The 55,755-nt window shown below is 72.1% G+C and carries 52 protein-coding genes (2 of these 52 only partly in view); 29 read left to right on the top strand and 23 right to left on the bottom strand.

Annotation, left to right across the window (positions count from 1 at the left end; translation table 11 throughout):
• The 4 genes from ADY59_RS05295 to ADY59_RS05280 all read left to right on the top strand — a co-directional run.
• Positions 1-297, top strand: partial view of a hypothetical protein gene (locus ADY59_RS05295; protein ID WP_049558368.1) — the 3' portion only. Its footprint begins 222 nt before the window's first position; 297 of the gene's 519 nt are visible here — the last part of the coding sequence; the start codon falls outside the window, past its left edge; the stop codon is at positions 295-297.
• A 117-nt stretch (positions 298-414) separates the two neighbouring features.
• Positions 415-1,839, top strand: coding sequence for a family 43 glycosylhydrolase (locus ADY59_RS05290; RefSeq protein WP_049558366.1), 1,425 nt, complete (start codon positions 415-417; stop codon positions 1,837-1,839).
• A 31-nt stretch (positions 1,840-1,870) separates the two neighbouring features.
• On the top strand, positions 1,871-3,337 hold the full coding sequence (locus ADY59_RS05285; RefSeq protein WP_197093442.1) for a family 43 glycosylhydrolase: 1,467 nt from the start codon (positions 1,871-1,873) through the stop codon (positions 3,335-3,337).
• A 166-nt stretch (positions 3,338-3,503) separates the two neighbouring features.
• Entirely contained in the window at positions 3,504-4,367 is an 864-nt protein-coding gene (locus ADY59_RS05280; RefSeq protein WP_049558363.1) for an alpha/beta fold hydrolase, read from the top strand.
• Positions 4,368-4,373: 6 nt separating this feature from the next.
• Here the strand turns inward: ADY59_RS05280 and ADY59_RS05275 are convergent, their stop codons facing one another.
• Together ADY59_RS05275 and ADY59_RS05270 are read right to left on the bottom strand one after the other, a co-directional pair.
• The gene (locus ADY59_RS05275; RefSeq protein WP_049558361.1) at positions 4,374-5,522 is read right to left on the bottom strand and encodes a cytochrome P450; all 1,149 of its coding nucleotides are present in this window, start codon (positions 5,520-5,522) and stop codon (positions 4,374-4,376) included.
• Between the two features lie 32 nt (positions 5,523-5,554).
• On the bottom strand, positions 5,555-6,997 hold the full coding sequence (locus ADY59_RS05270; protein ID WP_049558359.1) for an MFS transporter: 1,443 nt from the start codon (positions 6,995-6,997) through the stop codon (positions 5,555-5,557).
• A 116-nt stretch (positions 6,998-7,113) separates the two neighbouring features.
• On the opposite strand from ADY59_RS05270, the gene ADY59_RS05265 reads away from it, so the two are divergent.
• Positions 7,114-7,602, top strand: a complete 489-nt coding sequence (locus ADY59_RS05265; RefSeq protein WP_063780561.1) for a MarR family winged helix-turn-helix transcriptional regulator — start codon at positions 7,114-7,116, stop codon at positions 7,600-7,602.
• A 1-nt stretch (position 7,603) separates the two neighbouring features.
• On the opposite strand, the gene ADY59_RS05260 is transcribed toward ADY59_RS05265, so the two are convergent.
• Complete coding sequence (locus ADY59_RS05260; protein ID WP_049558355.1) at positions 7,604-8,683, bottom strand: helix-turn-helix domain-containing protein; 1,080 nt, start codon at positions 8,681-8,683, stop codon at positions 7,604-7,606.
• 160 nt (positions 8,684-8,843) lie between these two features.
• Between ADY59_RS05260 and ADY59_RS05255 the strand changes: the two genes are divergently transcribed.
• A complete protein-coding gene (locus ADY59_RS05255) occupies positions 8,844-10,286 on the top strand; it encodes an FAD/NAD(P)-binding protein (protein ID WP_049558353.1) in 1,443 nt (480 codons plus the stop codon).
• 49 nt (positions 10,287-10,335) lie between these two features.
• Here ADY59_RS05255 and ADY59_RS05250 read toward each other — a convergent pair whose 3' ends face one another.
• Complete coding sequence (locus ADY59_RS05250) at positions 10,336-12,138, bottom strand: discoidin domain-containing protein (RefSeq protein WP_082309872.1); 1,803 nt, start codon at positions 12,136-12,138, stop codon at positions 10,336-10,338.
• Positions 12,139-12,203: 65 nt separating this feature from the next.
• The gene (locus ADY59_RS05245) at positions 12,204-13,385 is read right to left on the bottom strand and encodes an ROK family transcriptional regulator (RefSeq protein ID WP_231618557.1); all 1,182 of its coding nucleotides are present in this window, start codon (positions 13,383-13,385) and stop codon (positions 12,204-12,206) included.
• A gap of 125 nt (positions 13,386-13,510) precedes the next feature.
• Here ADY59_RS05245 and ADY59_RS05240 point away from each other — a divergent pair, with 125 nt between their 5' ends.
• The 5 genes from ADY59_RS05240 to ADY59_RS05220 are packed head-to-tail and all read left to right on the top strand — an operon-like array spanning position 13,511 to position 19,314.
• Positions 13,511-14,755, top strand: a complete 1,245-nt coding sequence (locus ADY59_RS05240) for a Gfo/Idh/MocA family protein (RefSeq protein WP_049558345.1) — start codon at positions 13,511-13,513, stop codon at positions 14,753-14,755.
• Complete coding sequence (locus ADY59_RS05235) at positions 14,752-16,359, top strand: beta-N-acetylhexosaminidase (protein ID WP_049558342.1); 1,608 nt, start codon at positions 14,752-14,754, stop codon at positions 16,357-16,359. Before ADY59_RS05240 ends, ADY59_RS05235 begins: the two co-directional genes overlap by 4 nt.
• 20 nt (positions 16,360-16,379) lie before the next feature.
• Positions 16,380-17,624 carry an ABC transporter substrate-binding protein gene (locus ADY59_RS05230; protein WP_049558340.1) on the top strand — a complete coding sequence of 415 codons (1,245 nt, stop codon included), beginning with the start codon at positions 16,380-16,382 and terminating at the stop codon, positions 17,622-17,624.
• A gap of 3 nt (positions 17,625-17,627) precedes the next feature.
• Positions 17,628-18,506, top strand: coding sequence for a carbohydrate ABC transporter permease (locus ADY59_RS05225; RefSeq protein WP_049558339.1), 879 nt, complete (start codon positions 17,628-17,630; stop codon positions 18,504-18,506).
• A complete protein-coding gene (locus ADY59_RS05220; protein WP_049558337.1) occupies positions 18,499-19,314 on the top strand; it encodes a carbohydrate ABC transporter permease in 816 nt (271 codons plus the stop codon). The genes ADY59_RS05225 and ADY59_RS05220 overlap by 8 nt, the downstream gene beginning before the upstream one ends.
• Positions 19,315-19,318: 4 nt before the next feature.
• Here the strand turns inward: ADY59_RS05220 and ADY59_RS05215 are convergent, their stop codons facing one another.
• The gene (locus ADY59_RS05215; RefSeq protein WP_049558447.1) at positions 19,319-20,746 is read right to left on the bottom strand and encodes an FAD-dependent monooxygenase; all 1,428 of its coding nucleotides are present in this window, start codon (positions 20,744-20,746) and stop codon (positions 19,319-19,321) included.
• A gap of 113 nt (positions 20,747-20,859) precedes the next feature.
• Between ADY59_RS05215 and ADY59_RS05210 the strand changes: the two genes are divergently transcribed.
• The gene (locus tag ADY59_RS05210; RefSeq protein WP_049558334.1) at positions 20,860-21,159 is read left to right on the top strand and encodes an ArsR/SmtB family transcription factor; all 300 of its coding nucleotides are present in this window, start codon (positions 20,860-20,862) and stop codon (positions 21,157-21,159) included.
• 50 nt (positions 21,160-21,209) lie between these two features.
• Here the strand turns inward: ADY59_RS05210 and ADY59_RS05205 are convergent, their stop codons facing one another.
• A complete protein-coding gene (locus ADY59_RS05205) occupies positions 21,210-21,674 on the bottom strand; it encodes a VOC family protein (protein ID WP_049558331.1) in 465 nt (154 codons plus the stop codon).
• An 84-nt stretch (positions 21,675-21,758) separates the two neighbouring features.
• Between ADY59_RS05205 and ADY59_RS05200 the strand changes: the two genes are divergently transcribed.
• The 5 genes from ADY59_RS05200 (at position 21,759) to ADY59_RS05180 (ending at position 28,159) form a co-directional block, all read left to right on the top strand.
• Positions 21,759-22,736 (top strand): helix-turn-helix transcriptional regulator, encoded by a 978-nt coding sequence (locus ADY59_RS05200; RefSeq protein WP_049558329.1) that lies wholly within the window; start codon positions 21,759-21,761, stop codon positions 22,734-22,736.
• 33 nt (positions 22,737-22,769) lie between these two features.
• On the top strand, positions 22,770-24,794 hold the full coding sequence (locus ADY59_RS05195) for a right-handed parallel beta-helix repeat-containing protein (RefSeq protein ID WP_231618556.1): 2,025 nt from the start codon (positions 22,770-22,772) through the stop codon (positions 24,792-24,794).
• The gene (locus ADY59_RS05190) at positions 24,791-25,588 is read left to right on the top strand and encodes a hypothetical protein (protein ID WP_231618555.1); all 798 of its coding nucleotides are present in this window, start codon (positions 24,791-24,793) and stop codon (positions 25,586-25,588) included. The genes ADY59_RS05195 and ADY59_RS05190 overlap by 4 nt, the downstream gene beginning before the upstream one ends.
• Entirely contained in the window at positions 25,585-26,904 is a 1,320-nt protein-coding gene (locus ADY59_RS05185; protein ID WP_049558323.1) for a hypothetical protein, read from the top strand. The genes ADY59_RS05190 and ADY59_RS05185 overlap by 4 nt, the downstream gene beginning before the upstream one ends.
• Before the next feature lie 163 nt (positions 26,905-27,067).
• Entirely contained in the window at positions 27,068-28,159 is a 1,092-nt protein-coding gene (locus ADY59_RS05180) for a serine hydrolase domain-containing protein (RefSeq protein ID WP_049558320.1), read from the top strand.
• A gap of 55 nt (positions 28,160-28,214) precedes the next feature.
• Here ADY59_RS05180 and ADY59_RS49635 read toward each other — a convergent pair whose 3' ends face one another.
• From ADY59_RS49635 to ADY59_RS05170, 3 genes are all read right to left on the bottom strand, one after another.
• The gene (locus ADY59_RS49635; RefSeq protein WP_156325308.1) at positions 28,215-28,544 is read right to left on the bottom strand and encodes a hypothetical protein; all 330 of its coding nucleotides are present in this window, start codon (positions 28,542-28,544) and stop codon (positions 28,215-28,217) included.
• A gap of 308 nt (positions 28,545-28,852) precedes the next feature.
• The gene (locus tag ADY59_RS05175; protein WP_156325307.1) at positions 28,853-29,437 is read right to left on the bottom strand and encodes a hypothetical protein; all 585 of its coding nucleotides are present in this window, start codon (positions 29,435-29,437) and stop codon (positions 28,853-28,855) included.
• A 17-nt stretch (positions 29,438-29,454) separates the two neighbouring features.
• A complete protein-coding gene (locus ADY59_RS05170) occupies positions 29,455-30,897 on the bottom strand; it encodes an MFS transporter (protein ID WP_049558314.1) in 1,443 nt (480 codons plus the stop codon).
• Positions 30,898-31,020: 123 nt separating this feature from the next.
• On the opposite strand from ADY59_RS05170, the gene ADY59_RS05165 reads away from it, so the two are divergent.
• Both ADY59_RS05165 and ADY59_RS05160 read left to right on the top strand, forming a co-directional pair.
• The gene (locus tag ADY59_RS05165) at positions 31,021-31,983 is read left to right on the top strand and encodes an RNA polymerase subunit sigma-70 (protein WP_082309870.1); all 963 of its coding nucleotides are present in this window, start codon (positions 31,021-31,023) and stop codon (positions 31,981-31,983) included.
• 299 nt (positions 31,984-32,282) lie between these two features.
• Positions 32,283-33,401 carry a zinc-dependent alcohol dehydrogenase family protein gene (locus tag ADY59_RS05160; protein WP_231618554.1) on the top strand — a complete coding sequence of 373 codons (1,119 nt, stop codon included), beginning with the start codon at positions 32,283-32,285 and terminating at the stop codon, positions 33,399-33,401.
• 133 nt (positions 33,402-33,534) lie between these two features.
• On the opposite strand, the gene ADY59_RS05155 is transcribed toward ADY59_RS05160, so the two are convergent.
• Positions 33,535-33,801: a hypothetical protein gene (locus tag ADY59_RS05155; protein ID WP_049558306.1), complete on the bottom strand. Its 267-nt coding sequence runs from the start codon at positions 33,799-33,801 to the stop codon at positions 33,535-33,537.
• A gap of 328 nt (positions 33,802-34,129) precedes the next feature.
• On the opposite strand from ADY59_RS05155, the gene ADY59_RS05150 reads away from it, so the two are divergent.
• Positions 34,130-34,654 carry a peptidase inhibitor family I36 protein gene (locus ADY59_RS05150; protein ID WP_049558303.1) on the top strand — a complete coding sequence of 175 codons (525 nt, stop codon included), beginning with the start codon at positions 34,130-34,132 and terminating at the stop codon, positions 34,652-34,654.
• 730 nt (positions 34,655-35,384) lie between these two features.
• Here ADY59_RS05150 and ADY59_RS05145 read toward each other — a convergent pair.
• Positions 35,385-36,479 (bottom strand): LysR family transcriptional regulator, encoded by a 1,095-nt coding sequence (locus ADY59_RS05145; protein WP_231618553.1) that lies wholly within the window; start codon positions 36,477-36,479, stop codon positions 35,385-35,387.
• A gap of 3 nt (positions 36,480-36,482) precedes the next feature.
• Here ADY59_RS05145 and ADY59_RS05140 point away from each other — a divergent pair, with 3 nt between their 5' ends.
• Together ADY59_RS05140 and ADY59_RS05135 are read left to right on the top strand one after the other, a co-directional pair.
• Positions 36,483-37,181 carry an MBL fold metallo-hydrolase gene (locus tag ADY59_RS05140; protein WP_049558302.1) on the top strand — a complete coding sequence of 233 codons (699 nt, stop codon included), beginning with the start codon at positions 36,483-36,485 and terminating at the stop codon, positions 37,179-37,181.
• 256 nt (positions 37,182-37,437) lie between these two features.
• Positions 37,438-38,604, top strand: coding sequence for an FAD-dependent monooxygenase (locus ADY59_RS05135; RefSeq protein WP_049558300.1), 1,167 nt, complete (start codon positions 37,438-37,440; stop codon positions 38,602-38,604).
• An 86-nt stretch (positions 38,605-38,690) separates the two neighbouring features.
• Here the strand turns inward: ADY59_RS05135 and ADY59_RS05130 are convergent, their stop codons facing one another.
• The gene (locus ADY59_RS05130; protein WP_049558440.1) at positions 38,691-40,808 is read right to left on the bottom strand and encodes a hypothetical protein; all 2,118 of its coding nucleotides are present in this window, start codon (positions 40,806-40,808) and stop codon (positions 38,691-38,693) included.
• Positions 40,809-40,895: 87 nt separating this feature from the next.
• Between ADY59_RS05130 and ADY59_RS05125 the strand changes: the two genes are divergently transcribed.
• Entirely contained in the window at positions 40,896-41,477 is a 582-nt protein-coding gene (locus ADY59_RS05125) for a dihydrofolate reductase family protein (protein WP_049558297.1), read from the top strand.
• A 13-nt stretch (positions 41,478-41,490) separates the two neighbouring features.
• Here the strand turns inward: ADY59_RS05125 and ADY59_RS05120 are convergent, their stop codons facing one another.
• The 3 genes from ADY59_RS05120 to ADY59_RS05110 form a co-directional block, all read right to left on the bottom strand.
• Complete coding sequence (locus ADY59_RS05120) at positions 41,491-42,594, bottom strand: GDSL-type esterase/lipase family protein (RefSeq protein ID WP_049558294.1); 1,104 nt, start codon at positions 42,592-42,594, stop codon at positions 41,491-41,493.
• Positions 42,595-42,720: 126 nt separating this feature from the next.
• Positions 42,721-43,716: a glycoside hydrolase family 43 protein gene (locus tag ADY59_RS05115; RefSeq protein ID WP_053174440.1), complete on the bottom strand. Its 996-nt coding sequence runs from the start codon at positions 43,714-43,716 to the stop codon at positions 42,721-42,723.
• Positions 43,713-44,693, bottom strand: coding sequence for a hypothetical protein (locus ADY59_RS05110; RefSeq protein WP_049558291.1), 981 nt, complete (start codon positions 44,691-44,693; stop codon positions 43,713-43,715). The genes ADY59_RS05115 and ADY59_RS05110 overlap by 4 nt, the downstream gene beginning before the upstream one ends.
• Before the next feature lie 228 nt (positions 44,694-44,921).
• On the opposite strand from ADY59_RS05110, the gene ADY59_RS05105 reads away from it, so the two are divergent.
• The gene (locus ADY59_RS05105) at positions 44,922-45,275 is read left to right on the top strand and encodes a hypothetical protein (protein ID WP_049558288.1); all 354 of its coding nucleotides are present in this window, start codon (positions 44,922-44,924) and stop codon (positions 45,273-45,275) included.
• A gap of 184 nt (positions 45,276-45,459) precedes the next feature.
• Here ADY59_RS05105 and ADY59_RS51075 read toward each other — a convergent pair whose 3' ends face one another.
• Positions 45,460-45,618, bottom strand: coding sequence for a hypothetical protein (locus ADY59_RS51075; protein ID WP_197093441.1), 159 nt, complete (start codon positions 45,616-45,618; stop codon positions 45,460-45,462).
• Positions 45,619-45,630: 12 nt separating this feature from the next.
• Positions 45,631-46,203 carry a dihydrofolate reductase family protein gene (locus ADY59_RS05100; protein ID WP_049558287.1) on the bottom strand — a complete coding sequence of 191 codons (573 nt, stop codon included), beginning with the start codon at positions 46,201-46,203 and terminating at the stop codon, positions 45,631-45,633.
• Between the two features lie 71 nt (positions 46,204-46,274).
• On the opposite strand from ADY59_RS05100, the gene ADY59_RS05095 reads away from it, so the two are divergent.
• Positions 46,275-46,847 carry a TetR/AcrR family transcriptional regulator gene (locus tag ADY59_RS05095; protein ID WP_049558284.1) on the top strand — a complete coding sequence of 191 codons (573 nt, stop codon included), beginning with the start codon at positions 46,275-46,277 and terminating at the stop codon, positions 46,845-46,847.
• Between the two features lie 11 nt (positions 46,848-46,858).
• Here the strand turns inward: ADY59_RS05095 and ADY59_RS05090 are convergent, their stop codons facing one another.
• Genes ADY59_RS05090 through ADY59_RS05075 form a run of 4 tightly spaced genes read right to left on the bottom strand, consistent with a single transcriptional unit; the run spans position 46,859 to position 50,664 of the window.
• Positions 46,859-47,884: a FecCD family ABC transporter permease gene (locus ADY59_RS05090; RefSeq protein ID WP_082309868.1), complete on the bottom strand. Its 1,026-nt coding sequence runs from the start codon at positions 47,882-47,884 to the stop codon at positions 46,859-46,861.
• Positions 47,881-48,864 (bottom strand): FecCD family ABC transporter permease, encoded by a 984-nt coding sequence (locus tag ADY59_RS05085; RefSeq protein ID WP_049558282.1) that lies wholly within the window; start codon positions 48,862-48,864, stop codon positions 47,881-47,883. The genes ADY59_RS05090 and ADY59_RS05085 overlap by 4 nt, the downstream gene beginning before the upstream one ends.
• Complete coding sequence (locus ADY59_RS05080) at positions 48,854-49,669, bottom strand: siderophore-interacting protein (RefSeq protein WP_049558279.1); 816 nt, start codon at positions 49,667-49,669, stop codon at positions 48,854-48,856. Before ADY59_RS05080 ends, ADY59_RS05085 begins: the two co-directional genes overlap by 11 nt.
• A complete protein-coding gene (locus ADY59_RS05075; RefSeq protein ID WP_049558276.1) occupies positions 49,666-50,664 on the bottom strand; it encodes an ABC transporter substrate-binding protein in 999 nt (332 codons plus the stop codon). The genes ADY59_RS05080 and ADY59_RS05075 overlap by 4 nt, the downstream gene beginning before the upstream one ends.
• Before the next feature lie 83 nt (positions 50,665-50,747).
• Between ADY59_RS05075 and ADY59_RS05070 the strand changes: the two genes are divergently transcribed.
• From ADY59_RS05070 to ADY59_RS05055, 4 genes are all read left to right on the top strand, one after another.
• Positions 50,748-51,563, top strand: a complete 816-nt coding sequence (locus tag ADY59_RS05070) for a helix-turn-helix transcriptional regulator (RefSeq protein WP_231618552.1) — start codon at positions 50,748-50,750, stop codon at positions 51,561-51,563.
• 104 nt (positions 51,564-51,667) lie between these two features.
• Entirely contained in the window at positions 51,668-52,477 is an 810-nt protein-coding gene (locus ADY59_RS05065; RefSeq protein WP_049558274.1) for a glutamate ABC transporter substrate-binding protein, read from the top strand.
• 144 nt (positions 52,478-52,621) lie between these two features.
• Positions 52,622-54,352 carry an L-aspartate oxidase gene (locus ADY59_RS05060; protein ID WP_049558271.1) on the top strand — a complete coding sequence of 577 codons (1,731 nt, stop codon included), beginning with the start codon at positions 52,622-52,624 and terminating at the stop codon, positions 54,350-54,352.
• 86 nt (positions 54,353-54,438) lie between these two features.
• Positions 54,439-55,194: an SDR family oxidoreductase gene (locus ADY59_RS05055; RefSeq protein WP_049558269.1), complete on the top strand. Its 756-nt coding sequence runs from the start codon at positions 54,439-54,441 to the stop codon at positions 55,192-55,194.
• A 97-nt stretch (positions 55,195-55,291) separates the two neighbouring features.
• On the opposite strand, the gene ADY59_RS05050 is transcribed toward ADY59_RS05055, so the two are convergent.
• Positions 55,292-55,755: the 3' portion of a (2Fe-2S)-binding protein gene (locus ADY59_RS05050; RefSeq protein WP_049558267.1), read on the bottom strand. It continues 16 nt past the right edge of the window; only the last 464 of its 480 coding nucleotides appear in the window; its start codon lies beyond the right edge, outside the window — the gene reads right to left on this strand; it ends in the stop codon at positions 55,292-55,294.

Here is a 55,755-nt window from a genome sequence, read left to right as displayed (position 1 = left end):
ACCTTCCGCCTGGAGCGGCCGCCCCCGGCCGGGGTGCCCGAAGGCGCCGCGGTGCGCCTGGAGGTCCCCGCGGACACCGCCGACACGGTCGCCCGCGCCTCCCGGTTCCCCGGCGCCGACTACCTGGTCAAGGTGCTGGGCGCGTCGATCGACGGCCGGCCGGTCTACTCCGCCGAGGGTGAGGCCGAGCGGGCCGGTGGCGCCTCGGCCGGATACAAGGTCGCGGGCGCCGTCTGCGCGCTGCTCGCCGCGGCCTGGGCCGGCCTCCTGGTGAGGCGGGCCCGCCGGCGCGCCTGAAAGTTTCGGCGTCCCCTTGACCGATGCGGTGTTCACGTTAACACTGAGCCCACATCCCTTCTGTCGGCGCTGCGCCCGGGTCCGGAGTGTTAGCGCTAACATCGAAAGGCGCCCCCCATGGACAGACTCTTACGAACCGCACTCACGGCAGCCGTCGTGGCGCTGCTGGCGGTGTGCCAGGCTCTCGTGGCCGCCCCCGCGTCCGCCGCCACGATCGACACCAACGCCTCGTACGTGCTGGTCAACCGGCACAGCGGCAAGGTCATGGACGTCTACGAGCGCGCCACCGGCGACGGCGCCCCCATCGTCCAGTGGGCCCGCAACGACGGCGCCTGGCAGCAGTGGCAGTTCGTCGACTCCGGCGGCGGCTACTACCGCCTGCGCTCACGCCACAGCGGCAAGGTCCTGGACCTGTACGACCACTCCACCGCCGACGGCGCCGACGTCGTCCAGTGGGCCGACCACAACGGCGCCAACCAGCAGTTCCGCGTCGTCGACACCGGCAGCGGCCACGTCAAGCTGATCAACCGCAACAGCGGCAAGGCCCTGGAGGTGTGGGAGTGGTCCACCGCCGACGGCGGCCGCCTGTCCCAGTACGCCGACACGAACGGCGCCAACCAGCAGTGGCAACTGGTCAAGCTCGGCACCACCCCGCCGCCCGCGTACCCGAACCCGGGCACGGTCACCGGTGACGTCAACGTGCACGACCCCGAGGTGGCCAAGACCCCTTCCGGCGGCTACCTGCTGGCCCACACCGGTGACGGCATCTCGCTGAAGACCTCCGCCGACCGCACGGCATGGCGGAACGCGGGGGCGGCGTTCCCCGGCGGGGCCCCGTGGGCGCATTCGTACACGAACGGCGGCAACCACCTGTGGGCGCCGGACCTCACCTACGTGAACGGCCGCTACCACATGTACTACTCGGCCTCCACCTTCGGCTCCAACCACTCGGCGATCTTCCTGGCCACCAGCACGACCGGCGCGTCCGGCTCGTGGACGAACCAGGGGCTGGTCGTCGAGTCGCGCACCTCGGACAACTTCAACGCCATCGACCCCAACCTGATCATCGACGACCAGGGCCGCTGGTGGCTGAACTTCGGCTCGTTCTGGTCCGGCATCAAGATGGTCCAGCTCGACCCGGCCACCGGCAAGCGGACCGGCACCGCCATGAGCAGCATCGCCGGGCGCAACGGCGGCTCGATCGAGGCGCCGACGATCTACCGGCACGGCGGCTACTACTACCTGCTGGTCTCCTTCGACCTGTGCTGCCGGGGTGCCGACAGCACCTACCGCGTCATGGCAGGCCGCTCGACCTCGGTCACGGGTCCGTACGTGGACCGCAACGGGGTGGCGCTGACCGCCGGCGGCGGCACGGAGATCCTGGCCGGCCACGGGAGCATCCACGGCCCCGGCCACCAGGCGGTCATCACCGACACCGACGGCGACATCCTCTTCTACCACTGGTACGCGAACGACGACTCCTCCCGGCTCGGCATCAACAAGATCGGCTACGACGCGGCCGGCTGGCCCTACGTCTACTGACCGCGCCGAGACCGACGAAGAGGAGCATGTGGTGTTACCGATCACTCAGGAACGAGGAGCGCTGCGTCGCCTGCTGGTGCTCGCCGTCGCCGCCGTCGTGACGCTCGCGCTGTGCGTCGTGGCGTCCGGCCGCGCCGAGGCGGCCCCCGGCCCGTCCTTCACCAACCCCGTCGTCCCCACCCCCAACAGCGCCGACCCGACGCTGGTCTTCCACAACGGCTTCTACTACTACGTCGCCACGACCTGGACGTCCGACGTCGTCATGCGCCGCTCGGCGACGATCGCCGGGCTGCGCAGCGCCCCCGAGCAGCTCGTCCTGCGCACCGGCGGCACCACCATGTGGGCGCCGCACCTGGAACTGATCAACAACCGCTGGTACCTGTACTACTCCGTCGAACAGGCCGGCGCGCCCCGCCGCACCCACGTCGCCGAAAGCGCCGGCTCCGACCCCCTCGGCCCCTACACCTACCGCGGCGTGCTCAACCTGATGCCGAACAACGGCTGGGCCATCGACGCCGCCGTGGTGCGCCTCAACGGCGCCCTCTACATGACCTTCTCCGCCTTCGCCCCCGAGGACAACCTGCAGTCGCTCTACCTCGCACCGCTGTCCAACCCCTGGACCGCGAGCGCGTTCGGCCGCCGCGTCTCCGCCCCCACCCTGGCCTGGGAACGCCAGAACGGCGCCGTCAACGAAGGCGGCTTCATGCTGCAACGAGGCGGCCGCACCTTCCTGACCTACTCCGCCAGCCACTGCAACGGCCCCGACTACAAGCTCGGCATGCTCGAATACCGGGGCGGCGACCCCCTGGCCGCCTCCTCCTGGACCAAGTTCCCCAACCCCATCTTCCGGCGCAACGACGCCGCCGGCGTCTACGGGCCCGGCCACCACTCCTTCTTCACCTCACCCGACGGCACCGAGACCTGGATCGCCTACCACGCCAACTCCTCGGCGAGCCAGGGCTGCGGCACCACCCGCACCACCCGGGTGCAGAAGATCTCCTGGAACGCCGACGGCACCCCCGACCTGGGCGTCCCGGTCTCCACCTCGACCGTGCTGCCGGGCCCGTCCGGCGAGGCCGCTCCCGCGTACTCCAGAATCCGCAACCGGCACAGCGATCTGTGCCTGGACGACTACAACTGGGTCACCACCCCCGGCGCCGAGGTGCGGCAGTGGACCTGCAACGGCCTGGCCCCCCAGGACTGGCAGATCACCCCGGCCGCCGACGGCTACGCCACGATCGTCAACCGGCACAGCGGCCTGTGCCTGGACAACCGCGACTGGGGCAGCACGGCCGGCTCGCCCGTCCAGCAGTGGACCTGCAACGGCCTGGCCGTCCAGCAGTGGCGGATCACCGCCGCCGGAGACGGCTACTCCACGATCGTCAACCGGCACAGCGGCCTGTGCCTGGACGACTACGACTGGGGCACGGCGGACGGCGCCGAAGTACGCCAGTGGACCTGCAACGGCAGCGCAGTCCAGCAGTGGCGGATCTCCTGAGGGGGTGACCGGGGTGGCCCCGGCCACCCCGGCGCTCCGCGTGCCCGGGCGCGCACAAGGGAGGCGCCTGCGAACAAGTCACGGTTCGGGGTACGTTTTCGCCTGCGCCGATGAGTTTCGCCGCTCCCGGCGGTCTGCATCGCAAGCATCGAGAAGGAGCGACAGCATGACCGAGCCCACGTCCCACACGCTCGAAGTGCCCGGGGCCATCCTCCACTACGACATCCGCCAGGCCGAGGGGAGCGCCGATCCGCTCCTGCTGCTGATCGGGTCGCCGATGGACGCCACCGGGTTCACCGCCCTGGCTGCGCGCTTCCCGGACCGCACGGTGGTGACGTACGACCCGCGCGGGGCCGGCCGGAGCGAGCGGACCTCGGGCGGCGAGTCGACGCCCGAACTGCACGCCGACGACCTGCACCGGCTGATCGACGCGCTCGGCGGCGGGCCGGTCGACATCCTGGCCAGCAGCGGCGGCGCCGTGAACGCGCTGGCGCTGGTGGCCAGGCACCCGGAGCAGGTCCGCACGCTGGTGGCCCACGAGCCGCCCGCCGCGGCGACCCTGCCGGACCGGGAGCAGGCGCTCGCCGCGGTGGCCGACATCCGGCAGACGTACGAGCGCGACGGTTTCGGGCCCGCGATGGCCAAGTTCATCGCGATCACCAGCCTGACCGGCGAGGTCCCCGCCGACTTCGCCGACCAGCCGATGCCGAACCCCGCCGACTTCGGGATGCCGACCGAGGACGACGGCTCCCGCGACGACGTCCTGTTCGCGCAGAACCTCATGACCTGTACGCACTACGAGCACGACTTCGAGGCGTTGCGCGCGGCCTCCACCCGCGTCGTCGTCGCCGTGGGAGCCGAGTCCGAGGGGCAGCTGGCCCGCCGCTCCGGCGAGGCGGTCGCCGAGCGGCTCGGCTCCGAGGCGGTGATCTTCCCCAGCAACCACGGCGGCTTCATGGACGGCGAGTTCGGCATGAAGGGCGACCCGGACGGCTTCGCCGCCGCGCTGCGCAAGGTCCTCGGCGAATAGGGCGGCTCAGCCGCGCAGCCTCACCGGGAGCGCGGTGAGCCGGCTGCCCTGGATGCCGCCGAAGTCCGTCTGCCGCAGGTCGGCGTACGGCACCGCGAGCCGCGCCCGGGGGAAGCCGGTGCGCACGACCTCCACGAGCGCGCGCAGTTCGAGCTGGGCGAGCTGCGCACCGGTGCAGTAGTGCGGCCCCGCGCCGAAGGTGAGGTCCGCGCCGATCGCCCGGCCGGGATCGAGGTTGATGCCCTGGATGTCGACGAGCACCGGGGAGCGGGCGGGCAGCGCCACCCCGGCGAGCTCGACCGCCGCCGAGGTGAACCTCCACAGGGTGAAGGGCGCCGGCACGTGCCGCCGCAGCGTCTCCCGGACGAACGCCTCGGCCTCCGACGGCTCAGGGGCGGCGTCGAGGGCGCGGGCCAGCAGGAAGCCGAGGGACGGGTCGGTGGTGAGCTGGCCGGCGTAGATCAGCGTGAAGATCAGGTATCGCAGCTGCGGTTCGGTGATCCCGGCGGGGACCCGGTCGCGCAGTTCGGCGGCCAGGCCGTGCCCGCCCTCGGCGAGCGCGGCGCCGGCCAGCTCCGCGAAGGCGGCCATCGCCCCTCCCACCTCCTCCGGATCGTCGCTGTACATGCTGCGGCAGGCCGCGATGGCCTGGTCGATCCGGTCCAGCGGCACCCCGAGCACGTCGCAGACCACGGTGAGCGGGAAGCGGGTGGCGAAGTCGGCCATCAGGTCGACGGTCTCGCCGGTGGCGGCCAGCCGGGTCAGCAGGTCGTGGGCGAGCTCGGCGATCCGGCCGGCGTAGGAGGCCATCCGGCGTGCCGTGAAGAGCGGGGCGTGCGCCCTGCGCAGCAGCTCGTGGGCCGGTCCGTCGAGGGTGGTGAGCGACGGCTGCGCGGCGGCGGTCGGTTCCAGGCCCGCGGTCCGAGGGTCCCAGCTCACCGGGGCCCACGCCGGGTCCTTGACGATGTGCGGATGGACGAGGGCCCGGCGGGCGAGCGCCTCGTCGGTGATGATCCACGCCGGGCCGCCGGCGGGGGCGTCGACCCGGACGAGGGGACCGGCGGCGCGCAGGGCGGCGCGGGCGGGCTGGGGCTCGCCGATCGTGCGGACGGTGACGGCGAACGGGTCGACGCCGACGTAGGGGGCTTCGGTCACGGGATCTCCTTGCGAACGGTCGGGGGCGGCGCTCACCGCGCGCGCCTGGGCAGCAGGAACATCAGCGCGGCGGCGCCGGCGTAGCAGGCGGCCTGCCAGGGCAGGATCGCGCCCAGGGCGGCGCCGTAGGCGGCCGGGCCGCCCTCTCCGCCGGCGGCGGAGTCCTCCAGCCGGGTGAAGAAGACGAGGCCGAGGACGGCGACGCCGAGCGCGTTGCCGATCTGCGTCACGGTGGTCAGCACCCCGCCCGCCGCGCCGGCGTCCCGGCCGGGCACCCCGGCGAGCACGACGTTGATCAGCGCGGGCGCGGTCAGGCCCAGCCCCAGGCCGCCCAGCAGCAGCGGCGCGGCCAGCAGCCAGGCGGCGGGTTCGGCGCCGTCGCGGACGACCAGGTGGAGGACGGCCTGGGAGACGGCCAGCGTCAGCGAACCGGACACCAGCACGGCGCGGCCGGCGCGACCGGCGAGCTGGACCCCGACGCCGGAGGTGATGATCGAGCCGATGGCGAAGGGCAGGATCACCAGCCCGGTTTCGAGTGCCGTGTACCCGGCGCCGTACTGGAGGTAGAGGGACAGCACGAGGAAGAACGAGCCCAGCGCCCCGAAGAACAGCAGCGAGGCCGCCAGCCCTCCGGCGAAGGCCCGCACGCGCAGCAGGGCCGGGTCGAGGATGGGCTGCCCGCCGAGGGCGACCAGCCGCCGCTGCCTGACGAGGAACGCGGCGGTCACGGGGACGACCAGCGCCATGACGAGGAAGCTCCACCAGGGCCACCCCCACTCCCGTCCCTGCACGAGAGGCAGGAGCAGGAGCACCGTGGCGGAGGCGGCGAGCGCCGCGCCGGGCAGGTCGAGCCGGGTGCGGCCGGGCTCGCGGGAGTCGGGCATGTACTGGGCCCCGAGGGCGAGCCCGGCGGCCGCGATCGGCACGTTGACCCAGAAGATCGCCCGCCAGCCCAGCCCGAACAGGTCGGCCTCGACCAGGACCCCGCCGAGCAGCGGGCCGGCGACCGAGGCCAGGCCGAGCACGGCGCCGTACGCGCCGAGGGCCCTGGCGCGGGCGGCGGGCTCGAAGGAGGCCCGGATGATGCCGAACACCTGCGGGATCATCAGGCCGCCGGCGAGCCCCTGCGCGACACGCGCGGCGACCAGGGCGCCGGAGCCCGGAGCCAGCCCGCAGGCCGCCGAGGCGAGCGTGAACGCGGTCAGTCCGAGGAGGAACACGCGCCGGCGCCCGTGCTGGTCGCCGGCGCGCCCCCCGGTGATGAGGCCGGCCCCCACGGCGAGCGTGTATCCGGCGACCATCCACTGCAGTTCGGCGTCGCTCGCGCCCAGGTCCGCGGCGATCGCCGGGAGCGCGACGCTGACGATGGTGGCGTCGAGAAGCTCCATGAAGGACGCGGTGAGGATCGCGGCCAGGACGAGGACCGCCGGACGCCCTGACAGCAGGGCGGCCTGGCGGGGTGGGGAGATGGTCATAGTGCGTGGGTGCTCCTCGGTCCGCTAGAATGGCTGCATAACGCAGTAGCTGCGTAATGCAGCTAATTTATAGCAGAATATCTGCGCGACGCAGCAATATGTGGAGGCGGTCGGCGATGAAGGAGCGGCAGGCGCTGGTGGCCGAGCTGGTCAAGGACGCGATACCGGTCTGGGCGATCGCGGTCGTGCGCCTCAACAAGGTCGTCGCCGACCGCCTCGGCGTGGCCGAGAGCGACGTGCAGTGCCTGCACGTGCTGGGCCGGCGCGGCCCGGCGACCCCGGGCGCCCTGGCCAAGGAGGTGAACCTCACCACCGGCTCGGCCTCGCGCATGATCGACCGGCTCGTCGCGGCGGGCTGCGTGCGGCGGGTCGCCGACCCCGGCGACCGCAGGCGGGTGCTCATCGAGCCCACCCAGGACGGCCTCGACCGGGTCAGCGCCGCCTACGCCGGGCTGATCGCCCGCAGCGAGGACGCCCTCGGCGCCTTCGACGAGCACGCCCTGGAGGCCATCCTCCAGTTCGTCAGATCAGCCGAACGCGACACCACCGCCGAGTTCCGGCGCCTGCACACCGCTCCCGGCCCGGCCGAGCAGGAAGGGTCCTGATTCACCCCTGACCCAGCTCGGCGAACAGCCGCGCGACGAGCTCGCCCCGGCTGGAGACGCCCGTCTTGCCGAAGACCGTCTTCAGGTGGCCCCGGACGGTGTGCGAGGAGATGAACAGCGTGGCGGCGATCTCGGCGGTGGGCAGCCCCCGGGCCACCAGCTGGGCGATCTCCAGCTCGCGCGGCGTCAGCCCGTAGGCCCCGGCGGCGATGACCGCGACGTCGGCCGGGGTGGCGGGCTCGATGACGAGCGCCACCGGGCCCGGCCGCCCGCCCGGGCCGGTGAGACAGGAGGCGTGACACGTCAGCCAGCGGCCGTCGACGGCCCGGATGCGCGTCCGGGCGCTGCCGCGTTCGCGGCCCCGCGAGATGGCGCGCGCCTGCAACGCCGTGCCGACCACCCAGATGGGCAGCCTCAGCCCCAGCGCCGACGGGACCGACGGGCCGTCCGGCAGCCGCGCGAGATGCCGGCGCGCCTCCTCGTTGATGGACGTGGCCTCCCCGTACTCGTCGAAGAGCAGCAGCCCCGGGGCGGCTCCGACGGCGGCGCCGCCCGGCTCGTACGGACGGGCGAGCCGGCGCAGCCGGTCGGCGAGCGGCCCCGACAGGCGGGCCAGCAACGCGACCTCGTCCGGGCCGAACGCGGCCCCCGGCCGCGTGCGGAACAGGCTGACCACCCCCCACGGCCGCTCGCCGATCCGCAGCACGGCGCGGAGCTCGTCGTCCACGCCCTGGCTCCCGAGCACGCGGCGGTAGCGCGCGCTGCGCGCCGGCAGGTCGCCGGTGGCCGCGCGCAGCCCGGCCGCCGGGACCGGGGCCCTGGCCAGGTCACGGAAGGCCAGGACGTTCTCCTCCAGAAGCTCGCTCTCCCAGTAGGCGGCGCAGCCTTCGCCGGAGCCGAGGTTCTCCACCAGCATGGGCGCGGTGACGAGGCCCGTCTCGGGATCGGTGGCGGTCCACACGGCGGCGTCGAACGGGACGAGCCGCCGCAGCCTGGCCGAGGCGCGGGTGAACAGCTCCAGCGCGTCGGCGGCACGCTCGGTGGCCGACATCACCTCGGTGTGCCGCCGCGGGTCGGTCATCGAGCCTCCTGTGGTCCGGACGCCGGTGAGTCTGCCGGGTCTCCCCATGGAAGCCAACCCCCCGTTCGAGGGGGATCATCCCCCGCCGGGCGGCCCCGGGCGGGGGTGGGGCCCGGCGTCGCGGGCGGCCAGGCTCGAACCCCACGACGAAGGGGAACACATGCACATCGCAGTCGTCGGCGCCGGGGCCGCCGCGGTCGCCCTGCTGGACCACCTGGCGGCCGGCGCCGCCCCGCCCGGCGCCGTCACCGTCCTGGAGCCGTCCCCGCACCTGTGGCGCGGCCGTCCGTACGCGCCCGACCTGGACACGGTGCTGGTCAACGCGCCGCCTTCGATCATGTCGATCCGGCACTCGGACGCCGGGCACTACGCCGCCTGGCTGGGGGAGCGCGGTCCCGCCCATCTGGACGAGCTGCTGGGACAGCCGCTGGTGCCCCGCGCGACGTTCGGCGACTACCTGGCGGAGACCGCCGGGACGGCGCTGGCCACGCTGCGCGGGCGCGGCTGGCGCGTACGCGTCCTGGCCGGGCGCGTCACCTCGGTGGCCCGCGCGGGAGGCCGGTTGCTGCTGCGCACCGAGCAGGGACAGGAGCACGCGGCCGATCACGCGGCCGATCACGCGGCCGATCATGTGGTTCTGTGTGTGGGCGGCGGGACGCCCCCGGACCACTACGGCCTGGCCGGGACGCCCGGCTTTGTGGCCGACCCGTACCCGCTGGCGGGCACGCTGGAGCGGATCCCGGCGGAGAGTGTCGTGGCGGTCGTCGGCAGCGGCCTGACGGCGGTCGACGTGGTCGTCGCGCTCGCCGGGCGCGGGCACACGGGGCCGATCCGGCTGGTGTCGCGCAGCGGCCTGCTGCCCCACGTCTGGCAGCGCCCGCTCGACCACCGGCCGATACACCTCACCGTGGAGCGGGTCGCGGCGCTGCACCGGGAGAACGGCGCCGTCACGGTCGACGACCTCGTCCGGCTGCTGCGCGCCGAGGTGGGCGAGGCGGGGGAGGACTTCGACGACTTCGCGGCCGGTCTGCTGGCGGCCCGGCACGAGGACCCCGTCCGGAGGCTGCGGCGGCAGCTCGCCGCCGTAGGCGACGGCGCGATCGCCCGCCGCGTCCTGCAGACGGCGTCGCACACCGTCGGCGCGTACGCCTGGCGGCTGCTGGCCGAGTCCGAGCGCGCGCGGCTGCGGCGGCACTTCCGGCTGGCGACGAGCGTGGTCTCGCCCATGGTGCCGGTGAACGCGTCCGTCCTGCTGCGGCTGGCGGACTCGGGGCAGCTCACCATGGCCGCCGGAGTGCGCGGGATCGAGGCGTCCGACGGCCGGTTCCGGCTGCGCGGGGACGACGGCGTGTGGACCGCCGACACCGTCGTCAACGCCGTGAACGCACCGCCGCAGTCCGTCCCGCCGGCCGCCCGCGAACTGGTCGCCTCGCTGGTGACCGGCGGCCTGGCGGCCGCGCCGCCGGCCGGTGGGATCGTCCCGGTCGATCCGCGCCTGCATGTGGCCGGGGATCTCGCCGGGGGCGGCTCGTTCGTCACGTCCGGCATTCCGGGGGTCGCCGCCCGCGCCGCGAGCGCCGCCGAGGCGGCGCTCGCGGGCTGACGGGGACGACCTTCGCCGCCCGCGCGATCCGGGCCGGTGCCGGCCGTCGTCAGTGGGAGACCTCGTACGGGATGATCTCGGCCAGGGCGGTGGCCCCGCCCATGCCGTAGTCGGCCCGGAGCCGTACGTACCGTGCCGAGACGCCGGTCAGGTCGACGTCGTTCGGCGCCGTCATCATCGGCCACTCGACCCGCTTGACGTCCCTGAACGTCGTGCCGTCGTCGCTCACCTGCACGACGCCCTTGCGGACGGTGCCGTTCATGTCGTAGCGCAGCTTGGGCTGGAAGCGGACCGCGGACAGCTCCCGGACCCGGCCCAGGTCCACGGTGATGTGGTGCGGCTGCGGCGGGGGACCGGGGTAGTAGGAGTGGAAGTCGGTCGTGACGTCACCGTCGACGGCGCGAGCCGGGTCGCCGGCGCCGGGCTTGAAGGTGCTCGCCGTCGCGCTCAGCTCGGCCGGGGGCACCCTGGTGCCGGCCGGGACCGGAGGCCAGACGCCCGGCGCGTGCTCGGGCTCGTCGGCGACGGCCGGCCGGTCGGGGCCGGTGCCCTTGCCCCGGATCACCACGTCGGTGATGACCGAGCCGTGGTCGGAGTAGAACGGGTAGGGCTGGTCGAGCCAGCTCTCCTGGTGGCGGGGCAGCCGGCGGTCGTCGATGCGGGAGCCGAGCACGCGGACGCCCTGGCCGCGGGTGAAGATGTAGTCGATGCGGGCGGGCGCGGACCGGAAGCCGCTGAGCGAGCTCCAGGTGCGGCCGGGATGGAGCCCCGCGTCGGGGTTGGCGTGGCGGAAGGTGTCGGTGAAGCCCGCGTCGGTGAACATCTTGGTGAGCGGCCACGGCAGCACCATGCCCGCGTGCCCGCGCGCGTTCGCGAACTGCTCGGTCCAGTCCAAATGCGGCCAGGCGTTGAGGTCGCCGCCCATGAGCACCGGGGCGTCGTCGTCGCCGATGAAGGACGGCAGCGCCTTCTCCAGGATCGACCTGCCCATGGCGACCCGGCGGAAGTTGTCGTTCTCGGCGAGCTGCTGGTCGGTCTTCGTCCGGGGCATGCCGTAGAGGTTCTGCACGGCCGCCTCGTGGCCGTCCCAGTTGGCGGAGAGCTCGTGCCAGGTCCACATGCTGAACGCGTGGACGTGCTTGCCGTCGGGCAGGCCGAGGCGGGCGCCGCCGAGGTTGAAGGAGGAGATCTCCTCGTCGGCGTAACGCGGGTAGACCTTCTCGATCTTCAGCTTCGTGTACAGCCACAGGTTGTCGCCGTTGACGCTGTAGTCCTCGGGCTGGGTGAGCTGCGCGGCGGTGTAGCGGTCGCCTTCGGCCCGCCCGGCGTTGAGCCCGTCCAGGATCTTCTGGCCGGACCCGTACGCCTCGACCACGAACAGCACGTCGGGATCGACCTCGTTGAGGTATTCGATCATCTGGGTGACGTTCTCACCCGTCTTCTCCTGGCCGTTGATCGTGCCGCCGACGTAGAGGTTCCACGACATGAGGCGCAGCGGCGTGCCCACGCGCTTCTCCGGCAGCGACGTGACCGAGACGTCCACGGTCACCTCGCCGGCGGGCCTCGGGAAGGAGCGGCTGCGGGCGCGCCCGTCACGGGTGTAGACGGTGTCGCGCGCCCACACCTGCTCACCGGTCCTGACCGTGGTGACGAACTCCTGGACGTGGTGCGGGCGGCGCTTGCCCGTCGCCACGACCGTGCAGGGGCTGCCGGGCTCCGGCGCCTCGCAGTCCAGCCGGTACGAGGCCGGCCTGGCGCCGGGGTCGGCCGAGGCCGGAGCCGGGGCCAGCAGCCCGGCGAGGGCCAGGGCGAGGGCCATGGTGGTGGCCATGGGAGGAATTAACTTGCGCATGGACTTCCTTCTGCCGAATGCCGGGCGTGGCCGGCGGTGTGAGGGTGGTGGGATCCCGGGAGGAGTCAGACGAGGCGCCGGGGCGCGGCGGGGCGGGCGATCGAGCCTTCCGGCGAGAAGAACCGCTCGTCCACGTGGTCCAGCGCCAGGCAGGCCGCGCCCAGCGCGACGCATTCCTCGCCGAGCGTCGAGGGCCGGATCTCGGGGACGCGCAGGCAGTGGGGTTCGAGGGCGCGGCGGAGCGCGGGCAGCAGGACGTCGGCCGAGCGGGAGAACCCGCCGCCCAGGACGACCAGCTCGGGGTCCAGCGTCAGCACCATGGCGGCGGTGCCGAGCGCGAGCTGGTGGGCGTAGGTGTCGACGGCGGCCAGGGCGGCCGGGTCGCCGGTGCGGGCGGAGCCGAAGACGAGCCCGGCGGCGTCCTCGGGCGCGGCGCCTTCGGCCACGGTCGAGTTCTCCAGGTGGCCGGCCATGGTGCGCCAGCCGGTGATCTCCATGAGGCCGACCTCGCCGGTGGCGCCGCTGAAGCCGTGGTGCAGCCGGCCGTTGAGGATGAGCGCGGCCCCGGGCCGCCGGCCGGCGTGCAGGTAGACCAGGTCGCGGACGCCTGCCGCGACGCCCAGCCGCTGTTCGGCGAGGGCGGCGAGCTTGCTGTCGTTCTCGATGGTGATCGGGCAGGACAGCCGCTGCCCGAGGTGGCCGATCAGGTCGACCCCGGCCCAGTCGGGCAGGGCGTTGACCCGGGTGACGACGCCTTCCCGGTTGACGACGCCGATGCTGCCTGCGGCGACGCCCCACAGGTCGGGCATGGCCGGGCCGGCCGCGACGAGCGCGGCGTCGACGGCCCGGTCCACGGCCTCCAGCCGCTCGTCCCGGGTGGTGCCGGGGTCCACGGCAACCCTGCCGCTGGCGACCGTCTGCCCGGCCAGGTCGGTGATCATGGCCAGGACCTTGTGGACCCCTATGTCGATGCCGAGCACGTGCCCGGCGTCGGCGCGGAAGCGGTAGCGCTTGGCGGGCCGTCCCATGCCGCCCGGGGCGGGCTCGACCTCGGCGATCCAGCCGCGTTCCTGAAGGTCGGTGACGACGTCGACCATGGATCCCCGGGACAGCCCGGTCTGCGTGGCCAGCTCGGTGAGCGTCAGCGGACCGCGGGCCTCACGCAGGGCGCGGATGCTGCTCAGCGAGTTCAGCTGGCGCAGCCGCTGAAGGTCTCCGCCGCTGACCTGCACGGGCTCTCTCTTCACTATCTATGGTCTCCAGACGAAGTCGGTCGCGCTTACCGGGGATCATCGGCCAATCGGGGCTTGACTGCAAGACCTAATCCGTGAATATCTATGGACTCCACAATAAATCGGGGAGTTCGGGCAAAATGACAGTGACCTTAGCCGTCGTCGGAGCGGGAGCCCGTGGCCAGATCTACGCCCGCGCGGCGGTGGCCGGTGGGCGGGCGCGGATCGTGGCCGTGGCCGACCCGGACCCGGCCCGGCGCGCCAAGCTGGCCGCCGAGCACGGCCTGCCGGAGGAGGCCTGCTTCACCGGCTGGGCCGAACTGGCCGCCGTGCCGAAGCTGGCCGACGCCGTGGTCATCGCCACCCAGGACCGGTTGCACGCCGATCCGGCCGTGGCCTTCGCCGGGCTGGGCTACGCCATCCTGCTGGAGAAGCCCATGGCTCCCACCGAGCCGGAGGCGCGCAGGATCGTCGAGGCCGTCGAGCGCGCCGGCGTCGTCTTCGCGGTCTGCCACGTGCTCCGCTACACCGCCTACACCAGGGCGTTCAAGGAGCTCGTGGGAGGCGGCCGGCTCGGCACGATCTCCAGCGTCCAGCACCTGGAGCCGGTGGGCTGGTGGCACATGGCCCACTCCTTCGTGCGGGGCTCCTGGCGCAACGCCGCCGAGTCGGGGCCGATGCTGCTGACCAAGTCCTGCCACGACATCGACTGGCTGCTCCACCTCGTCGGGGACGAGCCGGTCGGCGTGGCGTCGTTCGGCTCGCTGACCCACTTCCGGCCGGAGAACCGGCCGCAGGGCGCGGGCGAGCGCTGCGTGAGCTGCGCGGTCGAGCCCACCTGCCCGTACTCGGCCGCACGGCTCTACCTGGGCTGCCTCGGCGACCCGGACCGGGAGTTCTGGCCGCTCGGCCCGGTCACCTCCGAGGCCACCCCGGCCGGCGTCATGCGCGCGCTGGAGACCGGCCCGTACGGCCGCTGCGTCTACGACTGCGACAACGACGTTGTCGACCAGCAGGTCGTGACGATGGAGTTCGCGCGGGGCGCCACCGTGTCGTTCACCATGACCGCCTTCACCCCGCTGGAACACCGCAAGACCAGGGTCTTCGGCACGCACGGCTTCGCCGAGGGCGACGGCCGGGCCATCAGGGTCGTCGACTTCGTGACCGGGGAAGAGGAGACGATCGACACCGGGACCCGCGCGGGCGCGTCGCTGGCCGACGGCCACGGCGGCGGCGACGCGGGCCTCGTCGCGGCCTTCGTCGACGCCGTGGCGGCCGGCGACCAGGCGCCGATCGGCGCGAGCGCGGCCGACGCGCTGGCCGGGCACCTCGTCGTCTGGGCCGCCGAGCGGGCCCGCGAGACCAGGACGGTGCAGGCCCTGTGACGACGACGATCCCGGCGCCCGCCCGCCTCACCCCCGGCGAAGGGCGGTTCACGCTCACCGCCGCCACCGCGCTGACCGCCGACCCGGCGCTGAGCAGGGCCGCGGCGTGGCTGCGCGAGACCCTCGGCCCGGCCACCGGCCTGCCGCTGCCCGAAGGGCCCGGCGGGGTGGAGATCCGCCTCGCCGGAGGGCTCGGGCCCGAGGAGTACCGGCTCACCGTCACGGCGGAATCGGTGCTGATCGAGGCCGCCGCCCCGGCCGGCGCCTTCTACGGAGCCCAGACGCTGCGCCAGCTCCTCGACCCGGCGGCGTTCCGGGCCGCCCGCACCGGCGGCAGGACGTGGAGCGTCCCCGCCGTCACGGTCGCCGACGCGCCCAGGTACGCCTGGCGCGGCTGCCTCATCGACGTGGCCCGCCACTTCCTGCCCAAGAACGACCTGCTGCGCTACATCGACCTGCTGGCCACGCACAAGCTCAACGTCCTGCACCTGCACCTGACCGACGACCAGGGCTGGCGGCTGGAGATCGCGAAGTACCCGAAGCTCACCGAGACCGGGGCCTGGCGGCGGGAGTCGCCGCTGGGGGCCAAGCGGCACCGCCTGTTCGACGGGCGCCCGCACGGCGGCTTCTACAGCCAGGAGGACATCAGGGAGATCGTCGCCTACGCGGCCGACCGGTTCGTCACGGTCGTCCCGGAGATCGACCTGCCCGGCCACACCCAGGCCGCCATCGCCTCCTACCCGGAGCTGGGCAACCTGGACACCCCGCTGGACGTGCGCACCGAGTGGGGCGTCGGCGAGAACGTGCTCAACGTCGCCGACGAGACGATCGCCTTCTTCACCGACGTCCTGGACGAGGTCCTGGAGCTGTTCCCCGGCGAGTACGTCTGCGTCGGCGGCGACGAGGTCCCCAAGACCCAGTGGAACGAGAGCGTCCCGGCCAAGGAACGCATCCGCGAGCTGGGCCTGCGTGACGCCGAGGAACTGCAGACCTGGCTCATGCGGCACTTCACCGACTACCTGCTGACCCGGGGGCGCAAGCCGCTCGGCTGGGACGAGCTCCTGGAGGGCGGCCTGCCGCCGGGGGTCACGGTCGCCGCCTGGCGGGGTGACAAGTGCACGACGCTGGCCGCGCGGGCCGGTCACGACGTGGTCGTCTCGCCGTTCGCGGAGACGTACCTGGACTTCCGCCAGGCCGAGGGCGACCAGGAGCCGGTGCCGATCGGCAGCGTGACCTCCCTGCGCGCGGTGCACGCCTTCGACCCGGTCCCGGCCGGTCTCGGCGGCGAGGAACGCGACAGGATCCTCGGCGCGCAGGCGGCGCTGTGGACCGAGCACATCGACTCGCCCCGGCTCCTCGACTACATGGCCTTCCCCCGCCTGGCCGCCTTCGCCGAGGCGGTGTGGAGCGACGAGCGTGACTTCGGGGACTTCCTCGCCCGGCTCGCCGTACACGAAAAGCGGCTCGACGCGCTGGGCGTGGAGTATCGCCCGGCCGGCGGCCCGCACCCCTGGCAGCGACGTCCCGACGCCCCCGGCCACCCCCGGACCAGGGCCGAGATCGACGGCAAGCTCGCCGCCTGGACCGCGAACCTGCGGTCCTGAACCCCCCACCTGGAGAAACCATGCGCTTCCGCCTCCCCCTGGCCGGGCTCCTCGGCCTCGCCGTCCTCGCCGCCGGCTGCGGCTCGTCCAGCGAGCCCGCCGCCGACGGCAAGGCCGCCATCACCTACGCGATCTGGGACAAGAACGACCAGGCCAGCGCCGAGAAGATCATCGCCGCGTTCCAGCAGGCCAACCCGAACGTCACGGTCAAGCTGGAGATCACGCCGTGGGACCAGTACTGGACCAAGCTCCAGACGGCCGCGTCCGGCGGCGCCGCGCCCGACGTCTTCTGGATGAACAGCCTCAACGTCCGCATGTACGCCAAGGGCGGCATCATCGCCCCGGTCGACGACGCCAAGGCCGAGGGCCTGCCGGAGGCGGTCGTCGACGGTTACCGCTACGACGGCAAGCTGTACGCGCTGCCGCACAACGTGAGCATCCCGGCGCTCTGGTACGACAAGAAGATCTTCGACGCGGCCGGCGTCGACTACCCCACCGCCGACTGGACCTGGGACGACGTCAAGGCGGCCGCCAAGAAGCTGACCGACCCGGCCAAGAAGCAGTTCGGCATCATGGCCCCCATGTGGGACCAGGGCGGCTTCTACCCCACGATGATCCAGGCCGGCGGCCACGTGCTCTCGCCCGACGGCAAGAAGAGCGGCTTCGACGATCCCGCGTCCATCAAGGGCCTGGAGTTCTGGACCGACCTGATCAAGGACAAGGTCGCGCCCGTCGCCGAGGTCTACACCGACACCGACCCCATCCAGCTCTTCCAGTCCGGCAAGTACGGCATGTACTACGGCGGCGTCTGGTTCGCCTCCACCTTCTGGTCCAACCCCGAGATCCGCGAGCGGATCGACGTGGCCCCGCTGCCCGCCGGTCCGGCGAAGGAAGCCGTCATCCTGCTCGGCCTGGCCAACGCCGTCTCGGCCAAGAGCGAGCACCCGGCGGAGTCGGCGGCGTTCGCCGAGTTCGTCTCCTCCGAGCCGGCCCAGAAGATCCTCAGCGACAGCGGCGGCGGCGCCCTCTCGCTCCGCCCGGGCACCCAGGACGGCTGGTTCAAGGCCTTCCCCTCCTTCCACCTGAAGGAGACGTACGAGGCCTCGATGCCGCACGGCGTGCCGTACCCGGCGACGCTGAACACCGCGCAGTGGCAGGACGTGCAGCAGAAACTGCTCGCCGACGCCTGGGCGGGCAAGCGGCCGGTGGCCGACGTCGCCAAGGAGATCGCGGTGCAGATGAACGAGATCCTGGCCAAGGAGTAACGGATGCTCTCCAAGCGCGAGTGGGTGTGGGGCTATCTCCTCATCGCCCCGATGGCGCTGGGTCTGGCCGTCTTCTACCTGTGGCCCATCGCCCAGACGCTGTATCTCAGCTTCACCGAGTCGGGCGTCTTCGGCGGGCATACCTGGGTGGGGACGGCCAACTTCACCGACCTGCTCGGCGACGAGGAGATGCTCGGCGCGCTCGGCAACACCGTGCTCTACGCGGTGCTGGTGCTGGCGGGCGTGCCGGTGGCCATCGTCGTGGCGGCGCTGCTGAACGTGCCTGGGCTGCGCGGCATGAGCGTCTACCGGACGCTGTACTTCCTGCCCGTCGTCACCATGCCTGCCGCGATCGGCCTGACCTGGCGCTACCTGTTCAACGGCGACTTCGGCGCGATCAACTACCTCCTGGGCAAGCTGGGGATCGACGGGCCGTACTGGGTGGGCGATCCCGACTTCGCCATCTACGCGATCGCGATCGTCGGGGTGTGGAGCTCGGTCGGCTACAACGCGGTGCTCTTCCTGGCGGGGCTCCAGGGCATCCCGCGCCAGTACTACGAGGCGGCCTCGATGGACGGCGCGGGGCGGCTGCGGCAGTTCTTCCGCATCACGCTCCCGCTGCTCACGCCGACCACGTTCTTCGTCATCGTGATCACCATGATCAACGCGCTGCAGGTCTTCGACCTGGTCTATCTCATGATCGACACGACCAGCCCGGCGTTGAACGGCAGCCGCACGATCGTCTACCTCTTCTTCGAGAAGGGCTTCGTGCAGAACCAGCGGGGGCTGGCCGCGGCCATCGCCGTGGTGCTGCTCGGGCTGATCCTCGTGCTGACCGCCGTCCAGTTCAGGCTGCAGAAGAGGTGGGTGCACTATGAGTAGGCCCAGGACCTGGCCCGCCCATGTGATCCTGACGGCGGGCGCGCTGGTGATGATCGCGCCCTTCGTCTGGCAGGTCGTGGTCTCGCTGCAGACGCTGCCCGACTCGCTGCGGGTGCCGCCGAAGTTCACCCCCTCCTGGGAGTGGTCGAACTTCCCGGAGGTCTTCCGCTCGGTGCCGCTGGCCAGGCAGTTCGTCAACACGGTGCTGGTCACCGTGGCCGTCACCGCGGGGCAGTTGCTGCTGTGCTCGATGGCCGCCTTCGCCTTCGCCCGGCTGCGCTTCCCCGGCAGGGGCGCCATCTTCATGGTCTTCCTGGCCATGCTCATGGTCCCCGGCGAGCTGTTCATCATCCCGCGCTACGAGATCATGCAGGGGCTCGGCTGGCTCAACACGCTGCAGGCGCTGATCGCGCCGGGCGTGTTCGGGGCGTTCGGCACGTTCCTGCTCAGGCAGTTCTTCCTCACCCTGCCCAAGGAACTGGACGAGGCCGCGCGGCTCGACGGCGCCAACCCGCTGCAGATCTACTGGCACATCATGCTGCCGCTGGTCAGGCCGGGGTTGCTGGCGCTGGGGCTGCTGACCGTCATGTGGTCGTGGAGCAGCCTGCTCTGGCCGCTGATCGTCAACACCGATCCGGAGATGATGACGCTCTCGGCCGGGCTCGCCTCGCTGCGCGGGCAGTTCCAGACCAACTTCCCGATCCTGTTCGCCGGTTCCGTCGTGGCCTCGCTGCCCGTGATCGCGCTGTTCGTGTTCATGCAGCGGCAGCTCATCGCCGGTATCGCGTTCACCGGCTCGAAGGGCTGACCCGTCACGCCGGGCCGAACCAGCGTTCGAGCGCGTCGCGCAGCGGGTGCCCGGCGGCCTCCGAGGTCCAGGCCACGTACCCGTCGGGACGGATCAGCAGCGCCTCGGCCGGGTGGTCCGCGGCGGCCCGGACCACGTCCACCCGGTCCGACCAGCCGGCGCTCTCGGCCACCAGGTCGTCGCGGCCGGCCAGGTCGAGCAGGAGCGGCCGGCCGGCCCGCAGCAGCTCCACCAGCGTGGCGGGCCCGGCGGCGGTCTTGAGCGTCAGGTCGGCGGCCATCCGCCCGGCCCCGGGCACGCCCACGTCGTAGACGGTGTGCGTGCCGCTGATCATGCCGCTCAGGTGCTCGTTCACCCCGTCGACGGCCATCAGCTCGGCGAACAGCTCGCGGAGCGGGTCGACGGACGGGTCCGGATCGGCCAGCGCGGTCTGGGCGCGCACGTTCCACAGCACGCGCGCCGCCACCGGGTGCCGCTCGGCGTGGTAGGTGTCGAGCAGCCCGGCGGGGGCCTGCCCGCGTATTTGGGCGGCGAGCTTCCAGCCGAGGTTGAACGCGTCCTCCAGCCCGGTGTTCAGCCCCTGGCCGCCCCACGGGAAGTGCACGTGCGCGGCGTCGCCGGCCAGCAGCACCCGCCCCTCGCGGTAGGTCGTGGCCTGCAGTGCGGCGTCGCCGTACCGGGACAGGCTTCCCGGGTCGGCCATCGGGACCGGCCTGCCGAGAACGTGCTCGGCCGCCTCCCGCAGCTCGCCGAGCGTGACCGGGGCCTGCCGGTCGGCGTGCGGGGCGCGGAAGTCGTAGGTGGTGACGCGGCTGTGCCCGGCCGGGTTGAGCCAGACGATGATCCAGCCGCGCGGGGTGCGCGTGTAGCCGGGCGGCACCCCGTACGGGTCGAGCAGCCGCACGTCGCCCATGAGCGCCGCCACCCGCGCGGCCGTGCCGGTGAACGGGATCCCGGCGGCGCGGCGCACCGCGCTGCGCGCCCCGTCGGCGCCCACCACGTAGCGCGCCGCCACCTCCTGCCCGCCGACGGACAGCACCACGTGGTCGTCGTGCCGGACCAGCCCGGTGACCTCCTGCCCGCGTTCGATCCGCGCGCCCAGCGCGGTCGCGCGGCGGGCGAAGACCCGCTCGGCCCACGCCTGCGGGCTGCCGACGATGCTCACGCCGTCCTCCGCCACCGCGCCGAGGTCGAGGCCGAACATCCCGGAGAAGTGGAAGCGCACGCTCCCCGTGCTCACCCGCCCGACCGCGTCGAGCAGTCCGCGCCTGTCCAGGCTCTGCGCGGTGCGGGCGTGCAGGGTGCCCGCCTTGGACTCGCCGGAGGGCACCGGCAGCCGTTCGAGCACGAGCGGGCGCACGCCCTGCAGCCCCAGCTCGGCGGCCAGCAGCATGCCCACCGGCCCGCCGCCCACGATCGCGACGTCCTCCATCACGGCCCACCCGCTCTCTACGACTGTCCGGGAATTTCGTACAGTTCGAGATGGTCGTACAAAGGTGGGCGGATCGTCAAACCAACTGTTCGGGACATGCGTACAATCAGGGCATGCTGCACCCGTCACGTGACCAGATCGACCTGCTGGACGTGCTCGCGGCGCTCGGGCACCCGGTCCGCGCGAAGATCGTCCGGGCGCTGGCGTCGGGGGAGGAGCGCTTCTGCGGCTCGGTCGTGCCCGGCGTGCCGAAATCCACCCTCACCACGCACTGGCGCGTCCTGCGGGAAGCGGGCGTGATCTGCCAGCGGCCGGAGGGGCGCAAGCTGTTCATCACGCTGCGCCGCGACGACCTCGACACCCGCTTCCCCGGCCTGCTCGACCTGGTGATGAAGGAGGCGCGCGACACCTGAGGCGCGCGGACCCCGGCCGCCCGGCCCGGCCGCCGCGCGCGTCCGGCTGCTCAACCACGGCGTCCTTTGCTCATCGGACCTCGTTCGCCGTGCCCGCCCTTCAGGGAGGCGAGCACCTCCAGGTAGTGCGGGTTGTACATCAGGCCCAGGATGTTGCCCCACGGGTCGATCACGGTCGCGGTGATGAAGCCGTCGCCGCGGTCGCACGGCGCGTCGTGCTCCTTCGCGCCCATCGCCACGAGCCGCTCCAGGGCCGCCGGCACGTCGTCGACGTGCCAGTGGACCACCGCGCCCGCCGGTCGTCCGATGGTGTCCGGGGACGGGGTCCTGGCCAGCTCGCTCCCGGCGTAGGCGCTGTTGACGACGCCGAACTCGTGCAGGTAGTCGCCGATGCGCCACTCCAGGTATCCCGGCGTGTCCATGTACGGCGGGATCCCGAACAGCTCGGTGTACCAGCCCTTGGTCGCCTCGAAGTCGGGGGAGTAGAAGGTGACGGTGGTGAGTCCTCGCAGCATGTCCGGTTCCTCTCGCTGGTTGTGTCTCCATTCTCGCCGTCAAAGTGCTCATCGACTGAGCACTTTATTTGCCACAATGTGGGCATGCGCGCTGACCGTCTCGTTGCCGCCCTCCTGCTGCTCCAGGCCCGTGGCCGGGTGACCGCCTCCGAGCTGGCCGAGGAGCTGGAGATCTCCGTCGCGACCGCCCGCCGTGACCTGGAGGCCCTGTCCACGGCGGGGATCCCCGTCTACCCGCAACCGGGGCGCGGTGGCGGCTGGTCGCTCGTCGGCGGCGCCAGGACCGATCTGAGCGGGCTGAACGCCGCCGAGTCCCGCGCCCTCTTCCTGCTCCTGGGCCCGGCCGGCTCGGCCGCGCCCGAGCTCGCCTCCGCCCTGCGCAAGCTCGTGCGCGCGCTGCCCGCCACGTTCCGCGCCGACGCCGAGGCCGCCGCCAGGGCCGTCGTGTCCGACCCGGCGGGCTGGGGCGAGCGCGACCGGGAGCAGCCCGCGCTCGTCGCGTCGCTGCAGACCGCCGTCGTGCGCAGGCTCAAGGTCCGGCTGGCGTACCCGGGCAGGAGCGGGGAGGCGGCGGAACGGCTCGTGGACCCGCTGGGCCTGGTCGACAAGGACGGGATCTGGTACCTCATCGCCGGCACGGCGGCGGGGCGGCGGACGTTCCGCGTCGATCGCGTCGCCGGGGCGGAGGTCACCGACCTGCCCGCGCACCGGCCCGACGACTTCGACCTGCAGGCGGAGTGGGCCCGTGTCGCGGCGGAGATGGAGCAGCGGCGCTCGCTCGTCCAGGCCGTGGTGCTGATCGACGCCCGGTTCTTCCCCGTGCTGCGCGGTCACTTCGGCAGGCACTGCGAGATCGTCGCGCAGGAGGACGGCGGGCGGCTCCGGGTCCGCGTCGCGGCGCACATGCCGCGCTCGATCGCCGAGCAACTGGCCGGTTGGGGTGCCATGATCGAGGTGGTGGAGCCGGAGTCGGTGCGCGCCGAGCTCGCGAGGATCGGCCGGGAGCTGGTCCACCGGTACGAAGCGGACATCCGTATCGATTCATCGCCGGGCGTGGACTGAACATGAGCTTGGCTCTAGTTTTGCCGTATGCCGATGCTGCGGAAGTTGTCGATCGCCGCCCTCCTCGCCGGGTTATGCCTGGCCCAGGCCGCCCCGGCGCTCGCCCATGAGGAGCGGCCGGTCACGTTCCCCGACGGCTCGGGCAGCGTGCCGGTCTACCGGACCTCCGGCCCCGAACTGCTGGTCTGCAAGACCGACCGGGCCGACTTCGAGCGCCGCGTCGCCACCTTCCCGGCACCGCTCAAGGAACAGAACCTGACCCTGTTCGAACGCTGCCGGAAGGACGGCTTCCGCCACCTCCAGGAGGCGGTCGACCAGGTCAAGGGCCCCGGCTACCGCATCAAGATCCTCCCCGGCCTCTACCAGGAGGAGCCCAGCCTGCCCGAGCCCACCGGGGCGTGCGCCAACCTGGAGGCCCGCCGCTCGTCGTTCGGCTACCAGATCCTCTCCTTCGAGCAGCAGAAGCAGTGCCCGCACAACCAGAACCTGGTCGCCATCCTCGGCATCGAGGACCTGCAGATCGAGGGCACCGGCGCGACCCCGCACGACGTGATCGTGGACGCGCAGTACAGGAAGCTGAACGCGATCCGCGCCGACATGACCGACGGCGTCTACTTCCGCAACTTCACCGCCCAGCGCACCACGTTCAACTCGCTGTACATCCTGGCCACCGACGGGTTCGTCATCGACCGCATGCTCACCCGGTGGAACGACGAGTACGGTTTCCTGACCTTCGCCTCCGACCACGGCCTCTACACCGACTGCGAGTCGTACGGCAACGGTGACAGCGGCATCTACCCCGGCAGCGCCTCCGACATCAACGCCGGCCGAGGCCACGACGTGCCCCGCTACGCGATCGAGATCCGCCGCTGCAAGAGCTATCAGAACATGGTCGGCTACTCCGGCACCGCGGGCAATTCGGTCTGGGTGCACGACAACGAGTTCTTCGGCAACATGGCCGGCGCCTCGATGGACAGCCTGTTCCCCGACCATCCCGGGCTGCCGCAGAACCACGCGCTGTTCGAGAACAACAAGATCCACGACAACAACGAGAACTACTACCACCACGTCCGCGACGGCACCTGCGCCAAGCCCGCCGGGCAGCGCGGCTACGAGAGCGGCGTGGTCTGCCCGCAGATCGGCGTCGCGCCTGGCACCGGCATCCTGACCGCCGGCGGCAACCACAACGTCTACCGCGACAACTGGGTCTACGGGCACGACCGGACCGCGTTCATGCTGCTGTGGGCCCCGGCGTTCCTGCGCGGCGAGGAGGCGCTGGGCAAGCAGGCCGACACCTCGCACGACAACTTCTACGGCCACAACCGGCTGGGCGTCGCGCCGGACGGCTCGGCCCGGCCCAACGCCACCGACGTCATCTGGGACGGCCAGGGCAGCCGCAACTGCTGGGACACCCAGGCTCCGACCAGCCCGTACGTGGTGCCCGGCTGTGGCGGCAAACCCGGCGAACTGGCCGGCCCCGGCTCGCACCGGGTGCTCGGCGAGCCGGTCAAGCTCGCGCACTCGCTGGTGTGCGCCGAGTACAGCGTGACCGAGCGGCGGCTGCCCGCCGGTTGCGACTGGTTCGGCGCCGCCGGCCTGGCCAGGGTCGAGGTGCAGGTGACGCTCGGCACGTCGGTGCTGCTCGGGCTGCTCGTGGGCCTGCTGTGGTGGCGGCGGCTGCGCGGCGGCGGCAGGCTCGGAGCGGTGTCGGCGGTGCTCGCGCTGGCGGGGCTGGCGCTGGACGTCGCCGGCGCCGCCGCAGACCACACGCTGCTGCCCGCCTCGGCGCTGCTGCTGACGGGCGCGGGGCTGACCGGCATCGGGCTGGCGTTGCGGCGCCCGTACCGCTTCTTCGGCGGCGCCACCGTCGTGTTCGGCGTGCTGACGCTGCTCGACGCGGTGGACAAGTCGCTGCTGCTGATCCCGTGGCTGCCGGTCAGCCCGGCCTGGCTGCGCGTGCTGTTCGCGATCGTGTGGGTGCTGTGGGCGGTGGTCCGCCTCGCGCCACGCCCGGCCACGGCGACCACCTCACCGGCCCCGGCGAAGGCCCCCGCATGAGCCTCCCCGGCCTGGGCTCGCCGGCGGGCAGGATGCGGGCGGGGGGCGTGGTGGTGGTGCTGGCGCTGCTGCTCGGCGGGTGCGGCGAGCCGGTGACCACACATCACCGGCCCGGAACCGACCACGCGCCCGCGACCGCGTCGGCCGGCACCCCCGGGCCGCCGCACGCCCACGGCGACCACCGCACCCGCGACGTGCCCGCCGCCGAGGCCCCGTCGGTACGCCTGGAGGTGCGCCCCGACAGCGACTCGGGCTGGAACCTGCGCCTGGTCACCGAGCGGTTCACGTTCACCCCCGACAGCGTCGGCGGAGCCGCCCTGCCCGGCACCGGGCACGCCCACCTCTACCTGGACGGCAAGAAGATCGCCCGCCTGTACGGCCCCTGGCACCACCTGGCGCGCGAGGCCGTGCCACCGGGCAGCCACACGCTGGCCGTGCGCCTGAGCGCCGACGACCACACGCTCTGGTCGGTCGGCGGCAAGCCGGTCGAGGGCACCGCCACCGTCGAGGGCCCCGCCGGCGAGGGCCCCGCGCCGGTCACCGTCGCCGTCCGCGTCAGCGGCGGCCAGGTCACCCCGCCGCCAGGCCGGGTCGAGGTCAAGAAGGGCGACCGGGTCCGGCTGGAGGTCACCGGCGACCGGGCCGACACCGTCCACGTGCACGGCTTCGACCTCGAACGCCCCCTCACCCCGGGCACGCCGGTCGTCATCGAGTTCACCGCCGACCGCAGCGGGCTGTTCGAGGTGGAGACGCACGACTCGCACCTCGTCCTGACCCAGCTCGTCGTCCGGTGAGCGGCATCCTCGCGCACGGCATCGGGTCGCGGCACGACCTGCCCATCCCCGCGTTCTACGCCTTCGCGGGGGCGCTGGCCGCGCTCGTCGTGTCGTTCCTCGGGCTGGCGGTGCTGTGGGCGGAGTCCAGGTTCCGCGGCCGGGAGGCCGGCCGGGCGCTGCCGTACGCGCTGCAACGCCTCGCCGACGCCCGCGGGACGCGGGTCACGCTGCGCGCGCTGGGCCTGGCGGGAGCCGTGTTCACGGTGTTCCTGGCGGCGTTCGGGCCCGACGACCCGGAGCGCAACGCGGCGGCCACGCTGGTCTACGTCATCTTCTGGGTCGGGCTGGTCCCCGCGTCGCTGCTGCTCGGGCCCGTGTGGCGGCTCGTCAACCCGCTGCGCGCGGTCCACCGCGTACTGTCACGGCTGCCGGGACTCGGCCGTGACCGGGAACCGCCCGCCTGGCTCGGTCACTGGCCGGCGGCGGCCGGGCTGCTCGCGTTCACCTGGCTGGAGCTCGTCGCGCCCGAGCCCGCCGCCAACGCCTCCATGCTGGCCTTCTTCGGCTGCTACGCCGCCGTGCACCTGACCGGGTCGCTGCTGTACGGGCCGCGCTGGTTCGACCGAGGCGACGCGTTCGAGGCGTACTCGGCGCTGATCGGGCGGCTGGCCCCGCTCGGCCGCCGCGCCGACGGCAGGCTCGTGCTGCGCAACCCGTTCCACGGCCTGGACGCGGTGACGCCCGCGCCCGGGCTTGTGGCGCTGGTGTGCGTCATGCTCGCCTCGACCGCCTACGACGGCTTCTCCGACGCCCCCGCCTGGGTGAACACCCTGCAGAGCGCCGCCATCGGGCCGACCGCCACCGGCACGCTCGGCCTGCTCGCCGCCGTCGCCGGGGTCGCCGCCCTGTACGGCGCCTGCATCGGCGTCGCCGGCCTGATCGGCGGCACCCGGCGCCCGGAAGGCGGCAACCTGCGGGCCTTCGCGCACTCGCTGGTGCCGATCGCGGTCGGCTACCTGGTGGCGCACTACTTCTCGCTGCTGGTCATCGAGGGGCAGCGGGCGTTCATCCTCGCGTCGGACCCGCTGGACACCGGCCTCGACCTGCTCGGCACCGCGGCGCGCACCGTGGACGAGGCCGTGGTGGCGCCGGGCACGATCGCCACCGTGCAGGTCCTGTCCATCGTCGCCGGTCACGTGCTGGGGGTGATCGCCGCGCACGACCGCTCGGTGCGCCTGTTCGCCCCGGCCAGGGCCGTCGCCGGGCAGATCCCGCTGTTCATCCTCATGGTCTGCTACACGCTGGGAGGGCTGACCCTGCTGCTGGCGGCCTAGGAACCCGTGCCCGGCCGCCCGGGGATCCCGCCCCCGGGCGGGGTCCGCCGTACCCCGGCGGTAGGGGCAGCCCTCCCGGAAGGCGGGGGGCGCCGTGACTGTGGCAGCGCCGTGGCTCCGGCAGAGTCGTGGCATGTCACGATCACCTGCTCGAAGCAATCCGATGCGTTCCTCCGCCTCCCGGCGCCTGCTCGCCCTGCTCGTGATCGTCCCCGTGGCGCTGGCCCCGATGGCGCCGGCGCTCGCCTCGGCGGACCGCCCGCCGTCGCTGCAATCACGGCTGGACGCCCTCACCGTGTCGCCCGCGCTGCCCGGCGCCGTGGCGCACGTCCGTCACCCGGACGGCAGGACCGTCACCGTCGTCTCCGGCACCGCGGAACGGGGCACGAAGCGGCCGATGCCCGGCGCCGACGGCCGGTTCAGGATCGCCAGCGTCAGCAAGTCGATCATCGCGGCCACCGTGCTCGAACTGGCCGATCAGGGCAAGGTCGACCTGGACGAGCCGATCGAGACCTACCTGCCCGGCGTCATCAGGGGCGAGGGCATGCACGGGCGGGACATCACCGTGCGCATGCTCCTGCGCCAGACCAGCGGCCTGCCGGACTTCACCCCCGCCGCGGACTGGTCCCGGATCGGGAAGCAGGACCTGCTCAAGGTGGCGCTCTCCCTCGAACCGACGCCCCGTGGGCGGTTCGCCTACTCCAACACCAACTACCTGGTGCTCGGGATGATCGTGCGGGAGGTCACCGGGCGCGACTTCCGCGCCGTCAGCCGCGACCTGGTGCTGAAGCCGCTGGGCATGCGCGACACGTACTGGCCTGCCAAGGGGGAACTGGCGATCCGCGGCCCGCACGCGCACACGTACGGGGTGCACCCGGTCACGCCCGGCGACGGCCCCGTGGACCTCACCCGGCTGCCCGGCCACGCGTTCGGCGCCAGCGGCGGGTTGGTCTCCACGCCGCGCGACCTCGACCGGTTCTGGCGGGCGCAGTCGGTCAAGTCCGGCTCGTACGTGCGGATCGACCAGCCCGGCTGGCCCGACGGGGCCCGCTACGGCTACGGCGTCATGCGGATCCCGCTGAGCTGTGGCGGGACGCTGTGGGGGCACGGCGGCGACGTGCCGGGCGTGTCGACCTTCAGCGGCCGCGACCGCGCGGGACGCACCGCGACGGTGTACGCGACGGGGTCGGCCAACGAGGGCGAGGCGCGCCAGAAGCTGATCGCGGCCTTCGACGCCGCCCTGTGCTCCCGTTAGGCCGTCGTCCGTCGTGAATGGCAGAATCCCCTGTCGCCCGGACCCCCGTGAGCTGTCATCTCTTGCCGTAAATGGCGGGTTTCGCGGGGGAGGCGCTGGACGCGGCGGCGGCCGGCCGCAGGGGCAGACCCCGGCCGAGGTGCCGCCCGAGGCGTGCGCGGTGGTCGGGGTGGTGTCCTCGATCACCCTGGCGGACCACGGCCGACGAGGCGGCCGGCCTCCAGGCCGCGGCCCGGCCGTCCTGATACACACCGGCCAGCCCGGGGAGACGGCGCGGCTCACCGAGCTGCCGGCCGCGCCCACCACCGCGCACCCGGACCGCCCGCTCGCCCGCCCGGGCAGGCCCGGAAACGGTGATGCTGCTGGAGGAACCCGTCGAGGACACGGAGGCCCCTGGGCGGGCTGGCGGAGGAGCCAGGTGCATACCGATCGAGGGGGCGAGCTCACGACCACCGCGGGCCTCCGCCCGAGGACACGTGCGCGTCCACGGCGTAAGATCCGGAACCGCCCGGAAGACCGGCCCGAGCCGGATCACCGACCTGGCATGGCCGGTTCGGCACCCCGGCCGCCCGCAACCCCTGCAACCGCACGGCAGCGCGGAGAAGGTGTGGCTGACGGCCGGCGACCCTGATGTGGACGCGGCCCGTACCCGCCTACGCTGCGGGATCTCGTCCCAGGACGTGAGGAGGAGTGTCAGCGGACCTCGCCGTACCACTGCCACCGCTCACGAGGCAGCTGCGGCAGGCCGGGCAGGGCGATCCTGCCGGTGCACCAGAGCAGGGTCTGAGCTGGCGCGTGCCCCTTCGGGGCCTCGGGGAACAGCCGCTCGACGACCTGCGCGGCCAGTATGTCCGGTGGGCTCCAGCCGTACCCCAGGGTCCGGGCGAGGTCGTGGCTGTGCACGAGGATCTCCACGGCGGCCATCGCGGCGAAACCGGTCGCATCCGACGTGCCCCACGGGTGGTACGCCCTGACCTCGGGTGAAGTCGCGCGCACGGTCAGCGACAGCAGCGTTGCGGCGATCTCGATCGACTCGATGCGCAGCGGGATCGCCGCGTCGGGCTCGTTGCCGGTCCGCAGGCCCAAGTACCGGTCCGCAGGCCGGGCGATGAGCAGCCCGGCGTAACCGGTCACGCCGAGCACGATGTGGTCGAGCATGTCCCGGGCTGTCAGCGAGGTGTCCCCCGCGCGGCGGGACCAGTCCTGGTCCACGCCCTTCCCGAGCACCGGCAGGGCCTCGGCGGCAGAGGCGATGGGCAGTTCGGACCAGGGAATCATCACTTCGGGCAGGCCTTTCATGCGGACGTTCGCTTGCGCAGCAGCGTGAGGCTGACGGCGACGGCGAGGCAGATGACCGCGAAACCGAACGCGGCCAGAAACGCCGCCTGCACACCTTCGTTGAGGCCGGCTCTCGGATCGGTGGCCAAGACGTCGGTGTTGGCCACCGACACGGTGGTGCACAGCGCGATGCCGAACGCCGCGCCGATCTGGAACACCGAGTTGTTGATGCCCGAGGCCAGACCGGACTCGTCCGCCGAGACGTCGGACAGCGCGGCGATGGCCGAAGCCACGACCGTGGTGCCGATGCCCACGCCGAACACGACCATCGCGGGCAGCAGGTCAGTCCAGTAGTTGCCGTCCGCGGTGACCCGGGAGAGCAGGTAGGCGCCGGCGGTCAGGAGCGCCGCGCCGAACACGGCCACCTTCCGGTAGCCGAACCTCGTGGTGAGCGGGCCGGCGAGATTGGAGCCGACGATGGACATCGCGGCGTAGATGGCGGTGCTCAGACCGAACAGGATGGCCGAGTAGCCGAGTACCTGCTGCGCGTAGACGGACATCATCAGAGCGCCGCCATAGGTCGCCATGGACACCAGCAGCGTCATGATGTTGCCGCCCACGAGGGCGCGCCGCCGGAAGATCCGCAGCGGGACCAGTGGGGCCTTCGCCGATCTCTCCACCAGGAGGAACACCGCGAACAGCACCGCCGCGGCGCCCAGGAGTCCCAGCGTACGGCCGGACCCCCAGCCCACCACCGGCGCCTCGGCCACGGCGAAGACCAGGAGCACCAGTGCCCCGGTCACGGTGATCGCGCCGAACGGGTCGAACGAGCGCCTGCCCGCCCGGATCGGCGTCTCCCGGAGCAGGCGTGGGCCGATCACCAGGACGACGCCTGCCAGGGGGATGTTGATGAAGAAGATCCACTCCCAGCCCAGGCCCTGGGTGATGGAACCACCGACCAGCAGCGCGGCAGTGGCGCCGAACGCGCCGATGCCGGTCCACACGCCGATGGCGCGGTTGCGTTCCTTGCCGTCGTCGAACGTGTTCATCAGCACGGCCATCGCCGTGGGCGCCATGATGGCCGCCGCGACGCCCTGCAGGACTCGTGCGGCGATCAGGACACTGCCGGTCCACGCGAAGCCGCAGAGCACCGAGGCGGCCAGGAAGAGAGCGGTGCCCACCATGAACATCCGGCGGCCGCCGAGCATGTCGGCGGTACGACCGCCGAAGAGCAGCAGTCCGCCGAAGGCGAGCAGGTAGGCGCTCATCACCCACTGCGAGCCGGCCATCCCGAAGCTGAGCTCGAACTCGATGGACGGCAACGCCAGGATGACGATCTGCGAGTCAACAATGATCATGAAGTACGCCGTGCACAGCAAGGCCAAAGCCTTCCAGCGGCGCGGGTCGGGAGCGGATGGAACCTGGTCCGCGGGGGAAGTCGTGCTCGTTTGTTCTGACACATGGAGGTAGACCGTGAGAGCTGATGTGATTCGCCGCGCCGCCGCGACGAATTTTGGTCGCTACGCTGGTCTGTACCCATAAGGTACGAAACTCGTGCCCTGACAGGGGATCGTATTGTGACAGTGATCAACGAGACGGGTGCCGTCCTCGACAAGGCAGGAACCGAGGAGTTCGCCCGGCTGACGGATCCGTTCCGCGCCGAGCTGCTGACGTACTGCTACCGCATGCTCGGGTCGATGGAGGACGCCGAGGACCAGGTACAGGAGATCTACCTGCGGGCCTGGCGGGCCTATGCCGGCTTCGAGGGCCGCTCGTCGCTACGCACCTGGCTGTATCGAATCGCCACCAATGTCTGCCTGAACGTGCTGACGGGCCGGAGCAGGCAGCCGGCGCCGTCCGGATTGCTGGATGACGACGAGCCCGCCGGGCAACGAGCGGCCAGGACGACGGACGACGATCACGGCGATCCCGCCGTGATCGTCGCGGCGCGGGAGCATCGCAAGCGTGCTCTGCTGGTCGTCTGGCAACATCTGTCGCCCCGCCAGCGCGCGGTGCTGATCCTGCGGGATGTGCTCAACTGGCAGGCGACCGAAATCGCCGACCTGCTCGGCACCTCGGGCCCGGCCGTGCACAGCATGCTGCGGCGTGCCAGGGCCCAGCTCGCGCAGGCCCCCTCGACCGGTGCCGAAGCGGCGGAGCCAGACGATCTCGCTCTGCGCGGACTGCTGGACGAGTACGCCGCCGCTTTCGAGACGGGTGACATCACCACTCTGGTGTACCTGCTCGCCGACGACACCGTCTGCCAGCGGCGGCCTTCCAACACCGTGCTCAAGGGCCGCGACGAGATCGCCCAGTATCTGCTCGACTGCCCTGCCGTGGGGAACTGCAAGATGGTGCCGATCTCGGTGAACCGCAAGCCGGGCTTCGGTGTCTACCGACGGGATGCCGACGGGCTCCTGCGAGCCCACACCATCGACGTGCTCACCGTCACGAAGTCGGGGTTCGAGCGCATCGAGGTCTTCGACGACCGGAGCCTGTTCAGCGCCTTCGGCCTCCCCGCTGTCCATGAGGCCGACCTCGGGTGATCGATAGCGGCCTACACGGTCACCATCGAACCGCGCCCCACCACCGCGCGGCCGGGTGAGGTCGGCTCGGGGCGTGCTGAGACCGCGCCCGATCCTGGTGCGTGGCCGGACCCATGCCCCGCGTAGCCTCCTCGGCCGGTATCCAGTTGCCGTTGCGGTCCCGGACGACATCGACCAGCGGCGTCGCGGGACCGTCGCGATCGCGTGCCCTTGTCCGTGCAGTTGGGACATCACGTCGCCGGGGCGAGCGGACTGGGGGCCTGCCCGGGGCGGCAGGAACGAGGGGACGCCGAGCGCGTATGGCGCTGGGCACGTCGATGGAGCGGCACATAGCCTCCCATCCAGAGGCGAAGACGATGGGACAGAAACGGAAGACTTCGTGGCATGGAGTGTCTCAGCGCTGGATCAGTAGCGTCTTCCACATGGTGAACCACGCACGAGCGGTGCTCTTCCATGAAATCGGCGGCCCGGACGTCCTGAAGATCGAGGAGGTCCGGCTGGACGCCCCAGGACCCGGCGAGGTCCGCGTCCGCATCGACGCCATCGGGCTCAACCGCGCCGAGGCTCTCTTCCGCGCCGGCACATACTACTACCAGCCCACCCTTCCCGGCTCCCGGCTGGGCTTCGAAGCGGCCGGCACGGTGGAGGACGTCGGCCCCGAGGTCTCGGGCTTCGCACCCGGCGATGCGGTCTGCATCGCCAGCGATCAGGAAATGTCACGCCACGGCATCTACGCGGACCGCGTCAACATCCCGGTCCAGTACCTCCTGCCCCGGCCTGCCTCCGTCGACGCGATCATCGGCGCCGCCTTGTGGACCACGTACCTGACCGCCTATGGCGCCCTCGTGGAAGTGGGCCGCACGAACCCCGGCGACGACGTCATCATCACCGCTGCGTCCAGCGGCGTCGGGCTCGCGGCCATCCAGATCGCCAACCACCTCGGCGCCACACCCATCGCCGTCACCCGGACCGCCGCCAAGGCCACGCGACTGCTCCAGGCCGGAGCCGCCCACGTCGTCGCCGCCGACGAGGGCGACCTCGTCAGTCGCGTGCACGCCGTCACCGGCGGCAAGGGGGCGAGGACCGTCTTCGACGCCGTCGGCGGGCCCGGCCTGGGCGAACTCGCCCAAACCGTGGCAACCGACGGCCTACTGATCGTTTACGGCTGGCTGGATCCCCGGCCCGCGCCTCTGCCCATGAACTGGCCCATCACCGTCCACGGCTTCAACGTCGACCTCATTACCACTGACCCCGTCCGCATGGGACGCGCCCGAGCCTTCATCGAGGCCGGACTCCGCACCGGCACACTGAATCCCCCCATCGACCGGACCTTCGACCTGGCCGACATCGTGCAGGCGCACCGCCACCTGGAGTCGAACACCCACATCGGCAAGATCGTCGTGACCGTCCAGCACTGAGCGGTGTGAGGGTGCCGCGCTGGAACGCGTACGGGCCGGCGCGTTGAGAGCGCGGCCCAGTCGCTCGATCAGCCTGTCGGTGCGCCGGGTCTACGCCCGAGCGGATATCGAACTTCGAGTTCTGCGGGGAGCGTTATGCGATCCAGATGAAAAGGACCCATTTGTTCAGAACGCTCAGTTCGCATGTGTAACGGCCGCCCCAGAGCTTGCCATCGTCGTTGCATTCTCTCCATGTGCTGTATTCGCCGGCGCGCTCCCAGTGGCCCGGAACCTGGTAGGACGCGCGATCGGCAAGCTGCGGGCCGGATGTCACGGCCGCGCTCGCCGGGGCCGCCGCCATGCCGATACCCGCAGTCATAATCGATGCGAGTACCAGCCCGCTGAAACTACCTCTGATCATGGGACTTTGTTCCTTTCCCGGGACGGAGGGCGGCGAGCCGAACTCGGCGCCACAGCTCAGAACAGCTCGGAGCGGAGCTTTCTTCGTGAAGACTATCCCGTCGCATGGAGTCGAATAAGCTGCTGATCTGCCATTGAGGGCCTGCATCCGGCCATTCTCGACCGCCCGCGGATCATCGAACGCTGACCGTCACTTTGGCAGAAAGTCTCGCAAGTTTGGCGGACGCACAGGTTGCGGAGCCGATGGGTGAATCGGACCATGATTCAGACATCCGGCTCCCCGAAATGAGTGAACGTTCATGCGTAATGGTCGTAAGGTTTTCGGCGGCATGGCGATGCTGCTGGCGGCGATGCTGGCGGTCCTGGCCGTCCCGGGTACGGCGTTCGCGGCGGAGCCGGGTGACGTGATCGCCTCCTACAAGGGGAAGACTCTCAACCTCACCGAGGACGGGTGGGGCGACGCCGAGTCGTGCGTTGTCCACTCCAAGAGCGACGTCCGATGCTATGAGACGATCGCCGAGGCCAACGCCGCCGTAAGGGGCACGGCGCCCTCCGGCGTAGAGGCGGCAGCCTGGAGCTGCGATCTGACCTGGGTATGCCTGTACGAGCATGCCAACGGTGGGGGACGGCGCCTGCAGTTCAACGACGACTGGTGGCACGATCTCTACCTCTACGGCTTCGACCGGCATGTGTCCTCCTGGAGGAACATGCAGGGCTTCGGCGAATGGGCGGAACTTCGGGACACGTCCGACAAGGACGGCGGATGCATCTGCACGATTCGCATCGATCCCGGTGGTACATCGCAGAACCTGAGCGGCAATCAGAATGACGTGATGAATCACATCTACGGCTGATCCGGGCGGTTCTGACTCCGGGGTACGGGGCGGGCGGGGCGAGGACCGCGCCAGGATCGAAGCCGGCGGTGAACAGCAGCCCCTGCACGGTGCTCGTCGCGACCTTCGCCACGGGTTCGTCCAGCCGTGCTCGGGCAGGCTGCCCTACTTGTCTCGGACCCCGCCATCCATGCCGGCCGGCGTGACCCGGTAGCGAGAGATCGTCGGCTCGTGAAGATCACTGGCTTCGGAACGAACACGAGGGCGTCGAGCATGTCCAGCGCTCGCCGGGCGGCAGGAGTCGTGAGGCCGAACAGCCGGCTGATCCCCAGCCCATTCGCGGGGGCGCAGGGTGTCACAGCGAATCGTGCCGGATTTGGTCGAAGTCCAGTTACGGACGAGCTGAGCGGTTTCCCGGCCAGCATTTACCGGATCGAGGTAAGCGCTCTGCTTATAGCACCCGCCGCTTGGCGGGAGGTGGCCGATCCATTGATGCCATCCTGCGTCCATGTGAAATTGCCGCACCCGGCAGGAGTTGTTGGGGGCCGGGCGACACTGAGTAGCTTTCTGGCTATCGGGGCGTGTCCTCTTTCTGTCCACCGCCGGCATGCGTGGGCAAACCGCCAGCGTGAATGGGCGCGTTCGCCGGGTGCTCGGAGCTCGGCACGGGGACGATCGCGCCGCGTGGATGTGGATGAAGAAGTACGCGCAGGCTGGAGAGGTCACGCATCGCGCGGAAGTGCCATCACCGTCAGAGTGGAGGGGCGCTGGCCGACGATGTCACCGGAGTCATGTCGAGTTCGGGAATCCAGTGCCGCCGATCGGCCGGATCCGGCCGATTCACGGGTGGCAGATGGTCGAGAAGGACTGGGAGGAGCCGGTGCGGGTTACGGCGATGCCAGACCACCGACCACGGGATGAGGGGAGTCGGGTCCACGAGGGGGATCCGGCGCAGCCCGCTCCCGGTCGCGTCGATGCTCGTCTCGCCCAGGCCCACTGCGCTCTTCTCCCGCAGGAATTGCTGGATCAAATGCCTTTCACCGATCGCGGGCTCGGTGAAGCGCAACGGGACGCCGAGATGATCGGCAAGGCGTTTCAGGTAGCCGCGCCACTCGGCTGCGCCCGCCGGGTCGGGCATGGCGATCCCTCCCACTCGAAGGTCGGCGGGCCGCAGTTCGCTCATGTGCGCATGCGCATGATCCTCCGGTACGAATGCGGCCAGCGGCTCCAGGCGGACCAGCCGGTGGGCCAGCTCTTCCGGCCACGGCCCGGGCAGGTCGTGCACACGTCCGAAGGCGGCGTCGATCTCCTGGCGGCGCAGCGCCGGCAGGGCGACCGCCAGCCCCTGCCGCATGCTCACCTCCACCCGCAACCGCGGATCGCGTTCGCTGGCTTCGCGGACCATGCGCAGCGGCGTGAAGCGCTCGTCGTAGACGTCCACACGGATGGGGTCGTGCACCACGCGAACCGCCTCGACGGCCCGGTCGAACGCTGCTACCGCCTCCACCGCCAGGGGCAGAAACCGCCTGCCCGCCGCGGTCAGCTCGATGGACCGGGTGGTCCGCTCGAACAGTGGCGTACCCAGGGCCTCCTCCAGCCTGCGGATGCGCTTCGACAGCGCCTGCTGGGTGATGAACAGCCGAGCACCGGCCCTGCCGAAGTGCAAATCTTCGGCGGTCGCGATGAAGGCGCGTAGGCCAGAGAGGTCTGCGTCCATACCGAAACCTTGAATCAACAACCATCGGTTGTCAATCCGGTGGACATCGTTGTTGGACAGCATCACCGCCGAACGGGTTGTCTGTCTCTGGGCGTCATCGCGCGGATGAGAGCGGATGAGAGGGGTCATGCGATGGAGATCATGGAGGTTGGCCGGCGACTGCACCTGCTGCGGTTGTCCTTCGGTCAGGCGTACCTGTGGAACGACGCCGGCGCGCTCACGCTGGTGGACACGGGCATCGCCACTTCCGGCGAGGAGATCGCCCAGGCGATCGGCCGACTCGGCCTGCGCACCGACGCCGTACGGCGAGTCGTGCTCACCCACTACCACGAGGATCATTGCGGCGGCGCGGCGACGGTCGCGGCATGGGGTGATGTGACGGTGATGGCTCATCGGCTGGAGGCCCCGGTGATCCGGGGGGAGGTGCCCGCGCCGCCACCGAATTTCACCGAGGAGGAGCGGTCCCTGCATCGCAGTCTGGGAGCCCACCTCCTGCCGCCCGCCCCGCCGTGCCGCGTCGACCGCGAACTGGAGGAGGGCGACGTGATCGACTTCGGTGGCGGAGCTCGTGTGATCGCCACCCCTGGGCACACTGCCGGCAGCATCGCCGTTCACCTGCCGGAGCACGGAGTCCTGTTCACGGGCGACACCGTTGCGCATGTGAACGGGCTGGTCATGCCCGGAGTGTTCAACATGGACCGCGACGAGATGATCAGTTCCTTCCGGCGGCTCGCGGCGCTCGAGACCGCGGTGGCCTGCGTGGGCCACGGCGATCCCATCACGGGCGCCCGTGACGCGCTTCAGAAGGCGGCGGCCGAGATCTCGGTCTGATCCCGCCGCCCGGGCGCCCCGACGGAGCAGGCTTCGTGCCCGCTACGGCAGCGGAAACGATCTGGCTGACGACGTGCCTCCAGACGGACTGCGGCCGAGCTGATGATCAGGGCCCACGAGCGGCGCCGGCGTGGGACGGCCTCGATCGTCACGGCCGCCGCGGTCGTCGTCACCGCGCTCGGCGCGACGCGTGGCCGACACCCTGACTGCTACTATGCGCGAGAAAGTGATTACGAACTGTAACTGAGGGATTCCTGTGCAAATCGCCTGCGTCGGCGGGGGGCCGGCCAGCCTGTACTTCTCGATTCTGATGAAGCAGGTCGCCCCGTCCCACGACATCACCGTCTATGAGCGCAACCGGGACGGCTCGACGTACGGCTGGGGTGTGACCTTCTGGGGCGACCTGCTCGACGGCCTGCTCAGTGCCGATCCCGAGTCGGCGCGGGCCATCAAGGAGGGCTCGTTCCGCTGGGACAGCTGGGTCATGAACGTCCACGACCGCTCGACCCTGACCGGCGACAACTGGGACGAGGGCTTCGGCATCGGCCGCCGCGAGCTGCTCGCCATCCTGGCCGAGCGGGCCCGCTCGCTCGGTGTCCGGGTCGAGTACGAGCGCGAGATCACCGGCCAGGACGAGCTGGCCGGCGCCGACCTGATCGTCGCGGGCGACGGCGCGGGCAGCGTGCTGCGCGAGCGGCACGCCGCCCATTTCGGTACCGAAGTGACGACCGGCCGCAACCCGTACGTCTGGCTGGGCACCACCAAGGTCTTCGACGCCTTCACCTTCGCCTTCACCGAGACCGAGCACGGCTGGATCTGGTGCTACGGCTACGGCTACGGCGCCGACCGCAGCACGTGCGTCATCGAGTGCTTCCCGGAGACCTGGCGGGGCCTCGGGCTGCACGAGGCGAACGAGGCCGACACGCTGGCGCTGCTGGAGAAGCTCTTCGCCGACATCCTGGACGGCCACCCGCTGATCGGCCGGGGCCAGACCGGCGCCCACTGGCTGAACTTCCGCACCCTGTCCAACCGCACCTGGCACCGCGGCAACCTGGTCCTGCTCGGCGACGCCGCGCACACCACGCACTACTCCATCGGCGCCGGCACCGCGCTCGCGCTGGAGGACGCCATGTGCCTGGTCGACGCGCTGCAGGCGGACAAGCGCCTGCAGCCCGCCCTGGACCGCTTCGGCCGCGACCGCCGGGCGTCGATCCGGCTCGCCCAGCGCGACGCCCGCTACAGCGCCCGGTGGTACGAGAGCCTCACCCGCTACATCGACCTGCCGCCGCTGCAGATGCACACGCTGCGCAGCCGGCGCCATTCGTGGCTGCTCCCGCACGTCCCGCCCCGGCTGTATTACCGGAGCGTGCGGCTCGGCTCAAGGGCCGCCCGGCTCATCCCCGCCAGGCGGGCGTCCGGGTGAGAGTGCGAGGAAGGCGGGAAGGCTAGTGATTTCTTTTTGTTAAGAAGAGAAGGAAGCCCTCCCATGGCCTCGCGATCACCACGCTATCAGGCGGGGATCAGCTCGTGCAGCGTCGAGGGCGTGAACACCCGCGCGCCCGCCGGTGGCGTGGCCGGTGCGTGCAGCCCGATGTAGGTGGTGTGCGCCGAGGCCGTCGACGACTTCGACCGCAACAGGCCGGCCAGATACCGGACCCGCAGGTAGTCGCGCTCCACGACCGAGCGCGCCAGCAGCGAACCGGTGACGCGGTTGCCCTCCACCCGGTTGAAGTCCGGATAGCCCCGCAGGTAGAGGTGCAGCCATTTGACCCGCCACACCCCGTCGTCGCCGCGCAGGAACACCAGCGGGAGGGCGACCCGGCCGGAGCCGCGCAGGTCCGACTTCATCCGCACCGTGCGCGGCTCGAAGGGGCGGCCCTCCTGCTCGGCGTCCCTGGTCATGAAGCCGAAGAACGCCTCGGCGGCCACGTTGAAGCTCTCCCCGGTGTAGACGTGGACCTCCGGGATGATGACCGGTTTCGTCGCGGCGGCCAGACGGATGTCGATGAACTCCGACGCGCCCGCCGCCGCGTCGGTCACGTCGCCGGAGTAGGCGCCGAAGTCGTTGCCGTAGTTCGTCCAGGAGATGTGCTCCGGATTGCCGAAGGAGGCGTCGAGCAGGAGCGCCGACAGGTCGTAGTCGGTGCGCTGCTCGCTCTGGCGCCAGTGGACGAAGAACCGGAGCGACTCGCCGTCCAGGCGCGACAGCGATCCGCGTGGCAGCATGCCGAGCCCGGGGGCGACGGCCTTGCCCGACAGCGGCAGGGCGACGTCGAGCGCGTCCGGGTCGACGATCAGCTCTCCGGGGTCGGGCAGGCGGCGGGTGATCTCCTCGTCCAGGAGGGCCAGCGCGTCCGCCACGACCGCCTCCTCCAGCGGCGGCCGCGAGTCGGGTGTCGCCCACGCCCGGCCCTCCCGGTTGGTGAAGACGCGGCGGGTGGCGGGGGAGAGCCGGTTCTGCAGGTGCTCGCGCAGCGACAGCAGGACACGGCCGGAGGCGCCCGCCGCCGCGGCCCGCGCCGCGTCGAGCACCGCTCCGGCGGACGGGCCCGTGCGCAGCAGGTGATCGAGGCGGCGCAGCAGCGCGCCCGGCGCCTCGCCCAGCAGGTCGACGGCCTCGGCGGCGCGCCCGGCCGACAGCGCGGTCTCGACGCGGCTGCCGAGGCCCGTGGCGCGCCGGACGCCCCGCGCCACCTCGAACACGGCGGCGGCCCCCGGGAACTGCGGATACTCGCCGGGATGCAGCCGCTCGCCGAGCCGCTTCCACTGCTCGCGGTGGCGCGGCACGTCACCGAGCTTGGCCGGGGTGGCGACGGCGTCCAGGGCGCGCAGCAGGGCGCGGCGCTCGCCGCGGCGGAAGGAGCGGAACCTGGTCGGGGCGGACAGCGTGACGTCGCCCCCGGAGCAGCCGCAGGCGAGCCGGAGCACGTCGGTGACGGTGTCGACGAGCAACGACCGGCCGGCGGCCAGCCGCGCCTCGTTGACGACGGCGCGGTTCTCGCGCATCGGGACGCGCTCCGGCTCCGCGTCGCAGAACGCGGCCAGCGCGCGCAGCGCCGCCAGGTCCTCCTCGGCGAGCGGCACCTCGGAGGCCGCCAGCGAGAAGTAGAGCGCGCGCGTCTCCGACTCCAGGCTCCCGCCGAGCTCCAGCACGGTGACCCGGTCGCCCGCCAGCGGCATCAGCTCGGCGTGCGCGGCCAGCAGATCGGCGTAGCTGTGCTGGTAACGGCCGTAGCCTGGCAGGGTGAGCAGGTCGAGCGCCGGAGCCCGCACCCGCGCGGCGGCGACCGGGTCGAGCAGCGCCTCGCGCAGCAGCCCGGCCCAGAACTCCAGCGTGTCCGGCACGTTCGCGGGGAAGTCGATGAAGTACGCGTTGTGCTGGACGTGGTCGCCCACGAGGCGGCGCACGGCGGCCAGGACCCGGACGCCGAGATCGACCACGGTCTCACCGGGCAGCCCGGACAGCCGATCGAGCAGGGCCGCCGAGCACTTGAAGCCGACGCTGAGCAACGCCGCGTCGAGCTGGCGGGCAGCCTGCTCCCCCCAGCCGGGCGTGGACCCGGCGGGGGCCGCGCCGACGGGGACGCGTAACCGGCGGCTGATGATGAGATCTTCCAGATTTTCCACGAACGGCACGATATCGGTGTCGATTCCGGCGGCTCCCGGTCGACGCGTTGACGAAGGACGGACGAGATCGAGCACAGGGGAGACACAATGGGCGCCGTGGTCATGCACAACGTCGTGTCGGTGGACGGCTTCATCGCCGACCGGGACGACCAGATCGGCCCGCTGTTCGACTGGTACTACAACGGCGACACCGAGCTCGCCGGAGGCGTCCCGATGAAGGTGTCGCGGGTTTCGGCCGGCTACGTCCGGCCGATGTGGGCGAGCATCGGGGCGACGGTGATCGGGCGTCGCCTGTTCGACATGACCAACGGCTGGGAGGGCTCGCCGCCGGCGGGCGAGCACGTGGTCGTGGTGTCGCACCGGCCCAAGCCCGAAGGATGGCACCCGGAGGCTTCCTACCACTTCGTCGCCGACGTGGCCGAGGCGGTCGCCAAGGCCAGGGAGCTCGCCGGGGAGCGCACCGTCGCCGTGGCGGCCGGCGACGTCGGCGGCCAGGCGTTCGCCCTCGGCCTGGTGGACGAGGTGGCGATGGACGTCGTGCCCGTGGTCTTCGGCTCGGGCAAGCGCTACTTCGGCTCGGTCGACGCCCAGCACCTGCTGGAGGACCCGCACGTGGTCGTCCAGGGCGACCGCGTGCTGCACCTGCTCTACCGGGTCCGCCGCCCCTAGTGGCGAGGCGTCTTCAGAGGGCGAGCGTTTCCAGGTTCACCGCGTCGGCCATGGCCTGGGCGCCCTTGTCGTTGAGGTGCATGCCGTCGCCGCTGTCCAGGGCGGGGTGGATGCGGTCGGGGGCGGCCGGGTCCTCGACGGCGCGGGCCACGTCGAAGACGGCGTCGAACGTGCCGGTGGCGCGGATCCAGTCGTTCACCTCCCGCCGGACGGCCAGCCCCTCGGGGGTGCTGACCCCCGGGTAGACGGCGCCGGCGAACGGCCCGACGGTGGCGGCCAGGATCTTCAGGCCGGCCCCGCGGGCCAGCCCGGCCAGGGCTTCGAAGCCCTCGACGAGGGCGCCGGAGGTGACGGGAGGTTCGCCGGACATGCCCGGGAGGCCGAGGTCGTTGATGCCGAAGTGCACCAGGACGTGGGTCACGCCGGGCACGGCGAGGACGTCGCGGTCGAAGCGCGCCAGCGCGTGCTCGCCGACCTCGTCGCGCAGCAGCCGGTTCCCGGCGATGCCCTGGTTGACGACCCACCCCCGGTCGAGGCGCCGGTTGAGGAAGTCCACCGAGCGGTTGTCGGCGCCCGTCGTGGTGCCGACGCCCTCGAACCAGGAGTCGCCGAACGCCACGGCGATCGCGGTGCCGTCGGGGGCGAGCACGTCGACGCCCGAGACGTAGAACCTGCCTTCGACCTGCTCGGCGCCGGGCAGGTCCGGAGCGGCGACATGGTCGCCGGCGGCCACCTGCGCGGTCTCCGCGGGCCGCTGGGAGTAGGTGGCCAGTCCTGTCTCACCCGGGAGGTAGAGGCTGAGGATCAGGTCGGTGCCGGCGGCCACCGGCAGGTCGACCGGGTCGCTCACGACCTCTTCCCCCGGCGGGATGGTGATCCTCGCGGCGCCACCGAAGGTGAGCGCGGCCTCTCCCTGCCCGGTGGCCGTCCTCGCGGCGCCGATGGTCAGGGGGGTTCGGCCGAAGCGGTTCGTCAGGAGGACGCGGTGGCGCTCTCCGCCTCCGGCCATGTGGAGCGCCTGGCGTACCGTCTGGTCGGCGAACCCGCGCGGTTCGGTGAGCTGAATCCGCTCGTATGGGCTGATCACGGCCGTGCGGAAGCCGGCTGTCCAGTTCATGTTCGCTCCGTTCGTCCCCGATGAGTCACCTGCACCACGATGGACGGGCCACTCTCGGAGAGGAAGTACGCACTTCCAAGTGCCTAAGTCACTCCCCGGTAAGAAGGGGCGAGCGCCCGCGGGCACTCAGTGCGCAGGCGGCTCCGAACCGGTCTGGTCGCCGCGCAAGACTGGGGTGTCACCGGCCCAGCCCAGGCGCGCCGCGTACATCCAGCGGGCCCCGCCCACCCAGCCGTGGAAGTAGAGGCGGTCGCCGAGCACGTCGGCGCCCCCGGGCCCGCGCACCGCCCCGCCGAGCGTCGCGGTCGTCATCAGGGGCCGCCGGGACTTGGTGTACGGGCCGGTGAGCGAGGGGGAGACGGCGTAGCCGGTGAAGTAGCGGTCGTCGCCGTAGGGGCCGCCGGAGTAGAAGAGCACGTACTGGTTGCGGCGTTCGACCAGGGCGGGCGCTTCGACCACGCCGTGCTCCTCCGGGGCGTCGTTGCGGATGAGCTCGTGGCGGGGGCCGGTGAACGTGACGCCGTCGGCGAGCACCTGCTGGAGCCAGACGATCGCGGGCTCGCGCACGGCGTTGCCGTCGTTCTTGTAGAGCAGGTACCGCTTCCCGTCGGCGTCGACGAAGCTCGCCGGGTCGATGGCGCCGCCTTCGCTCGGGTCGCACACGAGAGGGCCGTCGCCCACCGGGTGGAAGGGGCCGAGCGGCCCGGTGGAGAGCGCGGCGCCGACGCAGCGGCGTCCGGCCGCGGCGCTCGGGGCGGTGAAGTACATGAGGTAGCGGCCGTCCGCGCGGCGGGAGACGTCGGGCGCCCACAGGCCGCAGTCGGGGACGTCCTCGCAGCGCACCGCCCAGGACGGCCTGACGGGCAGGGCGTCGCCGCGCACGGTCCAGGGGCCGGCGGCGGACGGCGCGCCCGCGACGGGGACGTGCCTGTTCCCGCTGCTGGTGGAGTAGGCGTAGAAGGCGGATCCGTCGCGGATCACGTCCGGGTCCGGGAAGTCCGCGGCGATCATCGTCGCGGGCGGCGCGGTGGCCGCCGCCCCGACGTGGCCGCCGTGCGCGGCGACCGTCAGGAGCAGCGCGGACGTCAGGAGGATACGGCGGGGCAGGCGTTCGGGGTTCACTCGACGTTCCAGTCTTCCGGGTGGGGCGGATAGGCGAAGGTCTGGGTGTCGGCCCAGTCCTCGCCGACGTTGCGGTAGTCGTGCGCGGCTTCGCTGGCGGTGTGGCCGGGGCCGATGTCGACCGTGTCGGCGATCTCCCACACGCCGTGCATCTTCTGCTCGACGGTGTAGAGGAACTCGTTGAAGCCGGAGGAGGACACCGAGGTGTTGACGATGGTGAGTGTGCGCCGCCCGGCGGTCAGGGCCGGGGGGAGCTCGACGATCTGGTTGCGCCACTTGTAGACGTCGTCGCCGAGCAGCGGCCGCCATTCCTGGGCGGGGGCGCCGTTCACGGTGATGGTGGCGTGCTGCAGCGGCACGCCCACGTCCAGGCGGCGGATCAGCCGGACGCCCGTGTTGCCGGGGTCGACCGTGACGGTGAACCGGCTCAGCCCGCCCCGGGGGAACGCCCGGCCGTCGTCGCTGACGATGTGGCCGGGGGCCAGGGTGCGGCCGGGCAGCGCCTCGGAGCCGCCGCCGCGCGGTGCCGCCGTCAGGGCGAGGACGACGCCCACGGCCGTCGCGGCCAGCAGGGCGAGCGCCGCCGCCAGTACGACGGCGTGGCGCCGCCGCCGACCGGGGGCCGGTTCGGCCGTGAGGGGCCCAGGCCTGGGCTCGTCCGCCGGACCGGCCGGCATCCGGGTGACCCGGACCCGCTCCCAGGCCCGCTCCCAGGCCGGGATCTGCTGCTCGGGCACCCGGCAGGCCCGCAGGAACGCCACCATCACCGCCTTCTTGGGGAAGCGCCGGCCCGCGAGCATGTCCGCACAGGTCGCGCGCGGCAGCCGGGCCCCGCCCGCCCTGTCGGCCCGCGCCTGCAGCTCCCGCAGTGACACATCGGCCCTGGCGAACTGCTCGGCCAGCACCTTCACCAGTCCCTCGTGACAGCTCACCCGCTCCAGCGCAGGGCCGGGCGCCTCCGTGGGGTCCTCGTTCATCGCTGCGCACCCCCTCCCCTCTCTTGACCCAAGCCGTGACGGCAAGTGTATGAATCATGACGGAGAGTGTCCGAGAAATGGCGGCCGGCGGTCCCGGACCGGCCCGATTCCGGACCAGTTCGTCCGAGGCCCTGTTGGACACCCCGGCGGCCCGGCTTCGCTGAGCGTCGAGGCGCGAACCGTCCGACCGGCGGCGAGCGCGAGGCACACCGGCACAAGGAGAACCACATGACCCTCATGACCGACGAGGACAAGAAGGCGGCACTGCGCGAGCACCCGGCCGTGGCCCAGGTCCTGGCGCAGTTCGGGGACGGCGCCGAAGCCGTGCTCGACCAGCTCGCGGCCGGGCTGAACGCCGAGCAGATCCAGGCGATCCCGCAGTCGCCCGCCATGCCGCCGGACGCCCCGGCCGTCGACGGCTTCAACTGCTGGCAGGCCGGCGCCGTCTACGCCGTCTACCAGCTGTTCGGCACGGCCGTGTGCACGATCGTCGGGGGCTACACCGGCGGGCTGGCCGCCATCGCGTGCCGGCTGCTCAAGGCCGCCGCGGGCAGGGCGATCGACTGGAACAGCCTCTGTTAGACGCTGACGCCGGGCTCCCCCGCTGGGGGGAGCCCGGCCGGCCTGTCGGTCATGAGCGGCGGGCACGCGCGCTACGTGATCGTGGACGCCGTCGCGCTCGTCGGCCCCGGACTGCTGCTCGGCGTGGGCGATGAGGAGGAGGCGTGCTGCCGGCGGGTGGCCGGCTGGTCCGCCGCCGACCGGCTCAGTAGCCGGTGCGGCGGGGGGCGGCCGTCGGGCGGCGGGAGAGGTGGGGCCGGCCCGCCGGCTTGAGGTCGCGCGCCGGAGGGACGCCCGGGTGATGCGTCCGGGTCTGGTGGCCGGCCTTGTCCCCGGTGATCGAGCCGGGAAGCTTGATGCGCATACTCGCTCCTTTCTAGGCCCTGGTGAGCCAGGTGACCTGGGTGCCGTTGTCGAAGGACTCGCGCCGGACGGGGGTGAACAGGGTGGGACGGAACTCCCCGGAGAACATCGGGATGCCCGTGCCCGCCACCACCGGGTAGCTCTTGAGGATGATCTCGTCGATCTCCGGGAGCAGGGAGGCGGCGAGCTTCCCGCCGCCGCACAGGTAGATGTCCATGCCGGTGTCCTCGGCCTTCAGCCGCCGGACGAGCTCGATCGGGTCGCCGCTCTCCACCGTCACCGTCGGGTCGTCGATCTCCAGCGTGCTGGAGAGGACGTACTGGCGCAGGTGGGAGTAGGGGCTGGTGGTGGGAACCGCCAGCGCCGGCTCGTAGGTGCCGCGGCCCATCACGAGCGTGTCGAAGACCTTGTTGGGCGCGCCCTCTAGGCCGACAAGCTTGCGAACGTGGGTGGGGAGCGTCTCGGGGTAACGCTCGTTGATCCAGGCGGCCATCCGGTCCGACACGGGGTAGAAATCGAACTCGGCGTTGGGCCCCGCGATGTAGCCGTCGAGCGACACGGCGATGTAGTAGACAAGCTTTCGCATACCGGTAACTCCTGATGTAGTACTCTGTTTGAAGTGGTTTCAACGTAGTACTACAACTGGAGTGGTGTCAAGTGCGGACGAATCCCGAACGGCGGCAGGCGCTGATCGACGCGGCCATCGAGGTGCTGGCCAGGGAAGGAGCGCGAGGGCTGACGTTCCGGGCCGTCGATGCGGAGGCGGGGGTGCCCACCGGCACGGCCTCCAACTACTTCGCCAATCGCGACGATCTGTTCACGCAGGTCGGCGGGCGTATCTACGAGCGCCTGCTGCCCGACGAGGCGACGATCGCCCGGCACCGCGACGGCGTGCAGGACCGGGCCCGGTATGCCACGCTCATGCACGAGCTGGTGGACCGGATCTCCTCCTTCAACTCCGGCTACCTGGCCCTGCTGGAGCTCAGGCTGGAGTCCACCCGGCGCCCCGAGCTGCGCGCCGTGCTGACCAAGCGCATCCGCGAGGACATCGACGCCAACATCGGCTACCACGCCGCGTCGGGGCTGCCCGGCGACTCGACCTCGGTGGTGCTCCTCTACCTCGCGCTGAACTGGCTCATCGTGGAACGGCTGACGCTGCCCGACATCTTCACCGAGCAGCAGGTCCACGACCTGGTGGACGCCGCCGTGCGGCGATCGCTGAACGCCTGAGGTCGAGCGCCTCAGGCGTTCCGCCGCGTCCTGCGGACGAGCAGGCCGATGAGGTAGCAGCCGCCGATCACCGTCGTCACCACGCCCACCGGCAGCGCGACCGGTGCGAGCAGGAGCTGCGCGGCCAGGTCGGCGGCCAGCAGGAGCACCGCGCCCGACAGCGCCGCCGGCGCCAGGGGCACCCCGGCCGCGCCCGTCAGCAGCCGCCCGATCTGCGGCGCGGCCAGCGCGATGAACACGATGGGGCCCGCCACCGCCGTCACCGTGGCCGTGCAGCCCACGCCCGCGAGGACGAGCAGCAGCCGCAGCCGGTTCAGGCGCACGCCGGAGGTGACGGCGAGCTCGTCGCCGAGCGCCGCCTGGCGCAGGCCGGGGGAGAGGGCGGCCAGCGCCCCGGCCAGCGCGGCGACGACGGCGAACGGCAGGACCAGCTCGTCCCAGTCCACGCCGTTGAGCGAGCCCGCGCTCCAGCCGGTCGCGGCCATGGCGACCTCCAGCTCGGCGCGGAGCACGATCCACGAGTTCAGCGCGGTCAGCATCGCGTTCACGGCGATCCCGATGACGACCAGGCGCATGCCGTTCAGGCCCGACCTGAGCGACAGCGCGTAGACGGCCCCGGCGGCGGCCAGGCCGCCGGCGATGGAGCTGAGGGCGAGCTGCGCGGACGTGCCGCCCAGCACGGTGATCGCGAACAGCGCGCCGGTGTAGGAGCCCGCGTCGAGCCCGACGACGTCGGGGCTACCGAGCGCGTTGCGCGTGAGGTTCTGGAAGACCGCGCCGGCCAGGCCGAGCGCCGCGCCGAACACCAGCGCGGCGGCGACCCGGGGCAGCCGCCACTCCCGCACGACCACGACCTCGTCGCCGTACCCGGCCAGCGCCGCGAGCACCTCACGCGGCGGGGTCCACGAGGTCCCGACGCACAGGCCCAGTACGGCCAGGCCCAGCGCCGCGAGCAGCAGGGCGAGCGACACCACGAGCGTCCTGCGCCCGGCCCTGAGCGAGTACGCGCCCGCGCGCAGCACGAGGAAGCCGCTCACGCCGGCACCGCCCCGCGCCGCCGCACCGCCCAGATGAGCACCGGCGCGCCGGCGAACGCGGTCACCACCGCCACGGGCACCTCGCCGGTCGGCAGCAGCACCCGCGCCCCGATGTCCGAGGCGAGCAGCAGCACCGGCCCGAGCACCATCGTGAACGCCATCAGCCAGGGGATCGACCCGCCCGCCACCCGCCTGGCCAGGTGCGGCACCATCAGCCCCAGGAACGCGATCGGCCCGGCCGCGGCGGTGGCCGCACCGGCCAGCAGGGTCACGATCACAAGCACGGACACCCGGGTGCGCAGCACGTGCCCGCCGAGCGCCCGCGCGACCTCGTCCCCCAGCATCAGGGCGTTCAGCGGCCTGGTCACCAGGGCGGCGCACAACAGCGCGACGGCGATCGTGCCGGCGGGCAGGGCGAGCGGTGCCTGCTCCTGCCCGGCCAGCGATCCCACGGACCAGAACCTGAACCGGTCGAACACATCCGGCAGCATGAGCCGCAGCCCGAGCGAGATGCCGGAGAGCACCGCGCTCAGCGCCACCCCGGTGAGCACCAGCCGCAGCGGCGCGGCCGAGCCGAGCGCGTACACCAGCACGGCGGCGAGCACGGCGCCGAGGGACGCCAGCGCGAGCTGCGCCGGCTGCCCGCCGGCCAGGCCCAGCACGCCGCCGACGTTGATCGCGAAGCCGGCCCCCGCCGTCACGCCCAGGATGCCCGGTTCGGCGAGCGGGTTGCGCGTCAGCGTCTGGACCAGCGTGCCGGCGGTGCCGAGGGCCGCGCCGACGCAGATGCCGAGAATCGTGCGCGGCACCCGTACCTCCCGCACGATCAGGTACGCGTCACCGCCGCCGGAGCCGGTGAGCGCCCGCCACACGCCGGCGGGCGCGAGCGCCTGCGCGCCGACGCACAGACTGGCGACGGCCATGGCGAGCAGCAGCACCACCGACGCGGCGAGGACGACCGGCCGGTAGTCAGTCTTCAAGCCCGGCGACTCCGCGCTTCCAGTAGCCGGTGAACAGGGCGTCCAGCCGTCCCTCGCTCCACGGACGCAGCGGTTTGAGGTCGCCCGTCTCGCCGGCCGCGAACAGGAACGCCGGGACGTCCGGCAGCTTCAGCCCCTGGACGGTCTCCGCCAGGGCGGACCGCCCGTTCTCGCGGACGAGCCACACGACCTCCACGCCGGCGCGCTCCGCGAGCGGGTAGCCGTGCTCGACGGCGTCGCCGGTCTCGATCACCAGGTGCGCGGAGACGCCGGCCGGGGACTCCTCCAGCCAGCGGGCCGCCGCGGGCAGCGCGGTGGCGTCGACGGCGAACACGTAGTGCCCGTAGGTGTGCGGGAACGTCTTGGCCCCCGGCGGACCGGCGACCGTCACCTCGTCGCCCACCTCGGCCGACGCCGCCCAGCCGGTCGCGAGGCCGCCCTCGTGCAGCACGAAGTCCAGGTCCAGCTCGCGGGCCGCCGCGTCGTAGCGCCGCACGGTGTACTTGCGCGTCGGGGGCATCGGCCGGGGCCAGTCGAGCATCAGCTTGTCGTTCGGCACGGGAACGCGATGCGTGCCGCCGGGGTCCGGGAAGACGATCCTGACGTGGTCGTCGGCCTGGTAGGTGTGGAAGCCGTCGAGCTCCGGCCCCTTGAGGGTGAGCCGCAGCATGCGCGGCGTCACCAGCTCGCGGGCCGCCACCCGGACGGTGCGCACGCCGATCGGGTAGGGGATGCGGGTCAGGCCGTCACCGGTGGCCTGGTGGGCGGCCACCTTGGGCCCCGGGTCGCGGCGGTCCACGCTCATGACGCCACCAGCGGCGCGAGCGCCTGGTCCACGGCGTCCAGGGTCATGAGCGCCGAGTCGTACGTGGCCGCCTCCGTGTAGCGGATCGGGTACGCCTTGCCCGCCTTGACCGCGGGCAGGTTCTTCCACAGCGGGGAGTCGAGCACGTACTTCACGGACTCGTTGGGCGTGCCGTCGGGCTGCACCGAGTACGTGATCGCGTCGGCCTCGCCGAGGCTCGCCGGCAGCTCCTCGATCGACGGGTACTCCGACACGTCGGCGCTGCCTCCGCCCTTCTTCTTGACCTGGCCGTAGTAGGTGACGCCGACGTCCTGGGCGATGTTGGTGCCCCACGAGCCGGCGAACTCGCGCTGGAACGTTCCCTTTGCGGCCTCCCCGTACGTGCCGACGTGGCCGAACCTCACGCCCGCCAGCGCCTGCTCGTACTTGGCGGCCAGTTCGGCGGCCTTCTTCTCGTAGGCGGCCTTGGCCCGGCCGAAGTCGGCGGCGCGGCCGGCGGCGTCGGACTGGCGCTGCGACAGCTCGCGCCACGCGGACGGGATGGTCGGGCCGATCGCGACGACGGGGGCGATGGACTTCAGCCGCTCCATGTCCACGTCGGCCAGCACCGGGGCCGGGACGCCGATGACGATGAGGTCCGGCTTGACCTTGGCGATGGCCTCGTAGTTGGTCTCGGCGGCGGCTTCGCCGGCGATCTTCTCCAGGCCGTCGTAGGTCGCCCGGTCCTCCTGCGACATCAGCGGCAGGCCGCGCTTCCAGGTGGAGATGCCGACCAGCGCGGCGCCGGCCTCGATGAGCGCGGGCACCGCGTACCCCGTGGCGACGACCCGCTTCGGGTCGGCGGGGATGGTGACCTGGCCGTTGTCCGCGGCGAACACGCGGGTCGCGGCGGCCGCGGCCGGCTGCTCGCCGGAGGGCGCCGAACCGCACCCGGCCACCAGGGCGAGCGCGAGGGCTGTGGCTCCGGCGGTGCGCCGGAGCTGGGCAGAGTGCATCAGAAGGGTTCCTTCAGCAGGGATGAGACGAACTTAGGTTACCCTTACCAAAGTTGCCGCTGATGTCTCTGGGAGGCCATCCGATGTCGCTGGGACGCCACTCCGTGACCGTCACCGACCCCACCGGGACCGATCCGCTGCGGTGCGAGGAGTTCGGCTACGGGCTCGGCCGCCTCGGCGGCATCCTCGTGCTCAAGTACCGGTCGGCGGCCGTGCTGGAGTTCGGCGAGAGCCGCCAGGACTTCCTGCACCAGCTCTACTGGTCGCCCGACGGGATGCTGGCGACCAGGCACGGCGCGCGCACGCAGTTCGTGGGCCGCAGGGAGGCGTTCTGGGCGCACCGGGCCGTCACCCACGAGGTACGCGCGGCCGACCGGCAGACCGTCTACCGGATCTGCCTGCGCGAGGTGCCTCCGGCCCTCGACGGGCTGCGGGCCGGGGCCGTCTCGGTCGGGCAGGAGGCGGCGCGGCTCATCCAGCACCTGGCCGGCCCCGGCCTGGACGAGGCGGAGGCGCTGGCCGCCCGCGACCGGATCATGGCGGGGCTCGGCACGACGACCGCCGAGTTCGTCGGCCACCACGCCACCGGCACCGGGTTCGCGCTGACGGTGGCACGCGCCCTCTCGCACGACCCCGGCGACGAGGCCCGCCTCGACGAGTGGGCCGAGCGCCTGCACGTCAGCGTCAAGACGCTGCAGCGCGACTTCGAGCGCGAGTTCGGCATGCCGTACTCGCGCGTGCGCACCAAGCTGCGGCTCAGCACCTCCCGGGTGCTGCTGGAGACCCGGCCGGTGGCCGAGGTGGCCCGGCGGGTCGGCTACTCCAGCCCGTCGGCGTTCATCAGCGCCTTCACCAAGGAGTACGGCTGCACCCCGGGCCGCTACACCGGGCCGTCCTGACCGGCGCACCCGCCGCGGACGTCTGAATCCGCTCGGGCGGCGGCCATGCGCCGTTCACCGGCGGGTCACGGGCGCTGCCTACGCTGAGCCCACTTGGAGGGCTCATGCGGAAGATCGCCACGGTCGTCACCGCGGCTCTGCTGCTGTGCGGGTGCGGTACGGGCCTCGGCGGCGGCACGTCGATCCTGGACAAGGACGAGCTGGTCGTGGCCGTGAAGTCGGATCAGCCCGGCCTGGCCGTGCGCACCGGCGCGGGGCGGTTCGAGGGCTTCGACGTCGACGTGGCCGCCTACGTGGCCGCCCGGCTGGGCAAGAAGGTCACCTTCGTCGAGACGACCTCGGAAGGCCGCGAGGCGAAGCTGCGCGACGGGGAGGCCGACATGGTGGTCGCGACCTACTCCATCAGCCCCGAGCGCCAGGGCCAGGTGACGTTCGCCGGGCCGTACTACGTCTCTCACCAGGACATCCTGGTGCGCGCGGGCTACCGGCGGATCCGCGACGTCCGCGACCTCGAAGGGCGCAGACTCTGCCAGGCGCAGGGCTCGATCTCCACCTCCCGCATCGTGGACGGGCGCCAGATCGCCGCCGAGCTCGTGCCGGCCAGGACCTACGGCGAGTGCGTCGACCTGCTCAAGGCGGGGGCCGTGGAAGCGGTCTCCACCGGGGACCTGATCCTGGCCGGGTTCGCCGCCCGCGAGCGCGGCGCGTTCGCCATCGTGAACGCGCCCTTCACCGACGAGAGGTACGGCATCGCCCTGCCCCTGGGGGACGTGGAGGCGTGCGAGCAGGTCAACCGCGCCATCACGGACATGTACCAGGACGGCACCGCGGCCGGGCTGCTGGACAAGTGGTTCGCCGGGAGCGGTCTGCGGTTGTCGCCCCACGTGCCCGAGTTCGAGGGCTGCGTGACCTGAGGGTCGCCTGTCACGAACCGGACGGCTGTCTTGTCCTACGTCGCCTACCGGCTGCTGACCACGGTCGTGATGTCACAAATTGCCCCGCTATCTAGTCATATGGCTGGAATCAGGTTTTCGGCGATGCGGGCAGAAGGAGCACCCATGTACGCGCCAGAGAGAAGGATCGCCACGTCGGTCCTGGTCATCGGCACGGGAGGAGCCGGCCTGCGGGCCGCGATCGAGCTCGCCGAGCGCGGGACCGACGTCCTCGCGGTGGGCAAGCGGCCCAAGTCGGACGCGCACACCTCGCTCGCGGCGGGCGGCATCAACGCGGCGCTCGCCACGATGGACCCCGAGGACAGCTGGCAGCAGCACGCCGCGGACACCCTCAAGGAGAGCTACCTGCTCGCCAATCCCGAGACGGTGCGCATCGTCACCGAGGGCGCCGCGCGCGGCATCGAGGACCTGCAGCGCTACGGCATGCCGTTCGCCCGCGAGGCGGACGGGCGGATCTCGCAGCGCTTCTTCGGGGCCCACACCTACCGGCGCACCGCCTACGCCGGCGACTACACCGGGCTGGAGATCCAGCGCACCCTGATCAACCGGGCGGCCCAGCTCGACATCCCCGTCCTCGACAGCGTGTACATCACGCGCATCCTCGTCCGCGACAACACGGTCTTCGGCGCGTACGGGTTCGACCTGACCGACGGCAGCCGCTACGTCATCCACGCCGACGCGGTGATCCTGGCGGCGGGCGGTCACACCCGCATCTGGCGGCGCACCTCCTCCCGGCGCGACGAGAACACCGGTGACTCCTTCCGGCTGGCGGTGCTCGCCGGCGGGCGCATCCGCGACCCGGAACTGGTGCAGTTCCACCCGTCCGGCCTCATCGAGCCGGAGAACGCGGCGGGCACCCTCGTGTCCGAGGCGGCGCGGGGCGAGGGAGGCCTGCTGCGCAACGGGCTCGGCGAGCGGTTCATGGCACGCTACGACCCGGAGCGGATGGAACTGTCGACCCGCGACCGCGTCGCCCTGGCCGCCTACACGGAGATCAAGGAAGGCCGGGGGACGCCGGACGGCGGCGTCTGGCTCGACGTGTCGCACCTGCCCCGGCAGACGATCATGTCGAAGCTGCCCCGCGTCTACCAGACGCTCATGGAACTGCAGATGCTCGACATCACCCAGCAGCCCATCGAGGTCGCCCCGACGGCCCACTACTCCATGGGCGGGGTCTGGGTGCGGCCCGGGGACCACGGCACCGGCGTCGACGGCCTGTACGCGATCGGCGAGGCGGCGAGCGGCCTGCACGGCGCGAACCGCCTCGGCGGCAACTCCCTCATCGAACTCCTCGTCTTCGGCCGCATCGTCGGCCGGGCGGCGGCCGAGTACTCGGCGGGCCTCGACGCCCAGCGCCGCTCGGCCGACGCGCTCGGCGAGGCGCGGGCGGAGGTGGACGGGCTGCTCGCGGCCGACGGCCCGGAGAACGTCCGCGCCCTGCAGCGCGTGCTGCGCGACATCATGACCGAGCACGCCGGCGTGGTGCGTGACGAGGGCGGCCTGCGCAAGGGCCTGGCCGAGCTCGCCGCCGTGGAGGCGCGCATCGCGGACGTCGGCGTGCACCCGGACATCGCCGGCTTCCAGGACCTGGCGCACGCGTTCGACCTGAAGTCCGCGGCGCTGGCCGCGCGCGCGACGATCGAGGCCGCCCTTGAGCGGCGCGAGACCCGGGGCTGCCACAACCGCTCGGACCATCCCGGCCTGGACCCCTCGCTCCAGGTGAACCTCGTGTGGTCCGGGCCGGGATCGGTGGAGCGGGAGGCGATCCCGCCGATCCCGGCCGGCATCGCGGCGCTCATGCGCGAGGTCTCCAGCGACGGGAAGCTCGTCGAGTAGCCGTCGGTCCCCTTTCCGCCGCAGGTCAGTGGGTATGCCGTGAGCGAGATCGCGGTCGCCGTCCGGCGGCGCGGAAAGGGAACGCCATGAAGATCGTCGTAGTCGGCGGAACCGGCCTCATCGGCTCGAAGCTGGTGACGAAGCTGGGTGAGCACGGTCACGAGGCGGTGGCGGCGGCGCCGACCACCGGCGTGAACACCCTCACCGGTGAAGGAGTGGCGGAGGTGCTGGCGGGCGCGTCGGTGGTGATCGACGTGTCCAACTCACCCTCCTTCGCGGAGGCGGCCGTGCGGGAGTTCTTCGAGACCTCCACCCGCAACCTGCTCGCCGCCGGGGCCGAGGCTGGCGTCGGCCACCATGTCGCGCTGTCGGTGGTGGGCACCGAGCGGCCGCCCGGGAACGCCTACTTCCGCGCGAAGATCGCCCAGGAGCAGCTGATCGAGAAGTCGTCGATCCCGTACTCGCTCGTACACGCCACCCAGTTCTTCGAGTTCGTCCGCAGGATCGCCGACGAGGCCACGGACGGCGGCGAGGTGCGGATGGCGCCCGTGCTCTTCCAGCCCATGGCGGGCGACGACGTCGCGCGGGCGGTCGGCCGCGTCGCGGTGGGCACCCCGCTGAACGGCAGGGTCGAGGTGGCCGGGCCCGAGCAGTTCCGGATGGACGAGTTCTTCCGCGAGGTGCTGGCCTCCTGGAACGATCCGCGCGAGGTGGTCACCGACCCGCACGCGCACTACTTCGGCGCCGAGCTGCTGGAGCGGTCGCTGGTGCCGGAGGACGGCGCCACCCTCGGCACCATCCGCTACGGCGAATGGCCCGGCCGGAACGCCACCGGCAGGTAGCGGAGCGGCCGGTCACCGAACGGCTCTTCGACCCGACGGTGACATGCGAGCCCGATCCGCCGCGCGCGCCGTCCCGGCGACGTGGCGCCGTGAGACGTCAGGTCATGTTCTCGGCCCCGGCCCTGATGGCCTCGCGGATGCGCGCGTAGGTGCCGCAGCGGCAGATGTTGCGCAGGCCGTCGAGGTCGGCGTCGGTGATGGCGCGGCCCTCGGCGGCGACCCGGCGGACCAGCGCCACCGCGGCCATGATCTGGCCCGGCTGGCAGTAGCCGCACTGGGCGACGTCGTGGTCGAGCCACGCCTGCTGCATCGGGTGCAGGTCCCCGCCGGCCGTCGCGGCCAGCCCCTCGATCGTGGTGACCTCGTCGGCCGGCCGCAGATCCCGGACGGGGATCGCGCAGGGGTTGACGGCCTCGCCGTTGAGGTGGCTGGTGCACGCCTTGCAGACGTCGATGCCGCAGCCGTACTTCGGTCCGGTGATGCCGAGGATGTCGCGCAGCACCCACAGCAGGCGCACGTCGCCGGCCACGTCCACGGTGACCTGCTCGCCGTTGACGCGGA

It is taken from the genome of Nonomuraea sp. SBT364 (genome assembly GCF_001083785.1).
Taxonomy (GTDB): Bacteria; Actinomycetota; Actinomycetes; order Streptosporangiales; family Streptosporangiaceae; genus Nonomuraea.
This window is presented reverse-complemented; position numbering and strand designations above follow the sequence as displayed.

Bases quoted from the DNA above. Each gene is read 5' to 3' on its own strand.
- ADY59_RS05290 (WP_049558366.1), top strand. From the start codon at position 415: ATGGACAGACTCTTACGAACCGCACTCACGGCAGCCGTCGTGGCGCTG.
- ADY59_RS05280 (WP_049558363.1), top strand. From the start codon at position 3,504: ATGACCGAGCCCACGTCCCACACGCTCGAAGTGCCCGGGGCCATCCTC.
- ADY59_RS05270 (WP_049558359.1), bottom strand. From the start codon at position 6,997: ATGACCATCTCCCCACCCCGCCAGGCCGCCCTGCTGTCAGGGCGTCCG.
- ADY59_RS05265 (WP_063780561.1), top strand. From the start codon at position 7,114: ATGAAGGAGCGGCAGGCGCTGGTGGCCGAGCTGGTCAAGGACGCGATA.
- ADY59_RS05260 (WP_049558355.1), bottom strand. From the start codon at position 8,683: ATGACCGACCCGCGGCGGCACACCGAGGTGATGTCGGCCACCGAGCGT.
- ADY59_RS05255 (WP_049558353.1), top strand. From the start codon at position 8,844: ATGCACATCGCAGTCGTCGGCGCCGGGGCCGCCGCGGTCGCCCTGCTG.
- ADY59_RS05250 (WP_082309872.1), bottom strand. From the start codon at position 12,138: ATGCGCAAGTTAATTCCTCCCATGGCCACCACCATGGCCCTCGCCCTG.
- ADY59_RS05240 (WP_049558345.1), top strand. From the start codon at position 13,511: ATGACAGTGACCTTAGCCGTCGTCGGAGCGGGAGCCCGTGGCCAGATC.
- ADY59_RS05230 (WP_049558340.1), top strand. From the start codon at position 16,380: ATGCGCTTCCGCCTCCCCCTGGCCGGGCTCCTCGGCCTCGCCGTCCTC.
- ADY59_RS05225 (WP_049558339.1), top strand. From the start codon at position 17,628: ATGCTCTCCAAGCGCGAGTGGGTGTGGGGCTATCTCCTCATCGCCCCG.
- ADY59_RS05220 (WP_049558337.1), top strand. From the start codon at position 18,499: ATGAGTAGGCCCAGGACCTGGCCCGCCCATGTGATCCTGACGGCGGGC.
- ADY59_RS05215 (WP_049558447.1), bottom strand. From the start codon at position 20,746: ATGGAGGACGTCGCGATCGTGGGCGGCGGGCCGGTGGGCATGCTGCTG.
- ADY59_RS05210 (WP_049558334.1), top strand. From the start codon at position 20,860: ATGCTGCACCCGTCACGTGACCAGATCGACCTGCTGGACGTGCTCGCG.
- ADY59_RS05205 (WP_049558331.1), bottom strand. From the start codon at position 21,674: ATGCTGCGAGGACTCACCACCGTCACCTTCTACTCCCCCGACTTCGAG.
- ADY59_RS05200 (WP_049558329.1), top strand. From the start codon at position 21,759: ATGCGCGCTGACCGTCTCGTTGCCGCCCTCCTGCTGCTCCAGGCCCGT.
- ADY59_RS05195 (WP_231618556.1), top strand. From the start codon at position 22,770: ATGCTGCGGAAGTTGTCGATCGCCGCCCTCCTCGCCGGGTTATGCCTG.
- ADY59_RS05190 (WP_231618555.1), top strand. From the start codon at position 24,791: ATGAGCCTCCCCGGCCTGGGCTCGCCGGCGGGCAGGATGCGGGCGGGG.
- ADY59_RS05180 (WP_049558320.1), top strand. From the start codon at position 27,068: ATGCGTTCCTCCGCCTCCCGGCGCCTGCTCGCCCTGCTCGTGATCGTC.
- ADY59_RS05175 (WP_156325307.1), bottom strand. From the start codon at position 29,437: ATGATTCCCTGGTCCGAACTGCCCATCGCCTCTGCCGCCGAGGCCCTG.
- ADY59_RS05160 (WP_231618554.1), top strand. From the start codon at position 32,283: ATGGCGCTGGGCACGTCGATGGAGCGGCACATAGCCTCCCATCCAGAG.
- ADY59_RS05155 (WP_049558306.1), bottom strand. From the start codon at position 33,801: ATGATCAGAGGTAGTTTCAGCGGGCTGGTACTCGCATCGATTATGACT.
- ADY59_RS05150 (WP_049558303.1), top strand. From the start codon at position 34,130: ATGGCGATGCTGCTGGCGGCGATGCTGGCGGTCCTGGCCGTCCCGGGT.
- ADY59_RS05145 (WP_231618553.1), bottom strand. From the start codon at position 36,479: ATGACCCCTCTCATCCGCTCTCATCCGCGCGATGACGCCCAGAGACAG.
- ADY59_RS05140 (WP_049558302.1), top strand. From the start codon at position 36,483: ATGGAGATCATGGAGGTTGGCCGGCGACTGCACCTGCTGCGGTTGTCC.
- ADY59_RS05125 (WP_049558297.1), top strand. From the start codon at position 40,896: ATGGGCGCCGTGGTCATGCACAACGTCGTGTCGGTGGACGGCTTCATC.
- ADY59_RS05120 (WP_049558294.1), bottom strand. From the start codon at position 42,594: ATGAACTGGACAGCCGGCTTCCGCACGGCCGTGATCAGCCCATACGAG.
- ADY59_RS05110 (WP_049558291.1), bottom strand. From the start codon at position 44,693: ATGAACGAGGACCCCACGGAGGCGCCCGGCCCTGCGCTGGAGCGGGTG.
- ADY59_RS05105 (WP_049558288.1), top strand. From the start codon at position 44,922: ATGACCCTCATGACCGACGAGGACAAGAAGGCGGCACTGCGCGAGCAC.
- ADY59_RS51075 (WP_197093441.1), bottom strand. From the start codon at position 45,618: ATGCGCATCAAGCTTCCCGGCTCGATCACCGGGGACAAGGCCGGCCAC.
- ADY59_RS05100 (WP_049558287.1), bottom strand. From the start codon at position 46,203: ATGCGAAAGCTTGTCTACTACATCGCCGTGTCGCTCGACGGCTACATC.
- ADY59_RS05080 (WP_049558279.1), bottom strand. From the start codon at position 49,669: ATGAGCGTGGACCGCCGCGACCCGGGGCCCAAGGTGGCCGCCCACCAG.
- ADY59_RS05075 (WP_049558276.1), bottom strand. From the start codon at position 50,664: ATGCACTCTGCCCAGCTCCGGCGCACCGCCGGAGCCACAGCCCTCGCG.
- ADY59_RS05070 (WP_231618552.1), top strand. From the start codon at position 50,748: ATGTCGCTGGGACGCCACTCCGTGACCGTCACCGACCCCACCGGGACC.
- ADY59_RS05065 (WP_049558274.1), top strand. From the start codon at position 51,668: ATGCGGAAGATCGCCACGGTCGTCACCGCGGCTCTGCTGCTGTGCGGG.
- ADY59_RS05060 (WP_049558271.1), top strand. From the start codon at position 52,622: ATGTACGCGCCAGAGAGAAGGATCGCCACGTCGGTCCTGGTCATCGGC.
- ADY59_RS05055 (WP_049558269.1), top strand. From the start codon at position 54,439: ATGAAGATCGTCGTAGTCGGCGGAACCGGCCTCATCGGCTCGAAGCTG.